The sequence below is a fragment of the Camelimonas abortus genome (assembly GCF_042432745.1).
GTDB classification, from domain to species: Bacteria; Pseudomonadota; Alphaproteobacteria; order Rhizobiales; family Beijerinckiaceae; genus Camelimonas; species Camelimonas abortus.
Genome location: NZ_JBHLWR010000006.1, coordinates 221,946 through 277,403, shown reverse-complemented (window position 1 = coordinate 277,403; position 55,458 = coordinate 221,946). Strand labels below are relative to the sequence as shown.

Annotated in this window: 49 protein-coding genes, 1 other RNA gene and 1 riboswitch (2 of these 51 running past the window's edge); of the genes, 28 read left to right on the top strand and 22 right to left on the bottom strand. The window is 72.6% G+C overall.

What is annotated here, in order from left to right; all coding sequences use genetic code 11:
* The 3 genes from pheS to ACFFJB_RS03580 form a co-directional block, all read left to right on the top strand.
* A protein-coding gene (gene pheS / locus ACFFJB_RS03590; RefSeq protein WP_376829554.1) for a phenylalanine--tRNA ligase subunit alpha crosses the window boundary here: on the top strand, window positions 1-994 show its 3' portion. The gene continues 125 nt to the left of window position 1, outside the view; the window shows 994 of its 1,119 coding nt (coding positions 126-1,119); its start codon lies beyond the left edge, outside the window; it ends in the stop codon at window positions 992-994.
* A gap of 19 nt (window positions 995-1,013) precedes the next feature.
* Window positions 1,014-3,428 (top strand): phenylalanine--tRNA ligase subunit beta, encoded by a 2,415-nt coding sequence (pheT, locus tag ACFFJB_RS03585; RefSeq protein WP_376829552.1) that lies wholly within the window; start codon window positions 1,014-1,016, stop codon window positions 3,426-3,428.
* Between the two features lie 330 nt (window positions 3,429-3,758).
* Window positions 3,759-4,166, top strand: a complete 408-nt coding sequence (locus ACFFJB_RS03580; RefSeq protein WP_376829550.1) for a hypothetical protein — start codon at window positions 3,759-3,761, stop codon at window positions 4,164-4,166.
* A gap of 5 nt (window positions 4,167-4,171) precedes the next feature.
* Here the strand turns inward: ACFFJB_RS03580 and ACFFJB_RS03575 are convergent, their stop codons facing one another.
* Entirely contained in the window at window positions 4,172-4,948 is a 777-nt protein-coding gene (locus ACFFJB_RS03575) for a HesA/MoeB/ThiF family protein (RefSeq protein WP_376832516.1), read from the bottom strand.
* A 232-nt stretch (window positions 4,949-5,180) separates the two neighbouring features.
* On the opposite strand from ACFFJB_RS03575, the gene ACFFJB_RS03570 reads away from it, so the two are divergent.
* Window positions 5,181-6,416, top strand: coding sequence for a BMP family lipoprotein (locus ACFFJB_RS03570; protein WP_376829548.1), 1,236 nt, complete (start codon window positions 5,181-5,183; stop codon window positions 6,414-6,416).
* Here the strand turns inward: ACFFJB_RS03570 and ACFFJB_RS03565 are convergent.
* The 4 genes from ACFFJB_RS03565 to ACFFJB_RS03550 form a co-directional block, all read right to left on the bottom strand.
* On the bottom strand, window positions 6,385-7,260 hold the full coding sequence (locus ACFFJB_RS03565) for a C40 family peptidase (protein WP_376829546.1): 876 nt from the start codon (window positions 7,258-7,260) through the stop codon (window positions 6,385-6,387). The genes ACFFJB_RS03570 and ACFFJB_RS03565 overlap by 32 nt on opposite strands.
* 38 nt (window positions 7,261-7,298) lie before the next feature.
* Window positions 7,299-8,717 carry a leucyl aminopeptidase family protein gene (locus ACFFJB_RS03560; protein WP_376829544.1) on the bottom strand — a complete coding sequence of 473 codons (1,419 nt, stop codon included), beginning with the start codon at window positions 8,715-8,717 and terminating at the stop codon, window positions 7,299-7,301.
* A gap of 108 nt (window positions 8,718-8,825) precedes the next feature.
* Window positions 8,826-9,014, bottom strand: coding sequence for a Flp family type IVb pilin (locus tag ACFFJB_RS03555; RefSeq protein ID WP_376829542.1), 189 nt, complete (start codon window positions 9,012-9,014; stop codon window positions 8,826-8,828).
* Between the two features lie 249 nt (window positions 9,015-9,263).
* Entirely contained in the window at window positions 9,264-9,689 is a 426-nt protein-coding gene (locus ACFFJB_RS03550) for a MerR family transcriptional regulator (RefSeq protein WP_376829540.1), read from the bottom strand.
* A gap of 114 nt (window positions 9,690-9,803) precedes the next feature.
* Between ACFFJB_RS03550 and ACFFJB_RS03545 the strand changes: the two genes are divergently transcribed.
* The gene (locus ACFFJB_RS03545) at window positions 9,804-12,071 is read left to right on the top strand and encodes a heavy metal translocating P-type ATPase (RefSeq protein WP_376829538.1); all 2,268 of its coding nucleotides are present in this window, start codon (window positions 9,804-9,806) and stop codon (window positions 12,069-12,071) included.
* Between the two features lie 229 nt (window positions 12,072-12,300).
* Here ACFFJB_RS03545 and ACFFJB_RS03540 read toward each other — a convergent pair whose 3' ends face one another.
* The 5 genes from ACFFJB_RS03540 to ACFFJB_RS03520 form a co-directional block, all read right to left on the bottom strand.
* Window positions 12,301-13,962 (bottom strand): ABC transporter ATP-binding protein, encoded by a 1,662-nt coding sequence (locus tag ACFFJB_RS03540; RefSeq protein WP_376829536.1) that lies wholly within the window; start codon window positions 13,960-13,962, stop codon window positions 12,301-12,303.
* Entirely contained in the window at window positions 13,959-15,134 is a 1,176-nt protein-coding gene (locus ACFFJB_RS03535) for an ABC transporter permease (protein WP_376829534.1), read from the bottom strand. The genes ACFFJB_RS03540 and ACFFJB_RS03535 overlap by 4 nt, the downstream gene beginning before the upstream one ends.
* A gap of 2 nt (window positions 15,135-15,136) precedes the next feature.
* Entirely contained in the window at window positions 15,137-16,237 is a 1,101-nt protein-coding gene (locus ACFFJB_RS03530; RefSeq protein WP_376829532.1) for a microcin C ABC transporter permease YejB, read from the bottom strand.
* A gap of 34 nt (window positions 16,238-16,271) precedes the next feature.
* Window positions 16,272-18,143, bottom strand: coding sequence for an extracellular solute-binding protein (locus ACFFJB_RS03525; protein WP_376832514.1), 1,872 nt, complete (start codon window positions 18,141-18,143; stop codon window positions 16,272-16,274).
* A 429-nt stretch (window positions 18,144-18,572) separates the two neighbouring features.
* Window positions 18,573-19,130 (bottom strand): c-type cytochrome, encoded by a 558-nt coding sequence (locus tag ACFFJB_RS03520; protein ID WP_376829530.1) that lies wholly within the window; start codon window positions 19,128-19,130, stop codon window positions 18,573-18,575.
* Between the two features lie 145 nt (window positions 19,131-19,275).
* Between ACFFJB_RS03520 and ACFFJB_RS03515 the strand changes: the two genes are divergently transcribed.
* Both ACFFJB_RS03515 and ACFFJB_RS03510 read left to right on the top strand, forming a co-directional pair.
* Window positions 19,276-20,025, top strand: coding sequence for a 3-deoxy-manno-octulosonate cytidylyltransferase (locus ACFFJB_RS03515; RefSeq protein ID WP_376829529.1), 750 nt, complete (start codon window positions 19,276-19,278; stop codon window positions 20,023-20,025).
* Between the two features lie 42 nt (window positions 20,026-20,067).
* Window positions 20,068-20,982 (top strand): prephenate dehydratase, encoded by a 915-nt coding sequence (locus ACFFJB_RS03510; RefSeq protein ID WP_376829527.1) that lies wholly within the window; start codon window positions 20,068-20,070, stop codon window positions 20,980-20,982.
* A 318-nt stretch (window positions 20,983-21,300) separates the two neighbouring features.
* Here ACFFJB_RS03510 and nudC read toward each other — a convergent pair whose 3' ends face one another.
* Together nudC and ACFFJB_RS03500 are read right to left on the bottom strand one after the other, a co-directional pair.
* Window positions 21,301-22,272, bottom strand: a complete 972-nt coding sequence (gene nudC / locus ACFFJB_RS03505) for an NAD(+) diphosphatase (RefSeq protein WP_376829525.1) — start codon at window positions 22,270-22,272, stop codon at window positions 21,301-21,303.
* A 189-nt stretch (window positions 22,273-22,461) separates the two neighbouring features.
* The gene (locus ACFFJB_RS03500; RefSeq protein ID WP_376829524.1) at window positions 22,462-22,935 is read right to left on the bottom strand and encodes an HIT domain-containing protein; all 474 of its coding nucleotides are present in this window, start codon (window positions 22,933-22,935) and stop codon (window positions 22,462-22,464) included.
* Window positions 22,936-23,114: 179 nt separating this feature from the next.
* Between ACFFJB_RS03500 and ffs the strand changes: the two genes are divergently transcribed.
* From ffs to recR, 5 genes are all read left to right on the top strand, one after another.
* An RNA gene (ffs, locus tag ACFFJB_RS03495) (signal recognition particle sRNA small type) lies at window positions 23,115-23,212 on the top strand.
* Window positions 23,213-23,426: 214 nt separating this feature from the next.
* Window positions 23,427-25,298 (top strand): DNA polymerase III subunit gamma/tau, encoded by a 1,872-nt coding sequence (locus tag ACFFJB_RS03490; protein ID WP_376829522.1) that lies wholly within the window; start codon window positions 23,427-23,429, stop codon window positions 25,296-25,298.
* A gap of 23 nt (window positions 25,299-25,321) precedes the next feature.
* A complete protein-coding gene (locus tag ACFFJB_RS03485) occupies window positions 25,322-25,642 on the top strand; it encodes a YbaB/EbfC family nucleoid-associated protein (RefSeq protein WP_376829520.1) in 321 nt (106 codons plus the stop codon).
* A 21-nt stretch (window positions 25,643-25,663) separates the two neighbouring features.
* A complete protein-coding gene (locus tag ACFFJB_RS03480) occupies window positions 25,664-26,341 on the top strand; it encodes a hypothetical protein (protein ID WP_376829518.1) in 678 nt (225 codons plus the stop codon).
* Between the two features lie 93 nt (window positions 26,342-26,434).
* Complete coding sequence (recR, locus tag ACFFJB_RS03475; protein WP_376829516.1) at window positions 26,435-27,037, top strand: recombination mediator RecR; 603 nt, start codon at window positions 26,435-26,437, stop codon at window positions 27,035-27,037.
* A gap of 40 nt (window positions 27,038-27,077) precedes the next feature.
* Here recR and ACFFJB_RS03470 read toward each other — a convergent pair whose 3' ends face one another.
* Entirely contained in the window at window positions 27,078-28,223 is a 1,146-nt protein-coding gene (locus ACFFJB_RS03470) for a DNA recombination protein RmuC (RefSeq protein WP_376829514.1), read from the bottom strand.
* Between the two features lie 140 nt (window positions 28,224-28,363).
* Here ACFFJB_RS03470 and def point away from each other — a divergent pair, with 140 nt between their 5' ends.
* From def to truA, 3 genes are all read left to right on the top strand, one after another.
* On the top strand, window positions 28,364-28,891 hold the full coding sequence (def, locus tag ACFFJB_RS03465; protein ID WP_376829512.1) for a peptide deformylase: 528 nt from the start codon (window positions 28,364-28,366) through the stop codon (window positions 28,889-28,891).
* Between the two features lie 98 nt (window positions 28,892-28,989).
* A complete protein-coding gene (gene fmt, locus ACFFJB_RS03460) occupies window positions 28,990-29,931 on the top strand; it encodes a methionyl-tRNA formyltransferase (protein WP_376832512.1) in 942 nt (313 codons plus the stop codon).
* A gap of 2 nt (window positions 29,932-29,933) precedes the next feature.
* Window positions 29,934-30,707: a tRNA pseudouridine(38-40) synthase TruA gene (gene truA / locus ACFFJB_RS03455; protein ID WP_376829510.1), complete on the top strand. Its 774-nt coding sequence runs from the start codon at window positions 29,934-29,936 to the stop codon at window positions 30,705-30,707.
* 63 nt (window positions 30,708-30,770) lie between these two features.
* Here the strand turns inward: truA and dapE are convergent, their stop codons facing one another.
* Window positions 30,771-31,997, bottom strand: coding sequence for a succinyl-diaminopimelate desuccinylase (gene dapE / locus ACFFJB_RS03450; RefSeq protein WP_376829508.1), 1,227 nt, complete (start codon window positions 31,995-31,997; stop codon window positions 30,771-30,773).
* A gap of 247 nt (window positions 31,998-32,244) precedes the next feature.
* Entirely contained in the window at window positions 32,245-33,105 is an 861-nt protein-coding gene (dapD, locus tag ACFFJB_RS03445; protein WP_376829506.1) for a 2,3,4,5-tetrahydropyridine-2,6-dicarboxylate N-succinyltransferase, read from the bottom strand.
* 245 nt (window positions 33,106-33,350) lie between these two features.
* Here dapD and ACFFJB_RS03440 point away from each other — a divergent pair, with 245 nt between their 5' ends.
* Together ACFFJB_RS03440 and ACFFJB_RS03435 are read left to right on the top strand one after the other, a co-directional pair.
* Window positions 33,351-33,779 (top strand): MliC family protein, encoded by a 429-nt coding sequence (locus ACFFJB_RS03440; RefSeq protein ID WP_376829504.1) that lies wholly within the window; start codon window positions 33,351-33,353, stop codon window positions 33,777-33,779.
* A gap of 105 nt (window positions 33,780-33,884) precedes the next feature.
* The gene (locus ACFFJB_RS03435; RefSeq protein ID WP_376829502.1) at window positions 33,885-34,778 is read left to right on the top strand and encodes an alpha/beta fold hydrolase; all 894 of its coding nucleotides are present in this window, start codon (window positions 33,885-33,887) and stop codon (window positions 34,776-34,778) included.
* Between the two features lie 97 nt (window positions 34,779-34,875).
* On the opposite strand, the gene ACFFJB_RS03430 is transcribed toward ACFFJB_RS03435, so the two are convergent.
* Entirely contained in the window at window positions 34,876-35,547 is a 672-nt protein-coding gene (locus ACFFJB_RS03430) for a YoaK family protein (RefSeq protein WP_376829500.1), read from the bottom strand.
* Between the two features lie 486 nt (window positions 35,548-36,033).
* Entirely contained in the window at window positions 36,034-37,899 is a 1,866-nt protein-coding gene (gene thiC / locus ACFFJB_RS03425) for a phosphomethylpyrimidine synthase ThiC (RefSeq protein WP_376829498.1), read from the bottom strand.
* A gap of 163 nt (window positions 37,900-38,062) precedes the next feature.
* A riboswitch (TPP riboswitch) is annotated at window positions 38,063-38,195 on the bottom strand.
* 154 nt (window positions 38,196-38,349) lie between these two features.
* Here thiC and ACFFJB_RS03420 point away from each other — a divergent pair.
* Complete coding sequence (locus ACFFJB_RS03420; protein ID WP_376829496.1) at window positions 38,350-39,135, top strand: SDR family oxidoreductase; 786 nt, start codon at window positions 38,350-38,352, stop codon at window positions 39,133-39,135.
* Between the two features lie 22 nt (window positions 39,136-39,157).
* On the opposite strand, the gene ACFFJB_RS03415 is transcribed toward ACFFJB_RS03420, so the two are convergent.
* From ACFFJB_RS03415 to ACFFJB_RS03405, 3 genes are all read right to left on the bottom strand, one after another.
* Window positions 39,158-40,003 carry a class I SAM-dependent methyltransferase gene (locus ACFFJB_RS03415; protein ID WP_376829494.1) on the bottom strand — a complete coding sequence of 282 codons (846 nt, stop codon included), beginning with the start codon at window positions 40,001-40,003 and terminating at the stop codon, window positions 39,158-39,160.
* Window positions 40,004-40,036: 33 nt separating this feature from the next.
* A complete protein-coding gene (locus ACFFJB_RS03410) occupies window positions 40,037-40,726 on the bottom strand; it encodes a pyrimidine 5'-nucleotidase (RefSeq protein WP_376829492.1) in 690 nt (229 codons plus the stop codon).
* Between the two features lie 229 nt (window positions 40,727-40,955).
* Complete coding sequence (locus ACFFJB_RS03405) at window positions 40,956-41,876, bottom strand: crotonase/enoyl-CoA hydratase family protein (RefSeq protein WP_376829490.1); 921 nt, start codon at window positions 41,874-41,876, stop codon at window positions 40,956-40,958.
* Window positions 41,877-42,138: 262 nt separating this feature from the next.
* On the opposite strand from ACFFJB_RS03405, the gene ACFFJB_RS03400 reads away from it, so the two are divergent.
* Window positions 42,139-42,924: an SDR family NAD(P)-dependent oxidoreductase gene (locus ACFFJB_RS03400; RefSeq protein ID WP_376829488.1), complete on the top strand. Its 786-nt coding sequence runs from the start codon at window positions 42,139-42,141 to the stop codon at window positions 42,922-42,924.
* Between the two features lie 89 nt (window positions 42,925-43,013).
* On the opposite strand, the gene ACFFJB_RS03395 is transcribed toward ACFFJB_RS03400, so the two are convergent.
* Window positions 43,014-44,045, bottom strand: coding sequence for an extensin-like domain-containing protein (locus tag ACFFJB_RS03395; protein ID WP_376829487.1), 1,032 nt, complete (start codon window positions 44,043-44,045; stop codon window positions 43,014-43,016).
* A 457-nt stretch (window positions 44,046-44,502) separates the two neighbouring features.
* Here ACFFJB_RS03395 and rpmH point away from each other — a divergent pair, with 457 nt between their 5' ends.
* The 6 genes from rpmH (at window position 44,503) to argB (ending at window position 49,357) form a co-directional block, all read left to right on the top strand.
* Window positions 44,503-44,637 carry a 50S ribosomal protein L34 gene (gene rpmH, locus ACFFJB_RS03390; protein WP_376829485.1) on the top strand — a complete coding sequence of 45 codons (135 nt, stop codon included), beginning with the start codon at window positions 44,503-44,505 and terminating at the stop codon, window positions 44,635-44,637.
* 26 nt (window positions 44,638-44,663) lie between these two features.
* Window positions 44,664-45,149 (top strand): ribonuclease P protein component, encoded by a 486-nt coding sequence (gene rnpA / locus ACFFJB_RS03385; protein ID WP_376829483.1) that lies wholly within the window; start codon window positions 44,664-44,666, stop codon window positions 45,147-45,149.
* Window positions 45,146-46,909: a membrane protein insertase YidC gene (gene yidC, locus ACFFJB_RS03380; protein WP_376829481.1), complete on the top strand. Its 1,764-nt coding sequence runs from the start codon at window positions 45,146-45,148 to the stop codon at window positions 46,907-46,909. Before rnpA ends, yidC begins: the two co-directional genes overlap by 4 nt.
* 147 nt (window positions 46,910-47,056) lie before the next feature.
* Window positions 47,057-47,806 carry a ribosome biogenesis GTP-binding protein YihA/YsxC gene (gene yihA, locus ACFFJB_RS03375; protein ID WP_376829480.1) on the top strand — a complete coding sequence of 250 codons (750 nt, stop codon included), beginning with the start codon at window positions 47,057-47,059 and terminating at the stop codon, window positions 47,804-47,806.
* A gap of 137 nt (window positions 47,807-47,943) precedes the next feature.
* On the top strand, window positions 47,944-48,315 hold the full coding sequence (locus tag ACFFJB_RS03370) for a DUF423 domain-containing protein (protein ID WP_376829478.1): 372 nt from the start codon (window positions 47,944-47,946) through the stop codon (window positions 48,313-48,315).
* Between the two features lie 154 nt (window positions 48,316-48,469).
* Window positions 48,470-49,357, top strand: a complete 888-nt coding sequence (gene argB / locus ACFFJB_RS03365) for an acetylglutamate kinase (protein ID WP_376829476.1) — start codon at window positions 48,470-48,472, stop codon at window positions 49,355-49,357.
* Window positions 49,358-49,859: 502 nt separating this feature from the next.
* Here the strand turns inward: argB and ACFFJB_RS03360 are convergent.
* Complete coding sequence (locus ACFFJB_RS03360) at window positions 49,860-53,630, bottom strand: hydantoinase B/oxoprolinase family protein (protein WP_376829474.1); 3,771 nt, start codon at window positions 53,628-53,630, stop codon at window positions 49,860-49,862.
* Between the two features lie 249 nt (window positions 53,631-53,879).
* On the opposite strand from ACFFJB_RS03360, the gene ACFFJB_RS03355 reads away from it, so the two are divergent.
* The 3 genes from ACFFJB_RS03355 to ACFFJB_RS03345 all read left to right on the top strand — a co-directional run.
* A complete protein-coding gene (locus tag ACFFJB_RS03355; protein WP_376829473.1) occupies window positions 53,880-54,365 on the top strand; it encodes a hypothetical protein in 486 nt (161 codons plus the stop codon).
* A gap of 58 nt (window positions 54,366-54,423) precedes the next feature.
* Complete coding sequence (locus tag ACFFJB_RS03350) at window positions 54,424-55,179, top strand: ribonuclease T2 family protein (protein WP_376829471.1); 756 nt, start codon at window positions 54,424-54,426, stop codon at window positions 55,177-55,179.
* Between the two features lie 95 nt (window positions 55,180-55,274).
* Window positions 55,275-55,458: the start of a 23S rRNA (adenine(2030)-N(6))-methyltransferase RlmJ gene (locus tag ACFFJB_RS03345; RefSeq protein WP_376829469.1), read on the top strand. 662 nt of this gene lie beyond the right edge of the window; 184 of the gene's 846 nt are visible here — the first part of the coding sequence; its start codon is at window positions 55,275-55,277; its stop codon lies off the right edge, out of view.

Sequence of the window (55,458 nt, the reverse complement as noted above, 5' to 3'; positions counted from 1 at the left end):
GGCGCTGGGCAAGAAGGGCCGGATCTCGGAGCTGCTGAAGACCCTGGGCGCGATGTCGCCGGAGGAGCGCAGGGAGAAGGGCCCGCTCATCAACGGCCTGCGCGACCGCGTGCAGGCGGCCGTCGCCGCCCGCAAGGAGGAGCTGGCCGCCGCCGCCCTCGCCGCCCGCCTCGCGGCCGAGCGCGTCGACGTCACCCTGCCGCTGCGCGAGGCCCCGCAGACCCGCGGCCGCCTGCACCCCATCTCCCAGGTGGTGGACGAGCTCACCGCCATCTTCGCCGACATGGGCTTCTCCGTGGCCGAGGGCCCGGACATCGAGACCGATTTTTACAATTTCACCGCGCTGAACTTCCCGGAAGGCCACCCGGCGCGCGAGATGCACGACACCTTCTTCCTGCCGGAGAAGGCTGACGGCAGCCGCAAGCTGCTGCGCACCCACACCTCGCCGGTGCAGATCCGCACCATGCAGGCGCTCAGGCCGCCGATCCGCGTCATCTGCCCGGGCCGCACCTACCGCACCGACTCCGACCAGACCCACACGCCCATGTTCCACCAGGTCGAGGGCCTGGTGATCGACCGGACCGCCAACATGGCCAACCTGAAATGGGTGCTGGAGGAGTTCTGCAAGGCGTTCTTCGAGGTGGACAGCGTGAAGATGCGCTTCCGCCCCTCGTTCTTCCCCTTCACCGAGCCTTCGGCGGAGGTGGACATCCAGTGCTCGCGCAAGGGCGGCGAGATCCGCTTCGGCGAGGGCGACGACTGGCTGGAGATTCTCGGCTGCGGCATGGTGCACCCCAACGTGCTGCGCAACTGCGGCCTCGACCCGGACGAGCACCAGGGCTTCGCCTGGGGCATGGGCATCGACCGCATCGCCATGCTGAAATACGGCATGCCGGACCTGCGGCCGTTCTTCGAGGCCGACGTGCGCTGGCTGGAGCATTACGGCTTCCGCCCCCTCGACCTGCCTTCCCTCGCCGGCGGCCTGTCTTCCTGAGCGTTTACGGAGACTGACGATGAAATTCCCCATTTCGTGGCTCAGGGAACATCTCGACACCGACGCCTCCACCCAGGACATCGTCGAGGCGCTGACCCGCGTCGGTCTGGAAGTGGAGAGCGTGCGCGACCGCGCCGTGGAGCTCGCGCCCTACAGGATCGCCCACATTGTCTCCGCCGCGAAGCACCCGAACGCCGACAAGCTGCGCGTGTGCATGGTGGACGACGGCTCGGGCGCGCCGCTGCAGGTGGTGTGCGGCGCCCCCAACGCCCGCGCCGGGCTGAAAAGCGTGTTCGCCCCGCCCGGAACCTATGTGCCGGCCAAGGACATCACCCTCTCCGTTGGCGTCATCCGCGGCGTGGAAAGCCGCGGCATGCTGTGCTCGGCCTATGAGCTGGAGCTGTCCGAGGATCACGACGGCATCATCGAGCTGCCGGACGACGCGCCGGTGGGCGCCGCCTTCGCCCCCTGGGCGGGGCTGGACGACGCCGTCATCGAGATTTCGGTGACGCCCAACCGCGCCGACGCACTCGGCGTGGCCGGCGTCGCCCGCGACCTGGCCGCGGCCGGCCTCGGCAGGGTGAAGACGCCGGCGGTGACGCCGGTTCCCGGCAAGGGCCCCAATCCGGTGGGCGTGCGCATCGCGCTGGACGATCCGTCCCTGTGCCCGGCCTTCGCGCTGCGCCTCGTGCGCGGGGTGAAGAACGGCCCTTCGCCGGAATGGCTGCAGAAAAAGCTGCGCGACATCGGCCTGCGGCCGATCAACGCCCTGGTGGACATCACCAATTACATGACCTTCGACCGCGGCCGGCCGCTGCACGTGTTCGACGCCGCAAAGGTGAAGGGCGACCTGGTGGTGCGCCGGGCCAGGGACGGCGAGGAGCTGCTGGCGCTGGACGGCAGGACCTACCGGCTCGACAGCTCCATGGTGGTGATCGCCGACGACAGCGGCGTGGAGTCGCTGGCCGGCGTCATGGGCGGCGAGCTCTCGGGCGTCACCGACGACACCACCGACGTGCTGATCGAATCGGCGCTGTGGAACGCAATCAACATCGCCCGCACCGGGCGGAAGCTCGGGCTGACGTCGGACGCGCGCTTCCGCTTCGAACGCGGCGTGGACCCGGCCCTCACCCTGCCCGGCATGGAGATGGCCACGCAGCTGGTGCTGGACATCTGCGGCGGCGAGCCGACGGAGGTGACCCTTGCCGGCGCCGTGCCGGAGACGAAGCGGGTCATCGCCTTCCCGTACAGCGAGGTGAAGCGCCTCACCGGCCTTGAGCTGGACCGGGCGGAAATGCGCCGCATCCTTGAGTCGCTCGGCTTCGCCGTCGCCGGCGAGGGCGAGACCGTGGAGGTGACGCCGCCGTCGTGGCGCGCCGACGTGGAGGGCAAGGCCGACCTGGTGGAGGAGATCGTGCGCATCGCCGGTCTCGACCGGGTGACGGCGGCGCCGCTGCCGCGGCCGGAGGGGCTGACCATCGGCGTGCTCACGCCGCTGCAGCGCCGCGCCCGCACCGCCCGGCGCCTGCTCGCCGCCCGCGGCATGGTGGAGGCGGTGACCTACTCCTTCATTTCGGCGAAGGAGGCGGAGGCCTTCGGCGGCGGCAGCCCCGGACTGAAGCTGGCCAACCCCATCGCCGCCGACATGTCCGACATGCGGCCAAGCCTGATTCCGGGCCTGCTGGCCGCCGCCCAGCGCAACGCCGACCGCGGCTATCCCGACACCGCCCTGTTTGAGGTGGGCCAGACCTTCGCCTCCGACGAGCCGGAGGGCCAGGCGCTGATGGCCGCCGGCGTGCGGCGCGGCACGGCCGGCCACGCCGGCGCCGGCCGCAGCTGGAGCGGCGACGCGAAGCCGGTGGACGTGTTCGACGCCAAGGACGACCTGTTCGCCCTGCTGGCGGCGCTCGGCGTCTCCACCGCCGGCGCCCAGATCACGCCGGGCGGGCCGGCGTGGCTGCATCCGGGCCGCTCCGGCACGGTGCAGTTCGGCCCGAAGGCGGTGATCGGCTGGTTCGGCGAGCTGCATCCGGCGACGCTGAAGGCGCTGGACGTGAAGGGCCCGCTGGCGGCGTTCGAGGTGAACCTCAGCGCCCTGCCCGCGCCCAGGGCGAAAGCCACCCGCGCGAAGGCGAAGCTGCAGCTGCCCGACCTGCAGCCGCTCGGGCGCGACTTCGCCTTCGTGGTGGACCGCGACGTCGCCGCCGCCGATCTGGTGAAGGCGGTTGCCGGCGCCGACCGCAACCTCATCGTCGACGTGGGCGTGTTCGATGTCTACGAGGGCGAGCGCGTTCCGGCCGGCAAGAAGTCGGTGGCCATTTCGGTGACCCTGCAGCCGCGGGAGAAGACGCTCACCGACGCGGAGATCGAGGCGGTGTCGGCGAAGATCGTCGCCGCCGCCGCCAAACGCACCGGCGCGACGCTGCGCGGCTGAGGCCGCGCACCGCCCACGGTGACGGCGGACAGGCAAGGAGGCCCGCCGGCGCCCGCCGCGCGGGCCTCCTGCGCGTCCGGCACGGCGCGCGCGGCGGCTTACGTAACGGCGTTCGCCTTGAGAGGGACGCATTCGCCGGGTTAACCTGCCGCCTCTCCGACGGGGCCGGCAGCCCCGCCCTTCTCCTGGCCGCGGACCGCCTGCGCCCGCTGCGCGCGGCTCCGCCGGCCTGCCCCTGTCGCACAGGCGCGGCCGCGCCGGCAATGCCCGCGCCCCTTCCGGCGCGGCCTTGCGGCGCGTTGCGGCCTCACAGCTACGGAGCGGCGTGCAATGATGCGGTTTCACCACTGGCGACGTCTGGCCTGCGCCCTGGCGGGCGCCGGCGTCGCCGTTGTCGCCATCTGGACGGCGGAGGCGCGGCCGGCGCTGGCGGCGCCGGCCGGTCACGGCGGCAGGTTCCAGCCCCGCACCATCGACGACTGTGAACGCATTCAGGAGCCTCTCGCCTATAACGCCTGCCTCGCCAGTTTCGGCCCGGCGCGCCGCGGCGGCGGCCCCATGACCACCCCTGAAATCGCCGACAGCGGCGGGCATGACGGCGCGCCGCGGGCGGCCGGATCCCGCGGCAAGCGCGGGAGCGAGCGCACGCGCAGCGCGCGCGGCCGCAGCGGGCGGGCCTCCGCCAGCTTCACCATTCCCGGCGCGGCCATCAGCGAGCGCACGCTGCGCCGGCGCTGAGCGGCTCAGCCCCCGCGCCGGCCGGAGAGCGGATTGGACGGATCCCAGGCGTAGCTGAGGGTGCGGAAACGCATGGCGGCGAGGTCCACGGTCAGCAGGCGGCCCACCAGCCCCTCGCCGAAACCGGTCACGGCGCGGATCACCTCCACCGCCATCAGCGAACCGATGACGCCGGCCGCCGCGCCCAGCACCCCTGCCTGGGCGCAGGTTGGGACCAGATCCGGCGGCGGCTGGTTGGGATAGAGGCACCGCCAGGTGGGATTGGGCGTGCCGTCTGGCCCCGTCTCATGGGCGCGGATGGTGGTGAGCGAGCCGTCGAACTGGCCGAGCGCGCCCATCACCACCGGCTTTTTCTCGTAATAGCAGGCGTCGGACACGGCGTAGCGCGTGTCGAAATTGTCCGAGCCCTCGGCCACCACGTCCCAGTCGCGCACCAGGGCGCGGGCGTTCCGCGCCGTCAGCCGCTGGCGCAGGGCCACCACCTGCACGCGCGGATTGAGCCGGCGCAGCGCCTCGGCCCCCGCCTCCACCTTGGGACGGCCGACGTCGGCGGTGGCGAACAGCACCTGGCGCTGCAGGTTGGAGAGCGCCACCGCGTCGTCGTCGAGCAGGCCGATGGTTCCCACCCCGGCGGCGGCGAGATAGAGCGCCAGCGGCGCGCCAAGGCCGCCGGCGCCGACGATGAGCACCCTGGCCGCCTTGAGCCGGGCCTGGCCAGGGCCGCCGATGTCGCGCAGCACCAGATGTCGGGCGTAGCGCTCAACCTCCTCGTCGTCGAACATCGCCGCCTCCTGCGGCGCCTGCGGCTCCGGCCCGGCGCCGGAGGCGCCGCAGGGCGCCATGATCCCTGACCTCCCGCCGGCGCCGCGCCTGGACGCGGCCGCAGCGGCCCCGGCCGGTGTATCGCGGAACCGCGGCCGCGTCATCCGCCGCCGCGCCCCGCCCCACCAAAAGCTGGAGGATCTCGCTGGCGATTGGGGTGGCGCGCCGGCGTCATCGCGTTACCATAGGTCCATGACCAGGCCCGCAGACCAGACCGCCGGCGCGGCGCAGGCCGGCGACCGCTCCGGAACCACGGCGGCAGGATCGGGGCGCGCGCGCCGCCTGCTGGCGCTCGCCGCCCTGCTGGCGCTCGTCCCGGCGATCGCCGCCGCGGCGGGACCGGCGGCGGCGCGCCGCGCCCAGGCCGCGCCAGGACAGGACGCCGCGCCCGGGCGGGAGACGGCCGCGCCCGCGTCGCGAGAGCCCGCCGCCCCGGCGCAGACGGCGGCCGTGCTGGTGATCAGCGACGGCGTCAGCGACGACGCGCCGCTCGGCGGGGTCGACGCCGCGGTGCGGCGGTTCAACGCCGCCGGCGGCCGGGCGACGCTGGCGGTCGCCGCTCCCGCCAAGGCGGAGGAAAAGCTGCGCGCCATCGCCCGCGACAACAGGGCGGTGATCGTCGTTACGGGCGGCGCGGCCGACCCGGTGGCGAAAGTGGCGCGGGAGACGCCGGAGACGCGCTTCACGCTGGTCGGCGGACAAGCGGAGGGCGACAACGTGCGCTCCATCCGCTTTCGCGACGCGGAAACCGACTGGCTGGCCGGCTGGCTGGCCGGCAAGGCCGTGGGCGACGGCGACGTGGGCCTTGTCGGCCTGCAGGGCGACCCGGCGGCGCGCGAAAGCCTGTGCGCCGTGGCCCAGGGGCTGGCCGCCGCCACGCCGGGGGCGCGGCTGCTGCCAGACCTGGCGGCGCCTGAGGCTGACGGCGCTCTCGCCGCCCGCGCCGGCGCGCGGCTGACCGCGCGGCAGATCGACCGCGGGGCGCAGGTGGTGCTGACGGCGCCCGGCGCCGTGGGCGCCGGCGCCATGGACGCGGTGCATGACGCCGGGGCGCTGGGCGCGCCGCGCGACGCCCGCTTCCTCACGCTGTTCCCGCGCAACGTGCTGGCCACGCGCACGCGCAATTACGAGGGGGTGACCTTCGACGCCCTGCGCGCCAGCGGCGACGCCTGGCGGCCGGGCGCGACCAGCGTCGGCCTCGCCGACGGGGCGGTGGACATCGCCCTCAACGACGGCGCCGTGGCCGACGCGCCCGCCCTGCGCGAGGCCCTCGCGGCCGGGCGGCGGGCCATCGCCAGCGGCGCCGTCAGCGGCGTCGGCTTTGGTCCGGACGGAACGTGCAGCGTGCGGCGCACGCCGCCGCAGTATCCGCCGCCGGCGCGCGCGGGCGGGCCGCTCAGCCAGCGGCCGGACGGCGCAGGGCGATGATCTCGCCGGCGCCGGCGGCGCGGATGCGCGCCGCCGCCGTCTCCAGCGGCTCCACCGCCACCCGCATGTGGTGGCCGTTGGCGTGAATGAGCCGTTCGCCGTCCAGCATCATGCCGACATGGCCGCGCCAGAACACCAGGTCGCCCCGGCGGGGCGTGTCCGGCGCCGCGCCCGTTGCCTGCATCTGCATGTCGCTGTCGCGCGGGCAGCGCACGCCCGCCGCCCACAGCGCCATCTGCACGAGTCCGGAGCAGTCGACGCCGAGCGCCGTGCGCCCGCCCCAGAGATAGGGCGCGCCCACGAACAGCTCCGCCACCGCAGCCGCGTCCGGCGCGGGCGTCGCCAGCGGCGCCAGATGCGCGGCGTAAACGAAGCCGCCGCCGGCGAGCCGCAGGAAACGGGCGGCGGCCGCCCCCGCCGCGCCGGAGCCGGCGGCGGCTTCCTGCGCCGCGGCGACGCGCGCGTTCAGCGGCAGCGCCCCCAGCGGCGGCACCTTGATGTCCGGCGCCGGATAGATGAAGGTGCGCGGCACGGCGACGCGGTGGCTGGCCGCGGGTTCGCCGTCGTCGAGATCGTCATGGGGCAGGTAGCCGACGTAGCCGTCGGCCACGAGCTGCCCCCAGGCCCAGCCTTCGTCGTCCACGTCATAGATGTCGACCGCCTCGCCGCAGAGCGCCTCGGTGTCGAGGGGCGCGTCGCGGCGCGGCGCCCGCCGCACCGGCGCGGCGAAGACGCGCACGTGCATGCGGCGCGGCTCGGCGTAGCGCGGCGCCGCGATCTCGCCGCGCAGCGAGGCGGCGGCGAGATCCGGCCGGGCCGGGGTGATGCGCGGATCGCGGTCCATGTGGCGGTTCTCCCTGCGCGTGACGGCGCGCCCGCGGCTCAGGCGCCGTAGCGGGCGCGCGCCAGGGCGTAGGCGAGACGCGCCGCCTGCGCCTCGCCGCCCTCGGGTCGTCCCGGACGGGCGGACGGGTTCCAGGCGTAGATGTCGAAATGCGCCCAGGCCGCCGCCTTCTCCACGAAACGGCCGAGAAACAGCGCCGCGGTGATGGAGCCGGCGAAGGGGCCGCTGGAGACATGGTTGACGTCGGCGATCTTCGAGTCGAGCAGCCGCTCGTAGCCGCCCCACAGCGGCAGGCGCCACACGGGGTCGTTCACCGCCATGCCGGTGGCGGCGATGTCGGCGGCCAGCGCCTCGTCGCGGGTGTAGAAGGGCGGCAGCTCCGGGCCGGTGGCGACGCGGGCGGCGCCGGTGAGCGTGGCGAAGTCCAGCAGCAGCTGCGGCGCCTCCTCGTCGGCCAGCGCCAGGGCGTCGGCGAGGACCAGCCGCCCTTCCGCGTCGGTGTTGCCGATCTCGACGGTGAGGCCCTTGCGGCTGGGCAGCACGTCGCCCGGACGGAAGGCGTTGCCGGAAATGGCGTTCTCCACCGCCGGAATGATGACGCGCAGGCGCACCGGCAGGCCGGCGTCCATGATCATCTGCGCCGCGGCGAGCGCGGCGGCGGCGCCGCCCATGTCCTTCTTCATAAGAAGCATTGCCGACGACGGCTTGATGTCGAGGCCGCCGGTGTCGAAGGTCACGCCCTTGCCCACCAGCGTCACTTTCGGCGCGTCGGCGCGGCCCCAGACCATGTCGATGAGCCGCGGCGCCGTGGCCGCGGCGCGGCCCACGGCGTGCACCAGCGGAAAGCCGGCGCCCACCAGCGCCTCGCCGGCGACGCAGGAGACCTCCGCCCCGAAGCGCGCCGCCAGATTGCGCGCGGCGCGCTCCAGATCGGCCGGGGTCATGTCGCTGGCCGGGGTGTTGATGAGATCACGGGCGAGGAACACGCCGTCGACAATGCGGTTCACTTCGGCCACGTCCACGCCCCCGGGCGCGACCAGCCGCAGCTCCCGGCTCTTCGCCTTGCTGCGGTAGCGGCTGAAGGCGTAGCCGGCCAGCGCCATGGCCAGCACCGCCATCTGCGGATCGCGCGGGGCGTTGGCGAAGCGCCAGACGCCGTCAGGCAGCAGGGCGTAGAGCGAGCCGGCGAGGAAGGGGTCGACGTGGCGGGCGTCGGGATTTTCGAGGCCGAACACGGCGCCGGCCAGGGCGCCGTCCGGGCCGGGCAGCAGCAGCCCCTTGCCGGGCGCGGCGGCGTAGCCCTGGGCGGCGGCGAACGCCCGCGCCGTGGCCGGCAGGGCGGCCGAAACCTCCTCCCATGAGTCAGGAGTGGCGAACCAGACCGGAAGCGCGTCGGCTTCCGGCGCGCGCAGCAGTTTCAGGGTCACGCGATATATCCCCCAATCAGGCGTCGTCATCGCCGGGCGACGCCCGCCGCGCCTGTCGCGCCGCGGCGGCGACGCCCTCCATGCGGGGTTTTACCCTGGCCCGCGCCGCGCTCAAACCGGCGGCCGGGGCGCGACCGGTCAGCGCGCCTCCGCCACGGCGGCCCCGCGCCCGGGCGCGCCGAGCAGGCCGGCGAGGCTGTGACGCATGGTGCTCACGGCCGTGAGGATGGCGATGACGATCAGCGTGGCGATGAGCAGGTGCTCGATCGCCGAAGCGGTCAGCCGGGACGGCGGCTGCGAAGTGGAGCGGGCCCCGCGCAGGATCATGGCGTCTCCTTGCGATTTTCCATCGGCGCCGGCCCGCGACCATGCGGGCGCGGCGAAAGCCGGACGCATCGCCGGAACGCCAGGCTTTCACAGGCAGACAGCAGTACGGCGCCGCCGTTGCGCGCCTGTTAAGGAGCGTGCTGAATCAATCGTTACGGGCCGGCGCCCCCTGCCCCGCCCCGCGATGACGCTCCGGCCGGGCGGCCCGGCGCCGGGCCGCCATGGAGGACGCCCGCGACCCGCCCGGTCTCAGGGGGCCGCCGCGCCATCGAGCTCGGGCGAGAGCGCCTCGATGATGCGGCATTCGCCGATCACGCCGGCGTGGGCGTGGGCGAGCAGCCCGTCCAGTTCCGCCCGGAGCGCGGCGAGGTCGGCGATCTTGCGGTCAATCTCGTCGCGATGGGCGCGGGCGATGTCATGCACCGCCGCGCAGGGCGCGCCGGCGCGGCCGGCCAGCTCCAGCAGCGCCCGCACCTGCTCCAGCGAGAAGCCCAGCCGCCGCGCCCGCAGGATGAAGTTCAGCCGGCGCAGGTGGCCGTGGTCATAGAGCCGGTAATTGGCGGCGCTGCGCGCCGGGGCCGGCAACATGCCGATGCGTTCGTAATAGCGCACCGTCTCCACATTGCTGCCGGCGCGCCGCGCCAGTTCGCCGATGGTCAGGACGCCGTCCTGCATGTCGCTTTCCCTTCCGTCGTGGTCCGCTTGACCCTGTAGTCGCTACAGGCCTTATGTGTGTACGGCGTCAGCAATCGCCAGACCCGGCGTCGGCGCCGGGCGGGAGTCACGGCCATGAACAGCCTGCCTGATCGCCTGCGTTTCCATGTGGAAGGCATGGACTGCGCCGCCTGCGCCATGAAAATCGAAACGGCGGTGCGCCGCATGCCTGGTGTGGACGACGTGGCGGTGAACGTGACGCTGCGACGCATGACGGTGTCCGGCGCCGGCGCGCTGCCGGCGGCGGCGGAGATCGCCGCGACGGTGAAGCGGCTGGGCTATGGCGCGCGCCTTGCGGAAACGGCCGGCGCCGCTGGCGGCGAGGCCGGCGCCGCGCCCCGCCCCTGCTGCGCCGGCGACCATGAACACGACCATTCCCGCCATCCGCACGGCCACGACCACGGGGCGCACGGACATGGCCATGACCATGCGCATGGTCATGGTCATGGCCATGGCGACGCCGGCCACGGTCAGGCCGCGGCGCCGGCGTGGCTGCCGGCGGGCGCAGGGCGCACGCTGCTGGCGCTGGCGGCGGCGGCCGTCGCGCTGGCCGTCGCCAGCCTCGCTCCGGCGTGGGCGGACGCGGCGTGGAGCCTCGCCGCCGTCGTCGCCGCGGCGCCCGTCGCCCGGCGGGCGTGGACGGCGGCGGTCTCAGGCTCGCCGTTCAGCATCGAGACGCTGCTGGTGACGGCGGCGGCCGGGGCGCTGCTCATCGGCGAGGCGCCGGAGGCGGCGGTGGTGGTGGCGCTGTTCAATATTGGCGAAATGCTGGAGGGCGTGGCCGCCAGCCGCGCCCGCGCCGGCGTCTCCGCCCTGCTGGACGTCATGCCCCGCACGGCCCTGCGCGACGGCCCGGCCGGCCCCGAGACGGTGGACGCCGCCGCGCTGGCGGTGGGCGACGTGGTCATCGTCCGCCCCGGCGACCGTGCGCCGTCTGACGGCGTGATCATCACCGGCGCCTCGGAGGTGAACGAGGCGCCGGTCACCGGCGAGTCGGTTCCGGTGGCGCGCGGCGCCGGCGACGTCATCTGGGCGGGCGTCATCAATCTCACGGCGGAGCTGCGGGTGCGGGTCACCGCCACGGCGGCGGACAACACCATCGCCCGCATCATCGCCATGGTGGAGGAGGCGCAGGAGCGCAAGGCGCCCGTCGAGCGCTTCATCAACCGGTTCAGCCGCTGGTACACGCCGGCGGCCATGGCGTTCGCGACGCTGGTGGCGACGCTGCCGCCGCTTGTCGCCGGGCAGCCGTGGGAGACGTGGATATACCGCGGCCTTGCCGTGCTGCTGATCGCCTGCCCGTGCGCGCTGGTGATCTCCACGCCGGCGGCCATCGCCGCGGCCATCGCCAGCGGCGCGCGGCGCGGCCTGCTGGTGAAGGGCGGCGCCACCCTGGAGACGCTGGCGCATGTGAAGACCATCGCCTTCGACAAGACCGGAACGCTCACCCGCGGCGAGCCGCGGGTGGTCGCCGTCGTGGCGCTGTCCGGGCCGGAGCAGGCGGCGCTGGCCAGGGCGGCGGCGGTCGAGAGCGGCTCCAGCCACCCGCTGGGCCTCGCCATCATCGCCGAGGCGAAGGCGCGCGGCCTCGCCATTCCGCGCGCGCCCGAAGGCAGCGCCGCCGCCCCGGGCCTCGGCGTTTCGGCGCGGCTGGAGGACGGAACGGTGACCGTAGGCTCGCCGCGCCAGGCCCGGGCCGCCGGGGCGCTGACGCCGGAGGCGGAGGCGGAGATCGCCCGGCTGGAGAACGGGGGCGCCACGGTGGCGGTGGTGAGCCAGGACGGCGCGGCGCTGGCGCTCATCGCACTGCGCAACGAGCCGCGGGCGGACGCCGCCGCCGGCCTCGCCCAGCTGAAGCGTCTCGGTGTGTCCCCGGTGATGCTCACCGGCGACAACGCCCGCGCCGCCGGGGCCATCGGCGCGGCGCTGGGGCTGGAGACGCGGGCGGAGCTGATGCCGGCGGACAAGCTCGCCGCCATCGCCGCGCTGCCCGGCCCCACGGCGATGGTGGGCGACGGCGTGAACGACGCGCCGGCGCTGGCCGCGGCGTCGGTGGGCGTGGCGATGGGCGCGGGCGCGGACGTGGCGCTGGAGACGGCGGACGCGGCGCTGCTGCGCAACCGCATCGCCGACGTGCCGCGGCTTGTGCGGCTGGCGCGGGCGGCCATGGCCAACATCCGCCAGAACCTCGCGATCGCGCTGGGACTGAAGGCGGTGTTTCTGGCGACCACCCTGGCGGGCGAGACGCCGCTGTGGATGGCCATTCTCGCCGACACAGGCGCGACGGTGCTGGTGACGGCCAACGCCCTGCGCCTGCTGCGGCTGCACGACGACGCCGGCTGAAGCGAAGGCCGCCTTGCCCGCGCGCCGGCCGGGCGCGGATGTGAAAGGCGATGGAACAGGGCGGAACGGGCGGCGCAGGACCAGCGGGCGGCGGACCGGCGGATGCGACGCGCGGGCCGGGGTGAAGCGGGCCCGGGCGCGGAGCCCCTGGCGGAGCAGGCGGGACAGACGCCACGGGCCGCGCCGGGCAGGAGCCTGGCGAAAGCGGCAGGGCGGAACCGGCGCGCCCCTACCGCTGCGTCGCCGCGCCGCCGGCGTCGCCGGCGCCAACGGGCTCGAGGTCGAAGGCCGCCGCCAGCAGGGCGCGGGCATAATCCGTCTTCGGCGCCGCGAACAGCTCCGCCGTCGGCCCCTCCTCCACCACCACGCCGTTCTGCATCACCATCACCCGGTTGGCGAGCGCCTTCACCACCTTCAGGTCGTGGCTGATGAAAATGTAGGAGAGATTGCGCCGGCGCTGCAGGTCGCGCAGCAGCTCCACAATCTGCGCCTGCACCGACATGTCCAGCGCCGAGGTCGGCTCGTCCAGCAGCACCAGCGCAGGCTCCAGCGCCATGGCCCGGGCGATGGCGACGCGCTGGCGCTGGCCGCCGGAAAATTCGTGCGGATAGCGGTCCATGACCGCCGGATCGATGCCCACGTCATGCAGCGCCTCGGCCACTTTCTGGCGCTGCGCCGCCAGCGGCATGCCCGGGTGCTGCGCCAGCATGCCCTCGGCGATGATCTCCGCCACCGACATGCGCGGCGACAGCGAGCCGTAGGGGTCCTGAAACACCACCTGCATGCGCCGGCGAAGCGGACGCAGCTGGCGCGGCCGCAGCCCGTCAATGCGCTGGCCCAGCGCCACCACCGGCCCCTCGCTGCGGATCAGCCGCAGCAGCGCCAGCCCTAGGGTGGTCTTGCCCGAGCCGGATTCCCCCACCACCCCCAGGGTCTCCCCCTGGCGCAGGCGCAGCGACACCCCGTCCACCGCCCTGATGTAATTCTCCGGGCGGCCGAAAAAGCCCCTGCGCACCGCGAACCACACCTTCAGCGGCCCGGCCTCCAGCACCGTGGGCGCATCCGGCCTGACCGGAGCGGCCTCGCCCTTCGGCTCGGCGGCCAGCAGCCGGCGCGTGTAGGGATGGCGCGGCGCCGCGAACACCTCCGCCACCGGCCCGCGCTCCACGATCCGTCCGCCGGTCATCACGCAGACATGGTCGGCGATGCGCCGCACCAGCCCCAGGTCATGGGTGATGAACAGCATGGCCATGCCCAGCCGCCGCTTCAGCTCCGCCAGCAGCCTGAGGATCTGCGCCTGCACGGTGACGTCGAGCGCCGTGGTCGGCTCGTCGGCGATCAGCAGGTCGGGCTCGTTGGCGAGCGCCATGGCGATCATCACCCGCTGGCGCTGGCCGCCGGAAAGCTGGTGCGGATAGGCGCCCAGGCGGTCCGCCGGCTGGCGGATGCCCACCAGCTCCAGCAGCTCGATGACGCGCGCCCGCGCCGCCGCGCCGCGCAGCCCCTTGTGAATGGCCAGGATCTCGCCGATCTGCCGCTCCACCGTATGCAGCGGATTGAGCGAGGTCATCGGCTCCTGGAAGATCATGGAGATGTCGGCGCCGCGCACCCGGCGGATGTCCGCGTCGCTGGCGGCGAGCAGGTCGCGGCCGCGGAACAGGATCTGGCCGCCGGGATGGCTGGCCACGGGATAGGGCAGCAGCCGCAGGATCGACAGGGCGGTCACCGACTTGCCGGAGCCGCTCTCGCCCACCAGCGCCAGGGTTTCGCCGCGCGCAAGGTCGAAGGAGACGCCGTCCACCGCCAGCGTCTCCACGCCGTTCTGGCGGAAGGCGACCCTGAGATCGCGCACCTGCAGCAGCGGCTCCCGGCCGTCCGGCGTCGCGCTCATGCCTGCACCTTTCGCGGATCAAAGGCGTCGCGCGCCCCCTCGCCGATGAACACCAGCAGCGACAGCAGCAGCGCGATGACGAAAAAGCCCGAGAGTCCCAGCCATGGCGCCTGCGGATTGGCCTTGCCCTGGGCCAGCATCTCGCCCAGCGACGGCGAGCCTGGCGGCAGGCCGAAGCCGAGGAAGTCCAGCGACGTCAGCGTGGTGATGGCCCCGTTGAGCACGAAGGGCAGGAAGGTGAGCGTCGCCACCATGGCGTTGGGCAGCATGTGGCGGAACATGATGCGCGCGTCGCCCAGGCCCAGCGCCCGCGCCGCCCGCACATATTCGAGATTGCGGGCGCGCAGGAACTCGGCCCGCACCACCCCCACCAGCGCCACCCAGGAGAACAGCAGCAGGATGCCCAGCAGCACGAAAAAGCCGGGCGTGATCACCGCCGAAATGATGATGAGCAGGTAAAGCGAGGGGATGGCCGTCCAGATTTCGATGAAACGCTGGAACAGCAGGTCCACCCAGCCGCCGAAATAGCCCTGGACCGCGCCCGCCGCCACGCCCACCAGCGAGGACAGGCCGGCCAGCGCAAGGCCGAACAGCACCGAAATGCGGAAGCCGTAGATGAGCCGCGCCAGCACGTCCCGGCCCTGGTCGTCGGTGCCGAGCCAGTTGTACTCAAGGTCGCTGCAGGAGGTTCCGCCGGTCTTCGCCGCCGCCTCCCGGCACTGCGCCTCGGTGAGCAGCCATGTGGGCGGCGACGGCGCCGGCGTCGGCAGGTTGAGGTTCTGGGTGTTGTAGGAGAAGCGGACCGGCGGCCACAGCATCCAGCCATGGGCGTTGATCTCGTCGGCGATGACCGGATCGCGATAGTCGGTGACGGCGAGAAAGCCGCCGAATTTCTCCTCCGGATAGTCCACGAAGGCCGGGAACAGCAGCTCGCCCCTGTACCAGGCGAGGATCGGCCGGTCGTTGGCGATCAGCTCCGCGAACAGCGTGACGGTGAACAGCGTCAGGAAGATCCACAACGACCACCAGCCGCGCCGGTGGGCGCGGAAATTGCGCCAGCGCCGCCGGTTGAGCGGCGACAGGCTGATGAAGCGCCCTCGCGGCAGCGGCGGCGGGGCGACGGCGGGCGGAGCGGAGGCGGGCAGGTCCTGCGGCGGCTGCGCTGCGGTCATGCTCACGCCTCCCGCGCCGAGAAGTCGATGCGCGGATCGATCCACACATAGGTCAGATCCGAGATCAGGTTCACCACCAGCCCCAGCAGCGAGAAAATGTACAGCGAGGCGAACACCACCGGATAGTCGCGGTTGATGATCGACTCGAAGCCGAGCAGCCCGAGCCCGTCGAGCGAGAAGATGGTCTCGATCAGCAGCGAACCGGCGAAAAACGCGCTGATGAACGCCCCCGGGAAACCGGCGATCACGATCAGCATGGCGTTGCGGAACACGTGGCCATAGAGCACGCGCCGCTCGCTCAGCCCCTTCATGCGCGCGGTGAGCACGTACTGCTTGCGGATCTCGTCGATGAAGGAGTTGCGGGTGAGCAGCGTGGTGGTGGCGAAAGAGCCCAGCGCCATGGCGGTGACCGGCAGCACAAGGTGCCACAGATAGTCGAGGATCTTGCCGCCGGGGCTGAGCTGCGCCCAGTTGTCGGAGGTGAGGCCGCGCAGCGGAAAGATCTGGAAGAACGAGCCGCCGGCGAACAGCACGATGAGCAGGATGGCGAACAGGAAGCCGGGAATGGCGTAGCCGATCACCACCACCACCGAGGTCCAGGCGTCGAAGCGCGAGCCCTCGCGCATGGCCTTGGCCACCCCGAGCGGAATCGACACCGCGTAGGACAGGAGCAGCATCCACAGCCCGAGCGAGACCGACACCGGCAGCTTCTCCGCGATCAGCTCCAGCACCGGCGTGTCGCGGAAATAGCTCTTGCCGAAGTCGAAGCGGGCGTAGTCCCAGAGCATTTTCACGAAGCGCTCCGGCGCCGGCCTGTCGAAGCCGAACTGCGCCTCCAGCTGCCGGATGAACTCCGGATCCAGCCCCTGGGCGCCGCGATAGCCGCCCTCGCTCCCGGCCGCGCCCGGGCCGCCGGGACCGCCGAAATCGCCGCCGCCGCCGGAGATGCGCGACGTCGCCCCGGCGTCCGTGCCCTGCAGCTGGGCGATGACGCGCTCCACCGGCCCGCCCGGCGCGAACTGCACCAGCGTGAAGGAAATGAGCATGATTCCGAAAATGGTCGGAATCATCAGCAGCAGACGGCGCAGGATATAGGCGGTCACGGACCCTCCTCCGCTCTGGTCGCCGCCCGCGGCATCAGCGGCGTCCGCCGGTTTTCGCCGCCAGCGCCTCGTCCCACCACCAGATGGTGGGGAACGCCGAGGCGCCGTATTCCGGCATGGTCTGCGGATGGGCGAAACGGTTCCAGCGCGCCGTGCGCTGGAAGCGGTAGCCCCATTGCGGCGTCATGTAATGGTGGTGCAGCAGCACCCGGTCGAGGGCGCGCGTGGCGGCCACCAGCTCCTCGCGCGTGGCGGCGTAGACGACGCGGCGGATCAGCGCGTCCACGCCCGCGTCGGCGATGCCGGCGATGTTGCGCGAGCCCGGGCGCTTCGCCGCCTCCGAGCCCCAGAAGTTCCACTGCTCGTTGCCCGGCGAGAGACTCTCCGGCCACAGGAAGGTGGTGGCGTCGAAGTCGAAGTTGCGCAGGCGGTTCTGGTACTGGGAGGAGTCGACCGTGCGCAGGTTCATGGTGATCCCCAGCCGCTGCAGGGCGTTGCGGAACATCAGCGCCGGACGCTCATAGGCGGCGTCCTGTGTGACGTATTCGAACACGAACGGCTGGCCGGTGTCGCGATGCGTGAGCTGGCGGCCCTTCTGCACCCAGCCGGCCTCGGCCAGCAGGCGGTGCGCCTCGCGCAGGTTGTCGCGGAACGCCTCCTGCGAGCCGGCCACCGGATTGCGGTATGGTTCGGTGAACGCCGCCGGCGGCACAAGGTCGCGCACGCTCTCCAGGATCTCCTTCTCCAGCCCCTCCGGCAGGCCGGACGAGGCCAGCTCCGTGCCCCAGAAATAGGAGTCGATGCGGGCGTACTGGCCGTAGAACAGGGTGCGGTTCACCTCTTCGAAATTGAAGGCGTAGTTGAGGGCGCGGCGCACGCGCGCGTCCTGGAACAGCGGCCGGCGCAGGTTGTAGACGAAGGCCTGCATCACGCCGCTGGAGCGCTGGGGGAACTCCTCGCGCACCACCCGCCCCTCGCGCACGGCGGGGAAGTCATAGCCCGTGGCCCAGTTGCGGGCGACGTTCTCGACGCGGAAATCGACCTGGTCGCCCTTGAAGGCCTCGAACATCACGGTGAGGTCGCGGTAGTAGTCCACCCGCAGCGTCGCGAAATTGTGGGCGCCGACGTTCACCGGCAGATCCGCCGCCCAGTAGTCGTCCACGCGCTCGAACTCACACCAGCGGCCGGCGTCGAAAGCCTTGATGCGATAGGGCCCGGAGCCGAGCGGCGGCTCCAGGGTGGTGGCGCCGATGTCGCGCCTGCGGCCGCTGGCGTCGGTTCCCTCCCACCAGTGTCTGGGCATCACGCGCAGCTGGCCCATGATCTGCGGCAGCTCGCGGTTGCCGGCGGCGGCGAAGCGGAAGGTGACCTCGCGCTCGCCGGTCTGCTCCGCCGCCTTCACGTCGCGCCAGTAGAAGCCGTAGACCGGATTGAGCTTTTTCAGGCTCTCGAAGCTGAAGATCACGTCGTCGACGGTGATGGGCCGGCCGTCGTGCCAGCGCGCCTGCGGGCGCAGGCGGAAGCTGACCCAGGAGAAATCCGCGGCGCGCCGCGCCTGCCCGGCGATGAGCCCGTAAGCGGTGCTCACCTCGTCCAGCGACTGGGTCATCAGCTCGTCGTAGATCAGGTCGATCATGGAGACGAGCGCGCCTTTGACGCCGTCGACCACCGGATTGAAGTTGTCGAAGCCGCCGGGGGCGGCGAGCCGCGCCAGCCCGCCCTTCGGCGCCGCCGGGTTGACGTAGTCGAAATGTCTGGCGTCGGGGCCGTATTTCGGCGTTCCCATCAGCGACAGCGCGTGCAGCCACGGCGGCTCCCCGGCGGGCGCGGCGGCGGGCGCGCCCTGCGCTCCCGCCGGGCGCGGCGGCAGCGCCGCGGCCAGCGCCGCCGCGGCGGCGCCCGTCAGCAACGTCCTGCGGCTGGGGCGACATTCGCCTGCGGCGTGCGGAAGGACGGGGCGACGGTCAGCGGCGTCTGCGGTCAACGGACGTCTCCTGGCGACAGAAGGCTGCGGTTGCGGGCGGCCGCCGGCGCGGCGCCGGCGGCGAACGGGCGAAACGCGGCCCGCGGCAAATCACGGCCGTCAGCGGTTTGCCCGTCAGTTATGCCCGCAATGCGCCGGGCTGCAAATAGCCGCGCCCCTGGTCCGCGCAGGCGCGGGGCCCGGCCGCGCGCAATGCGCGCCGTGGCGGGGACCCAGGCGACCGGGCGCCGGCGCGGCGCCGCCGGCCCGGCGGAAGCGGGAGCGATGCGAAGGGAACGGTGAACGCAAAAAGGGCCGGACGTCGCCGTCCGGCCCGAAATCCGCCTCGAGGGGCTGTCTGCCTGCTGGCCGTCAGTTCTGCCCGGCGTCCGGCAGCGGCAGCGGCGAGTCGGACTGGCTGTTGAGCCACACCAGGATGTCGGCGCGCTCCTCCTCCTTGCCGATGCCGGCGAAGTTCATGAGGGTGCCGGGGACGGCCTTCTTCGGATTGGTGAGGAACTCGTTCAGGGTCTCGAAGGTCCACTCGCCGCCATGCTCCTTCATGGACTTGGAGTAGGCGAAGCCGTCGGCGTGCGCCACCTTGGCGCCCACGACGCCATAAAGGTTGGGGCCGATCTTGTTGGGACCGCCCTTCTCGAAGCTGTGGCAGGTCTTGCACTTGGCGACGGCGCGCTCGCCGCGCGCGGCGTCGGCCTTCGCCAGCAGCACGGGCAGCGGAGTGGCCTCCTTGGCCGGCTCCGAGCCGGCCGCGCCGCCAGCCGAAGCCTCCTCGACCGAGGGCAGATCATAGCCGGGAACCGCCGGACGGTGGTTCTCGAACAGCTTGTCCGTGACGATGCCCAGTCCCAGCACGAACATCAGGGTGCCCAGAACTGCGCCGGCGATTTTGTTGAGTTCAAAGGAATCCATTAACGGCGACTCCGCAAGGCGTGACCTGGATATGCAAAATACGCCCCTCGAACGGAGCTTTGGCGCGATGATTAACCGCTTTGACGCGGCGAACGCAACTCGTATAGGTGAGACGCCGTTTGCTACCTTTTGACGCCGTTCCGCCATGAGCCAGCCCATCATTCTCATCCCGGCCCGGATGGCCTCCACCCGCCTGCCGGGCAAGCCGCTGGCCGACATCGCCGGCGCGCCGATGATCGTCCACGTGTTGCGCCGCGCCGAGGAGGCGAAGGTGGGCCCGGTGGTGGTGGCCACCGACACGCCGGAGATCGCGGAAGCCGTTGAAAACGCTGGCGGAAACGCCATACTGACGCAACGTGACCACCCCTCCGGCTCGGACCGGATCCACGAGGCGCTGCAGGCGCTGGATCCGCAGCGGCGCCATGACGTCGTGGTCAACGTCCAGGGCGACCTGCCCACCATTAACCCTGCCGTCATCGCCGCCGCGCTGCGGCCGCTGGACGACGCGGCTGTGGATATCGCCACCCTCGCCGCGGTGATCACCCGCCGGGAGGAGCGCCATGAACCGGCCGTGGTGAAGGCGGTGGGCGCGGCCATCGGCCCGGACCGCCTGCGGGCGCTGTACTTTACCAGGGCCCCCGCCCCTTGGGGCGAGGGGCCGATGCTGCACCATATCGGGCTCTACGCCTGGCGGCGCACGGCGCTGGAGCGATTCGTGAAGCTGCCGCCCTCCCCGCTGGAGCAGCGGGAGAAGCTGGAGCAGCTGCGCGCGCTCGAAGCGGGGATGCGCATCGACATTGTGGTGGTGGACGACGTTCCCCTTGGCGTCGACACTCCCGCGGACCTGGAGCGGGCGCGCGACGTCCTGAGCCGCCGGGCCGCCCGTTCCGCCTGACAGGGTCCGCCCGACGGACGCACGTTCATTTCAGGAGACATCATGACCGGAGCCGATTCCGGAGCAGCCGCCGCTTCCGCGCCCGAGAACGCCGGCGGCCGCTCGCGGCTGATTTCCTTCCAGGGCGAGAACGGGGCCAATTCGCAGATCGCCAGCCGCGAAGTGTTCCCTGACCGCGAAACCCTGCCCTGCCCGACGTTTGAGGACGCCCTCGCCGCGGTCAAGGACGGCCTCGCCGAATACGGCATGATCCCGATCGAGAATTCGATCGCCGGCCGGGTGGCGGACATCCACCATTTCCTGCCCACCTCGGGCCTGCACATCATCGGCGAGCACTTTCTGCCGATCCGCTTCCAGCTGATGGCCCCGCCCGGCGCCACGCTGGACGGGCTCAGGAGCGTCTACAGCCACGTGCACGCCATCGGCCAGTGCCGGCGCATCATCCGCCAGCTCGGCCTGAAGGCGGTGGTCACCGGCGACACCGCCGGCGCCGCGCGCGAGGTGGCGGAATGGGGCGACCCCACGCGGGCGGCGCTGGCGCCGCGCCTCGCCGCCGAGGTTTACGGGCTTGATATCCTCGCCGAGGACGTGGAGGACGAGGCGCACAACACCACGCGCTTCGTCATTCTGGCGCGCGAGCCAAGCTGGCCGGAGAAAGGCTCCGGCCCGTGCATCACCAGCTTCGTGTTCCGGGTGCGCAACATTCCGGCGGCGCTGTACAAGGCCCTCGGCGGCTTCGCCACCAACGGCGTCAACATGACCAAGCTGGAGAGCTACCAGGTGGAGGGGCAGTTCGCCGCCACCCAGTTCTATGCCGAAGTGGAGGGGCACCCGCACGAGCGGCCGGTGAAGTTCGCCTTTGAGGAGCTGGGCTTCTTCTCGAAGGAGTTCCGCATCCTCGGCGTCTATCCCGCCTCGCCCTATCGCGAGAAGCTGCGGGCCATGGCCGCGGAGTGAGCCGCGCGCCGGCGGAAAGACGCCCGGGAGGCGCCGTCCGGCGGCGCCCCTTTTGTCATGCGCCGCCGGCGGCCGGCGAAGACCTGTCCCGGCGGCGACCTGTCCCGGCGGCGACCTGTCCCGGCGACGACCTGGCGCCGGCGGCCGCGGAAGCGACCGCGCAGGGCCAGGCGGGCGGCCGGTGCCGTTTGCGCTGCGGTCCTGGCCGGGCCTGACCCGGCCATCCCCTGGGCGCCCGCCGCTGGCCGCCGGCCGTCATCGCGACCTGCGGGCGGCGGCCGTAACGCCCGGGTCCGGCCCGGGCATGGCGGCGGCGGGTCAGCCGGCGTCGCCGCGCACGAAGGCTGCCAGGACGTGATAGGCGATGGCCACCGGCGGGGGCGCGAACAGCCGGCCCGGATGACGGCCGGCCAGCATCAGCCGCGCCTCGTCGCGGCTGAACCAGCGGGCGTCGTCCAGCTCGGCGCGGTCGATGACAATGCGGTCGGACAGCGCCTCGCCGATGCAGCCGATCATCAGCGAGCCCGGGAACGGCCACGGCTGCGAGGCCAGATAGGTGACCCGCCCCAGCGGCACGCCGGCCTCCTCCATGATCTCGCGGCGCACCGCGTCCTCGATGGTCTCGCCCGGCTCGACGAAGCCGGCGAGGCACGAATACATGCCGCGCGGAAACTGCGGCTGGCGGCCCAGCAGGCATTCGTCGCCGCGCACCGCCAGCATGATCACCACCGGATCGGTGCGCGGGAAGTGCTGAGCCTTGCAGGCGTCGCAGTCGCGCCGCCAGCCGCTGGCGGACATGCGCGAGGGCGCGCCGCAGCTGGAGCAGAAGCGGTGGCGCTGGTGCCAGTACGCCAGCCCCTTGGCCTGGCCGAGGGCGCCCAGGTCCTCCGGCGACAGCGCGCCCTGCATGGCGAGGGTGCGCAGGTCGGCCACCACCAGGTCGGGATAGCCCCGCAGCGTCTCGCCGAACTCCTGCGGATGGACCGCCAGAAACACCGGCCTCCCCTCCATCGTGCCGAGGAAGGGCAGTTCGCGCGGCTCGCCGAGGCGCAGCGCGTCGTCGAGCGTGAACCAGGGATCGGGGCGCCCGCCGGGGCCGGCCTTGATCAGCGGCCGGTCGCCGACGATGACGCAGGCGATGGCGTCCCGGGAGGCGCGATAGGCGCTGATGCGGACGTCGTCGTCACGCTGCTCGGAATGGCGCACCAGCGGATTGGCGGCGTAGCCCACCTGCGCCGAAAGCTCCGTGCGCACGGCGGCCGTCGCCGGGCGCGTCTCGATCTCTGTCATGTCGTGCCTCTCCCTTTGCCCTCTCCCTGGACCGTCGGCGGCGCGCCGGCCCGCCTCCCCTGCGCGCAAGCCCTGCGCCGGCGCAAGGCCGCAGCCGCGATGACCGGCCGAATGTGCGCGCGCCCGCGCCCGGCGCGCAAGCGGCCGGCGCGCAGCCAGGGCATGCGCCGGCGCGGGCCGTCCCGGCCCTCAGACCGGCCGCGCGCCGACGGCCGCGCGCCAGCGCGCCGCCGCCGCGGCCAGGGCCGCCGCGCCGTAAGGCTGCGCCGCGCCCACGCCCCACACCGGGCCCGGCCAGGCCGGATCATCCTGCTGGCGCGCGATCACATGCACGTGCAGCTGGCGCACCATGTTGCCGAGCGCCGCCACGTTGAGCTTGTACGGCGCGACCTCGCGGCGGAGCGCGGCGCAGACGGCGCGGATCTCGGCGCCGAGCTGCGCGTGGTCCGCCTCGCTGAGGTCGAGCAGCTCGCTGACGCCGGCGCGGCGCGGAACCAGGATGAGCCAGTGATAACGCGCGTCGTTCATCACCAGCAGGCGCGACAGCGGCATATCGCCGGCCACGGCGCAGTCGGCGGCGAGGCGCGGATCAGGCGCGAAACCGGCCTCGGCCGCCGGGCCGGCGGAGGCGGAAGCGTCCGGACGGGAAGGGTCGCTGGTCATGTCTGGTGCTCCTCCTGCGGCGGGCGCGCCGTCGCGGCCGCGCCCTCCCGCCCATATACCCTGGCGGGCGGCGGATGAACCGGCCGGATCGCCGGCGCGCGGCCGATGGCTGGGGAGCGCGGCGGAATGGGCGGTCCGCGGCCCTTGCGCGCGGCGCGTCCATGTACGATATACGCAGCGGGAAGCTGGCGAGGGACGCACCACTCGCCAACCGGGTCAGGTCCGGAAGGAAGCAGCCCTAACGAGCACCGGGCGGGTCTTCGTCCAGCTTCCCGCCGCGTCGCCGCATGGCCGGCGGCGCGCATGGCGCGACGGCAGCGCGACGTTTTCCCCAGACTGCACAGGATTTTGGCGACCGCCGCCATCGCGCGCGGGGCCCCGCCGCGCGTCCGGGGCGAAGCGGCATGCACGCGCCGGGCGTTTCATGCTAGCAACGGAGGCGACGGCCCGGCGGCCGCCGGCGCCCGCCCCGCAGCGCACGACAGGTAGCAATGACCGACACGCCCGAAACGACGCCGCATGACGACGGCGCCCCGGCGCTTCCCGGTTCCGGCGACGCGCCCGCCCCGGCGGCCGCCGGACAGAACGCGCCCTACCGGGTGCTGGCGCGCAAGTACCGCCCGCGCAGCTTCGATGACCTCATCGGCCAGGAAGCGATGGTGCGCACCCTCTCCAACGCCTTCCAGACGGGGCGCATCCCGCAGGCGTGGATGCTCACCGGCGTGCGCGGCGTCGGCAAGACCACCACGGCGCGCATCCTGGCGCGCGCCCTCAATTACGAGCGTCCCGACGGCGGCGGCGGTCCGACCATCGACCTGAAGGAGCCTGGCGTCCACTGCCAGCAGATCATCGAGGGCGCGCACATCGACGTGGTGGAGATCGACGCCGCCTCCAACAACGGCGTCGACAACATCCGCCAGATCAATGATTCGGTGCGCTACGCCCCGGTGTCGGCGCGCTACAAGGTGTACATCGTCGACGAGGTGCACATGCTGTCGACGGGCGCCTTCAACGCCTTCCTGAAGACGCTGGAGGAGCCGCCGCCGCACGCCAAGTTCATTTTCGCCACCACCGAAATCCGCAAGGTGCCGGTGACCATCCTCTCCCGCTGCCAGCGCTTCGACCTGCGGCGGGTGCAGGCGCCGGTGCTGGCGGCGCATCTGGCCCGCATCTGCGGTCTCGAGAAAGTCACCTATGAAGAGGAGGCCCTCGCCCAGATCGCCCGCGCGGCGGAGGGTTCGGTGCGCGATTCGCTGTCGCTGCTCGACCAGGCCATCGCCCACGGCGCCGGCCATGTCAGCGCCGAAACCGTGCGCGCCATGCTCGGCCTCGCCGACCGCGGCCGCATCATCGACCTGTTTGAGGCGGTGATGCGCGGCGACCTGGCGGGCGCCCTCGCCCTGCTGCAGGATCTCCATGACGCCGGCGCCGACCCGGCGGTGGTGATGGCGGATCTGGCGGGCTTCACCCACCTGACGACGCGCCTGAAGGTGACGCCGGAGGCGGCCAGGGATCCCTCCCTCACCGAGGCCGAACGCGTCCGCGGCGCCGACCTCGCCGGAAAACTCTCGGTGCGCGCCCTCTCCCGCGCCTGGCAGATGCTGCTGAAGGCGCTGCCGGAAGTGCAGGACAGCTTCCGGCCGCTGGCCGCCGCGGAAATGGCGCTGGTGCGCCTCGCCTACGCCGCCGACCTGCCGACGCCGGACGAGGCGCTGAAAATGCTGCGCGACGCGCCGGCCGGCGGTTTCGGGCCGGCGGGCGGCGGCGCCTTCGCCGGGGGCGCGGGTCCCGCCGCCTCCGGGGCGTCCCTGGCGGCGGCGCCCGCCCCGGCCCCGCGCGCCACGGCGGCCATGGCCGGCGGCGCCGGCGCGGCCATGCAGCTTGTCTCCAGCCAGCCCGCGGCGGCGCTGGCCCCGGCCGCCGCGGGCGGCGCGCCGCAGCTGCGCCTCGCCCGGTTTGAGGATCTGGTGGCGCTGGCCGGCGAGAAACGCGACATCGCGCTCAAGGTGGCGCTGGAGCGCGACGTGCGCCTGGTGCGGTTTGAGGACGGGGCGATCGAATTCGCCCTCGCCGGAGGCGCCAGCCGCAGTCTCGCCGCCCAGCTCGGCGCCCGCCTGCTGGAGTGGACCGGACGGCGCTGGGTGGTGGCCATCTCCTCGCAGCGCGGCGAGGACACCATCGCCGAAAAGCGCGACGCCGCCCGGCGCGAGCGCCACCAGGACGCGGCCAGCCATCCGCTGGTGCGCGCCGCCCTCGAGGTGTTTCCCGGCGCGCAGATCGTCGACGTGACCGACGTGCGTCCCGCCGGCGAGGAAACCATGCAGGCCGGCGGCGATGACGACGCCGGCGGGTTCGACGACTGACATAACGACAAGGGAACAGGACGATGCGGGACCTGATGGGGCTGATGAAGCAGGCCCAGGCGATGCAGCAGAAACTGGCCGACGCCCAGGCCGAGCTGGAGAACCTGGAGGTGGAGGGCGCGGCCGGCGGCGGCGCCGTGACGGTGCGCATGACCGCGCGGGGCCAGATGCGGGCGGTCAGCATCGATCCTTCCCTGCTCAGTCCGGACGAGAAGGAGATCGTCGAGGATCTGGTGCTCGCGGCGGTGAACGACGCCCGCGCCCGCGGCGAAAAGCTGATGCAGGAGCGCATGCAGGAGCTCACCAGGGGCCTGCCGCTGCCGCCCGGCCTGAAGCTGTTCTGACAGCCGGCGGGTTTTCCTGCCGTGGGGGGGCGCATCACGCTTCCGGCGGGCAGGCGCTGGCGGCGCAGGCGCGCCGGACCGCCGCGGAACGGGCTGGGCGCGCTGCTGCGCCGCCTTGGCGCGCGGCTGCGCCCTCCGGGGCCGGAGGGGCCGGACAGCCGCCCCCAGGGCCACGGCCCCCAGCCGGAGAACGGCGGCGCGCTGAAGCGGCGGCTGGCGCCGCTCAACCCTGCGGCGCGCCTGCGCGCGCGCCGCGCCAGCGCCGAAATGATGGCGCTGGCCATGACCTTTCATGACGAATACGCCGCCACGGGCGAGATCGTCTTCGCCCTCGTCTACCGGCTGGAGGCTGCCGGCGAACGGCTCGCCGCCGCCGTGGACGCCGTGAGCCCGCGGCTGCCCGGCGAGCCCGCCGGCGAGCTGCGGCTGATGGCCACCGCGCTGGCCGAAACCGTGCATCTGGCGCAGCTGGCGCGCGAGTGGCGCCAGGACGCCATCAACCTCCGCCACGGCCTGGAGCATGGCGCGCACGACGGCGCCCGCCGGGCGGCGGTCGAGGCGGGCGTGCGCCAGCTTGAAGCCTATGTGCGGCAGAACATGAGTGATTTCAGCCGCTGGCTGGCGGCGGCGCAGCGGCTCAATCCGGCGGCGGCGCGCGCCGCCGCCGCACTGCGCCGGCGGGAGCGGGAGCTGGCCTGAACGGCCGGCGCGCGCCGCCCGGCCCGGCTTGCCCTCGCCGCCGTTCCGCTGGCACAAGGGGCCCGCCATACTGCCGCACGGGGTGCTTCGTCCATGGCTTCGTCCACCGGCCCGGAACTTGAACGTCTGATCCAGCTGCTGGCGCGCCTGCCCGGTCTTGGTCCGCGCTCGGCCCGCCGCGCCGCGCTGCACCTGATCCGCAAGCGCGAGACGCTGCTGCAGCCGCTGGCCGAAGCGGTGCGCGTGGTGGCCGACCGGGTGATCACCTGCGAGACCTGCGGCAATGTCGACACGGTTTCGCCGTGCGTCATCTGCCAGGACGCGCGGCGCGACCCTTCCGTGCTGATCGTGGTGGAGTCGGTGGCCGACCTGTGGGCGCTGGAGCGCGCCGCGGCGATGAACGCGCGTTACCACGTGCTTGGCGGCGTGCTTTCGCCGCTGGACGGCGTCGGCCCCGACGACCTCAACCTCGCCTCCCTGGCCGAACGGGCGGCCCGGGACCGGGTGAGCGAGGTGATCATCGCGCTCAACGCCACCGTCGACGGCCAGACGACCGCCCATTTCATCACCGACATGCTGCAGCACCTGCCGGTGAAGGTGACCCGTCTCGCCCATGGCGTGCCGGTGGGCGGCGAGCTCGACTATCTCGACGAAGGCACGCTGGTCGCCGCCATCCGCCAGCGCACGGCGCTCTGAGGCGCGGGGAAGGCCCCCGCCCGCCGCCCTCCCCGGCGCGTCAGGCTGCGCCGTCGAACTCCAGCGCCTCGATGCGGCCGCCGCGGCGGGCGACCTTCTCCACCGAGACATTGAGCGCCGCCAGATCCTCGCGCGCCTGGCGGAAATGGCCGTCGAGACGGGCGGCGCGCTCCTGCAGGCGGCCGATGTCGTCGAGCAGCCGCCCCACCTCCGCCTGGATGGCGCGGGCCTCGTCGCGGATGCGGGCGTCGCGGGCCATGGCCCGCGCCAGCTGGATGGCCACCGCCAGCAGCGACGGCGAGACGATGATCACCCGTGAGCGGGCGGCGGACTGCGACACGTCCTCGAAATGCTCCAGCAGGTCGGCGTAGAGCGACTCGGAGGGAATGAACATCAGCGCCAGGTCCTGGGTCTCGCCCGGGATGAGATATTTGCCGGCGATGTCGCGCACGTGGGCGGCGAGGTCCTGGCGCAGGCGGGCGGCGGCGGCGCGGCGCTCCGCCTCGCCGCGGGCGGCGCGAAACGCCTGGAAGCCCTCCAGCGGGAACTTGGCGTCGATGGCCAGCGGCAGGTCGCCGGGCAGGCGCACCAGACAGTCCGGCCGGCGGCCGTTGGAGAGCGTGGCCTGGAAGCTGTAGGCGCCTGGCGGCAGGCCGTCGCGCACGATGGCCTCCATCCGCCCCTGGCCCCAGGCGCCGCGGGCCTGCTTGTTGGCGAGCACCTCGCGCAGGCTGAGCATCTCGCCGGCGAGGGCGCTGAGATTCTGCTGGGCGGCGTCGATCACCGCGAGGCGGCTGGCCAGTTCAGAAAGGCCGTCGCCGGTGCGCCCGGCCATGTCGGCGAGGGTGCGGCCCACGCGGTGCTGCAGCATGTCCACCTGCTCGGCCACGGCCCGCTGCACTTCCGCCTGGCGCGCCCCGAGCCCCTGCATGCCGGCGTGGAGGCCGCCGTGCATCTCCGCCTGCAGCCGGGCAAGCTGCTCCAGCCGCGCCTCCATCCCGCGGGCGTGGCTGTCCAGCAGCGCCAGCACGTCGTCGGCGTGCAGCAGGCCGCCGGCGCGCGGCCGGCGCCGGCGCAGCAGCAGCAGCATGAGCGCGAACGCCGCCGCGACGGCCGCAGCCGCCGCGAGCGCCAGTTGCGCCGGCGAAAGTCCAAGGCCGCCTGCGGCCAGCCACATGTCCTGCATCACCCGCGACCCTTCCGCGCCCGCGGCCCGGCGCCCCGCCGGCGGCGCCGGAACGCACCGCTGGCGGATCCTCCGGCGCCGGCGAGAACAAATCAAGTACAACTTGACCGTGAAAGGTGAAGACACTATCTGTGCGGCGCATGAGCATCAAACCCCTCGTCATCCTTCCTGACGCGCGCCTGCGCCAGATTTCCCGGCCTGTCGGCGCCGTCACCGCGGAGATCCGCGAGCTGGCCGACAGCATGCTGGAGACCATGTATGACGCGCCGGGCATTGGCCTGGCGGCGGTGCAGGTCGGCGTGCTCAAGCGCCTGATCGTCATGGACGTGGTGCGCGAGGAGGGCCGGGACGGCGAGCCGATCATCATGATCGACCCGGAGATCACCTGGTCGTCGGACGAGCGCAGCGTCTACCGGGAGGGCTGCCTGTCGATTCCGGACTACCAGGCGGAGGTCGAGCGCCCCGCGCAGGTGCGCGTGCGCTATCGCGACATCCATGACAGGATGCAGGAGATCGAGGCCGGAGGGCTGCTCGCCACCTGCGTGCAGCACGAGATCGATCACCTGAACGGCGTGCTGTTCATCGACCATCTGTCGAAGCTGAAGCGCGACCGGGTGATGACCAGGTTTAACAAGCTCGCCCGCCTGCAGGGCCGGGCGGCGTCCTGAGCCGCGGCGGGCCGCGCCGGGTCCGGCCTGCGGCCCTTCCCGCCCGCCGGCCGTTCTGGCGACAGTGAAAACGGGAGCCGAGGTTGCGCGTCATTTTCATGGGAACGCCGGAGTTCTCCGCGCCGACGCTGGCGGAGATCGTCGGCCACGGGCACGAGGTCGTCGCCGTATACACCCGCGCCCCCCGCCCCGCCGGCCGCGGCATGAACGAGCGCAGGAGCCCCGTGCACGAGATGGCCGCGGGCTTCGGCATTCCCGTCCACACGCCTGCGACGCTGCGCACGGCCGGGGCGGCCGAAACCTTCCGCGCCCTGGCGCCGGACGTGGCGGTGGTGGTGGCCTACGGCATGATCCTGCCGCCGGAAATTCTCGCCGTTCCCCGCTTCGGCTGCATCAACCTGCACGCCTCCCTGCTGCCGCGCTGGCGCGGCGCGGCGCCGATCCAGCGGGCGATCATGGCCGGCGACGCGGAAACCGGCGTGTGCGTGATGCGCATGGAGGAAGGGCTGGACACCGGCCCGGTGGCCATGTGCGAGCGGGTGACGGTCACGCCTGAGATGACCGCCGGCGAGCTGCACGACGTGCTCAGCGGCCTTGGCGCCGACCTCGCCGCCCGCGCGCTCGCGGCGCTGGAGCGCGGCTCGCTGCGCTTCACCCCGCAGCCGCAGGACGGCGTCACCTACGCCCACAAGATCACCAACGCCGAAACCCGCATTGACTGGAGCCGCGACGCGGCGGCGGTGCACAATCACATCCGCGGCCTCTCGCCCTTCCCCGGCGCGTTTTTTGAGGCGGACCTCGGCAAGGGCAGGCCGGAGCGCGTCCGCGTGCTGCGCGCGCGGCCGGCGGAAGGCGCCGGCGCGCCAGGCGAGCTCATCGGCCCGGGCATGACGGTGGCCTGCGGCCAGGGCGCGGTGCGGCTGCTGCAGGTGCAGCGGGCCGGGCGCGGCGTGGTTGCGGCGGACGAGTTCCTGCGCGGCGCGCGCCTTGCGCCGGGCGCGCTGCTCCAGGCCTCCCCCGGCGCGGATACAGGGAGCTAGCGGTGCCGCGATATCGCCTCGTGATCGAATATGACGGCACGGGCTATGTCGGCTGGCAGTGGCAGGGCAACGGCCGTTCGGTGCAGCAGGCGGTGGAGGAGGCCATCATCCGCTTCGCCGGCGAGCATCCGCGGGTGCAGTGCTCCGGCCGCACCGACGCGGGGGTGCACGCCCTCGGCCAGGTGGCGCATGTGGACCTCAGCCGCGAATGGCGCACGGACACGGTGCGCGACGCCCTCAACGCCCACCTGCGCGCCGCCGGCGACCGGGTGGCGGTTCTCTCCGCGCATCTCGCCCCGCCGCAGTTCGACGCCCGCCACAGCGCGGTGAAGCGGCACTACATGTACCGGATCATCAACCGCCGCGCCCCGGCGGCGCTGGACCACGACCGCGCCTGGCACGTGGGCCGGCCGCTGGACGCCGGAGCCATGCACGCGGCGGCGCAGACCATTCTGGGGCGGCACGACTTCAGCACCTTCCGCGCCGCCGCCTGCCAGGCGGCCAGCCCGGTGCGCACCCTCGACCGGCTGGACGTGGAGCGCGTGGGCGACGAGATCCGCATCTACGCCTCGGCGCGCTCGTTCCTGCACCATCAGGTGCGCTCCATGGCCGGTTCGCTGGAGCAGGTCGGCTGCGGCCGCTGGAAGATTTCCGATATGCGGGCCGCCCTCGACGCGCGCGACCGCCGGCGCTGCGGCCCGATCGCCCCGGCGCACGGGCTCTATTTCGTCCGCGTGGACTATCCGGAGGAGGCGCTGGCCTGGCCGCAGGACTGAGCCGGCCGGGCGCGGCGCCCGCCGGGAGACGCAGGCGCGCGCCGCCGTGACGCGGACGGCGCCTTACGCCAGCGCGCCGGCCGCGGCGGCGTCGAAATATTTCTCGATCATGCGCAGATAAATCCGCGCGAGCGCCTCCAGCTCGGCCACCGGCGCGCGCTCGTTGACCTGGTGCATGGTGTCGCCGACCAGGCCGAACTCGATCACCGGGCAGTAATCCTTGATGAAGCGCGCGTCCGAGGTGCCGCCGCTGGTGGAAAGCTCCGGGCGCAGGCCGGTTTCGGCGGCGATGGCGTCGGCCATCAGCGCCACGAACGGCCCTGGCTCGGTGAGGAAAGCCACCGCGTTGCTGGGATCGAAGCTGAGGGTGAAGCGCGGACCGTCGCCGGCCACGGCCTCAAGCCGCCGGCGCACCTCCTCCTTCAGCGTCTCCAGCGTCCAGATGTCGTTGAAGCGGATGTTGAACACCGCCCGCGCCTCGGCGGGAATGACGTTGGTCGCGGCGTTGCCCACGTCGACGCTGGTCACCACCAGGCTGGAGGGGTCGAAACGCTCGTTGCCGCTGTCCAGCGGCGCGCCGGTCAGCGCCTGCAGATAGCGCAGCAGCGCCGGAATCGGGTTCTGCGCGCGGTGCGGATAGGCCACATGGCCCTGCACGCCGCGCACGGTGAGCCGGCCGGTGAGCGAGCCGCGCCGGCCGATCTTGATCATCTCCCCGAGACGGTCGGGATTGGTGGGCTCGCCGAGGATGCAGTGGTCGAACGCCTCGCCCTGCTCCTTCGCCCATTGCAGCAGCTTCACCGTGCCGTTGACGGCGGGGCCCTCCTCGTCGCCGGTGATGAGAAAGGCGATGGAGCCGTCAAAATCCGGATTGCGGGCGACGAAATCCACGGCCGCGGCCACGGAGGCGGCGACGCCGCCCTTCATGTCCACCACGCCGCGGCCATAGAGCACGCCGTCTTCAGTCACTGCGTCGAAGGGGCCGAAGCGCCACGCAGCCTCATCGCCGGGCGGCACCACGTCGGTGTGGCCGGCGAAGACCAGGCGCGGGCGCCTGTCGCCGTAGCGGGCGTAAAGGTTCTCCACGTCGGGGGTTCCCGGCGCGCTGAAGGCCACCCGCTCCACGTCGAAGCCCGCGGCCCCCAGCACGCCCTCGAGCAGCGAGAGCGCCCCGCCCTCATGCGGCGTCACCGAGGGGCAGCGCACCAAGGCGCGGGTGAGCTCCACCGCGTGGCGCGCGACGGCCGCGGTCGCGGCGGGGCTGGCGGCTTCGATTCTGGCGCTGGTCATTGGCGAGGCTCCCGGAACGCTCGGCAGGAATCAGCGGGCGCGGCCCGACGGTCGCGCCCTGAATGTCACGGGCCAGGGGCCTCCGGCGCGGCCTGCGCGCGGCGGAACGGCCGCCCCCGCCGTCAGGCCCCGCCCAGGTCCGGCCCCACGCCGCCGCCGCGGCGGAACAAACGCCCTGGGCCGGCCCGGCGCGACGGGGCGGCGCGCGCAAGGCGCGAAGCGCCGTGCGCGCCGCCCGGTGGCGGGGTCAGTCCCGCAGCAGCTCGTTGATGGAGGTCTTGGAGCGGGTCTGGGCGTCCACCTTCTTGACGATGACGGCGCAGTAGAGCGAGGGGCCGGGCGCGCCGTCCGGCAGCGGCTTGCCGGGCAGGCTGCCGGGCACCACCACCGAATAGGGCGGAACGCGGCCCACGAACACCTCGCCCGTGGCGCGGTCGATGATCCTGGTCGAAGCGCCGAGATAGACGCCCATGGAGAGCACCGCGCCCTCGCCCACGATCACGCCCTCGGCCACCTCGGAGCGGGCGCCGATGAAGCAGTTGTCCTCAATGATCACCGGGCCGGCCTGCAGCGGCTCCAGCACGCCGCCGATGCCGACGCCGCCGGAGAGATGCACGTTCTTGCCGATCTGGGCGCAGGAGCCGACCGTGGCCCACGTGTCCACCATCGTGCCCTCGTCCACATAGGCGCCAAGGTTGACGAAGGAGGGCATCAGCACCACGCCCGGGGCGATATAGGCGCTGCGGCGCACCACCGAGCCGGGAACGGCGCGGAAGCCGGCCGCGCGGAAGCGGGCGGCGTCCCAGCCGGCGAACTTGGAGGGTGCCTTGTCCCACCAGCAGGCGCCGCCGGCGGCGCCGGAGACCAGCTCCATGTCGTTGAGGCGGAAGGAAAGCAGCACCGCCTTCTTCAGCCACTGGTTGACGGTCCATTCGCCGTCGGCGCCCTTCTGGGCCACGCGGGCCTTGCCGCTGTCCAGCAGGTCCAGGGCCGTCTCCACCGCGTCGCGGATCTCGCCCCTGGTCGAGAAATCCACTTCGGCGCGCCGTTCAAAGGCGGCTTCGATAACGGCTTCGAGCTGCGCGTATTCGCCCGTCTGGGTGGCCATGTCCGTCACAATCTCTTGCTGCTGGCCCTCCGGCGGAGCCGGGGGGCGGCGTGGAACGGGGACGGACGGACGCCGCGCGCCCGTCCGGAGGATCAGACGGGTTGTCTGCGCAAGCGGCGCGCGGAGTCAAGCGCAGCCGCGGGCGGGGACTTGCCGGCGCGCCCCGGAGCGGCGACCCTTGCGCGCCGGAAACTCCGTCCACCGCAACAGGCCGCCGGCCACCCCGGCGCCGGAAAGGATGATTCATGACCAGCCTGCCGTGGCGTCGCGCCGCCCGCTCCCTCCCGCCGCGCCGCGCCGCAGCGACGCTGCTGGCGACGCTGCTGGCTCCCGCCGCCATGGCCGCTCCGGCGGCCGGCGGCGAGCCGAAGCGGCCGCAGCCGCCCGCGCCGCCCGTCACCTTCGTCTGCGCCGACGGCGCCCGCATCGTCGCCCGGTTCCCGGACGCCAGCATCGCCATGCTGACGGTGGGCGAGGACCGCTATGAGCTGAAGGCCGCCGTCTCCGGCTCCGGCGCGCGCTATGAGGGCGGCGGCGTGGAGTTCTGGGAGCATCACGGCGTGGCGCGCTTCACCCGCGACGGAAAGGAAACCGAATGCCGGCCTCTGGACGCGCCCGGCGCCGGCGCCGCGGAAGGCGGAAGCGCCCCCGCCCCGAAACCGGCGGGAAAATGAGGCGCCTCCGGCGCATGGGACAAATACGTCGTTGCGTATACAATTGACGCCGACCACCGATGACCCGCCCCGCGCCGGCCGCGGGGCCGCAACGACGGAAACGCCATGAAACGTATCAGCATCCGCCTCGCCGACGGGGACATGTCCTGCCTGATGTGGGACGAAGCCGGCGAACAGGCGCCGCTGCTGCACCTCGCCCACGCCACCGGCATGAACGCCCAGTGCTACCGCCAGCTTGGCGAACTGCTGAAGCACCGCTTCCGCATCATCATGAGCGACGCCCGCGGCCATGGCTTCAGCACCTTGCCGGCTGATCCGGACGCGCAGGAGGACTGGTCCGGCTTTGAGCGCGACCTGCACGGCCTGCTCAGCCATTTCGGCGAGCCTGCGCTGCTGGTCGGCCACTCCATGGGCGCCACGGTGACGCTGATGTACGCCGCCGCCAGCCCGGCCCTGGTTCGCGGCGTGGTGCTGATCGACCCGGCGGTGATCTCGCTGGAGAAAGCCGACGCGCTGGTCGCGGCCAGGCGCGCCGGAACCGCCGGCGACAACGAACTGGCCGCCGGCGCCCGCAAGCGCCGCCGCCACTGGACGTCGCGCGCGGAGATCCGGGAGAAATACGACGGCCGCGGCATGTTCGCCTGGTGGAAGGAAGGCATTCTCGACGACTACCTCGACGGCGGCCTGATCACCCACGCGGACGGCAGCGTCTCGCTGGCCTGCGCGCCGGAGTGGGAGGCGGCCACCTTCAACTGCATCGACATTCTGCGGGTGTGGAAAATGGCGCCGCGGCTTTCCGTGCCTGCGGCGCTGCTACGCGCGGAAGTGCGCAGCACCCTCACGGAGAATGACGAGGCCGCGTTCAAGCGGCTGGTTCCACATCTGGAGACGCAGTTCGCCCCCGGCCGCAGCCACTTCCTGCCCATGGAGGACCCGGGGCTGGCGGCGGACTTCATCCTGCGCCAGGCCGACCGCATGCTGGCGCGCGCCGCCGCCTGAGCGTTCCGTCTCCGGTTCCGCGCCGGGCGCGCGCCGCCCGCGCGTCCGCCCTGGCGTGGCGCCGCCTTGCGTGAGGCGGCGCCATTTCCGTTTCGCCTCAGCGGCGCATGGCGATGATCTGGTGGACGATGGCGAGGGCGCCGGCCCAGATGATCGGCGTCACCAGCGCCACGTCGTCGCCGGCGTGGATCAGCGCCATCACGCCGGCGAGCGCGCCGCAGCACAGCGCCAGCCATGACAGGGCGTAGGGGATGAACTCCGCGGCCGGCGCCTTGCGCAGCAGCCAGCGCGCCGCCCCTTGGGCGAAGCCGACGAAGGCGCCGGTGACGAAAGTGCCGCCCACCGCGGCGCCGTTCACCACGCGCCGGGCGTTGTTGAGCAGCCCCATGGCGAAGGCCAGCGGCAGCAGATGCAGGGTGTTGACGCCGAACTCGCGCACCATCACCAGCGACACGGCCAGCACCATGGCGGCGATGGCGAACAGCAGCGCGTGCGAGCGCGTGCGCGACCTCTCGCGCATCACCGCGCCGAAGAACACGCCGGCGAAGAAGGCGCCGAGGGCGCAGCCCACCTGCGCCGCCCAGCTGTGCTGGCCGCTGGCCAGGGCCACCGCCAGCTGGGTGGTGTTGCCGCTCATGAAGGAGACGAACACGCCGCCGAGCAGCAGCCAGCCGATGCCGTCCACATATCCTGCAAGCGCCACCTGCAGCGCCAGCAGGGCGATCTGGGCTGGGACCGGCAGACGGTCGACCGGCGACGGCAGATTCATGCGTGGCCTCCGGCAGGCGGCGGGACGGCGCTGGCTGGACGGATGGGCGGGAACGCCGGCGGGACCCGGCGACGCGGCTCCTTCCGCAGCGGCGGACACAGGGAAAACCGCATCCTTCCGGGCGGTCGCGCTCCCTGGTTGGCGACGGACGTCCGTCGCCGTTGGGGAAACGGGCGCTATCATCGTCATGTCGGCGGTTGTGGACAAGCTGTCCGCAGCGAACCGCCCATGGGCGCCCGCAGGCGCCGGCCGCCTCGCGCACGGCGCGTCCGGGCGGCGACGGCGGCGCCGGCCCGCGCCTTGCGCGGCCAAGACGCAGGTTTTTCGCGGCTCCGCCCTGCCGGCGGTCGGCGCTGGCGATACGGCGCAGGCGCTGTCGCCGGCGCGCCGCGCCCGCTGCGCCACAACGCCGCAGGCGGACGCCAGCGCGCGGCGGCGCGGGAATGCGCGGCGCGCTCCCGCAGGCGGCTGGCGGCGGGAGCCCCCTCAGTCCCCCCGCTCCACGTAAATGCGCCCGCCGGCGGCGGCGAATTCGGCCGCCTTTTCGCGCATGCCGCGGGCCGCCTCCTCCAGGGCGCGCCGCCTGTCGTCGTCCATGGCCGCCGCGTCCGCCCGCAGCTCGTGACTGATCCGCATCGAGCAGAACTTCGGCCCGCACATGGAGCAGAAATGCGCCAGCCTGTGCGCCTCCTTCGGCATGGTTTCGTCGTGGAAGGCGCAGGCGGTGTCCGGGTCGAGCGACAGGTTGAACTGGTCGTCCCAGCGGAAGTCGAACCGCGCGCGGGAGAGCGCGTCGTCGCGCAGCCGCGCCGCCGGATGTCCCTTGGCCAGGTCCGCCGCATGGGCCGCCAGACGGTAGGTGATGACGCCGGTCTTCACGTCGTCGCGGTTGGGCAGGCCGAGGTGCTCCTTGGGCGTCACGTAACAGAGCATGGCCGTGCCGAACCAGCCGATCATCGCCGCGCCGATGGCGGAGGTGATGTGGTCATAGCCCGGGGCGACGTCGGTGGTGAGCGGGCCCAGCGTGTAGAAAGGCGCCTCGCCGCAGGCCTTGAGCTGCCTGTCCATGTTGGCCCGGATCTTGTGCATGGGCACATGGCCGGGCCCCTCGACCATGACCTGGCAGCCCCTGTCCCAGGCGATTCTGGTCAGCTCTCCCAGGGTCTCCAGCTCGGCGAACTGGGCCGCGTCGTTGGCGTCGGCGATGCAGCCGGGCCGCAGCCCGTCTCCCAGCGAGAAGGAGACGTCGTAGCGGCGCATGATGTCGCAGATCTCGTCGAAGCGCTCGTAGAGGAAGTTCTCGCGGTGGCGCGCCAGGCACCAGCGCGCCATGATCGAGCCCCCGCGCGACACGATGCCGGTGACCCGGTTCGCCGTCAGCGGCACATGGGCGAGGCGCACGCCGGCGTGAATGGTGAAATAGTCGACGCCCTGCTCGGCCTGCTCGATGAGCGTGTCGGCGAACACGTCAAAATCGAGTCTGGCCGGATCGCCGCCCACTTTCTCCAGCGCCTGGTAGACCGGCACCGTGCCGATGGGCACCGGCGCGTTGCGGATGATCCAGCTGCGTATGTTGTGAATGTTGCGGCCGGTGGAGAGGTCCATCACCGTGTCGGCGCCCCAGCGCGTGGCCCAGACCAGCTTCTCCACCTCCTCCGCCGCGCCGGAGGTGACGGCCGAATTGCCGATGTTGGCGTTGATCTTCACCAGGAAGTTGCGGCCGATGATGGTGGGCTCCAGCTCCGGGTGATTGATGTTGGCGGGGATGATGGCGCGGCCGCGCGCCACCTCCTGGCGCACGAACTCCGGGGTGATGAAAGGCGGAATCTCCGCCCCGAAATCCTCGCCGTCGGCGCGGCGCGCCGCCGCCTCCCCGGCCATGGCCTGGCGGCCAAGGTTCTCGCGGTGGGCGACGTAGATCATCTCCTCGGTGATGATCCCGGCGCGGGCGAACTCCAGCTGCGTCACCAGCTGGCCGTCGCGGCCGCGCAGGGTCGGCCGCCGCGCCGGACAGGGCGGCGCCAGCCGGTCGCCGGTCGCGCCGCCATTGTCCTCGGGACGCACCGGCCGCGGCTCCACCGGCTCGAAGCCGCGGGCGGCGATCCACGGCGCGCGCGGCTGGGGCAGGCCGGCGGCGAGATCGATGGCCGCCTGCGGATCGGTGTAGGGACCGGAGGCGTCATAGACGCGGAACGGCGGCTCGCCGGAATCCGGCGACAGCGCGATCTCACGGAACGGCACGCGAATGTCCGGCCGGCCCGCCGGCGAGCTGTAGATCTTGCGGGAGCCGCGGATGGGCCCGGTGGTGACGGTCGCGGGCGCGCGGGCGCCGCCGGGGATGGCGTCGGTCATGATCGTTCCTGCCCTGGTCTGTCGGGGAAAGATGCGGGCCGCGCCGGCGGACGCAGGGCGTGAAACGGAACGGTGAAACGGGGCGCGTCGCGCGCCGCCCGGGCGGCGCGGCGGCTGCTCCATGGCGGAGCGGCATGCGCAAGGGCGCATGCGTCAGACGCGCGGCGCTGCAACTTCCTGTCCCTCCGCCGGCATGACCCGGTTCAGGTTCAAAGGGTCACCACTGCGTCCTGCGCCCCACGGAGCGCCGACAGGCGGTATCTCAGCCCTCGCGAAGGGCCCCCCTCGGAATGGCGTGAATGTGCGCGATCGCCGCAGGACCGTCAATGCGCCGGCGCCGCGTCCGGGCGCGCCGGCGCTTCCTGAGCCCGCCTTGCCTCGCCCCGCGGGCGGTTGCAAAACTGCCGCCACGCCGGCGGCCGGCCGCCGGCGACAGGAAGAGGAACCATCGTGAGCACCGCCCCGCAGACGCGCCCCGCCCCTTTCCGCCTCGACGGCCAGGTCGCGCTGGTCACCGGCTCCGGCCGGGGGCTGGGGCTGGAGATCGCGCTGGGCCTCGCCCGCGCCGGGGCGACCGTCATTCTCTCCGGCCGCGACGGCCGCCGCCTCGCGGCGGCGCGCCGCCGGCTGGCGGACGAGGGCCTGGAGGCGCACGCGCTCGCCTTCGACCTCACCGACGACGCGGCGGTGACGGCGGCGCTGGCGGAGATCATGCGGCGCTTCGGCCGCCTCGACATTCTGGTGAACAACGCCGCCGCGCGCGACCGCCGCCCGCTGGAGCAGTTCGGCCCCGGCGACATGCAGGCGCTGCTCGCCGCCAATGTGGCCGCGCCGTTCGAGATCAGCCGCAAGGCGGCGGCGCTGATGAAGCAGGCCGGCCACGGCCGCATCATCAACATCACCTCCATCGCCGCCCACATCTCGCGCTCCGGCGACGCGCTCTACACGGCGTCAAAGGGCGGCCTCGACGCCATGACCCGGGCGCTGGCGGCGGAGCTGGGCCCGCACGGAATCACGGTCAACGCCGTGGCGCCCGGCTATTTCGCCACGGAAGCCAACGCCGCCATGGCGGCGGACCCGGCCATCGCCGCCTGGCTCGGCCAGCGCACCTCCCTCGGCCGCTGGGGCCGGCCGGAGGAGATCGCCGGGGCGGTGGTGTTCCTCGCCTCGCGCGAGGCCTCCTACGTCACCGGCCATTCGCTGGCGGTGGACGGCGGCTTCCTGGCGCATTTCTGAACCCCGCCGGCCGGGGCGCGTCTCAGGCCCGCGCCGTCACCAGCCACACCGCCGCGTCCAGCCACACGGCGCCGTCGCGCTCGTGGCGGCGCAGCATGGCGGCCACCTTCTCCCGCGCCGCCGTGGTCGCCTCCGGCTGTTCGCGCAGCACGCCGGCGAGCGGACCGATGCGCATGGCCAGCTCCAGCGCCACCGCGAAGGGCTGGCCGCCCACCTGCCGGTCGTATGGCGCCACCGTCACGTCGCGAAAGCCCGCCTGCTCCAGGATGGCGCGGATCCGCGCCGGGTCGGCGAAGGCGAACGGGCCCGGCGCCAGCGGATCGCTTTTCGGCGGCTTGACCGGAAAGGTCTCCCACGCGGCGCGGTACGGGGCGAGCAGCACCGGATTTTCATCGGGCCGGCGCCAGCAGACGAAGGCGAGCGGCGCGCCCGGGCGCATGCTGCGGCGGATGTTGGCGAAGGCCGCCGGCGGATCGTCAAAGAACATCACGCCGAAGCGCGAGAAGGCGGCGTCGAACGGCGGACCGCCGGCGGCGAGACAGGCGACCTGGGCGTCGGCCTCGACGAAGGCGACGTTGCGCGCGCCGCGCTGCGCCGCCAGCTCCCGCGCCCGCGCCAGCATGGGGGCGGAGATGTCCACGCCCACCGCCGCGCCGGAGCCGGCCCGCGCCGCCAGCGCGAACGTGTCCGCGCCGCAGCCGCAGCCGATGTCGAGCAAGCGCTGGCCGTCCGCCACCGGCAGCAGGGCGAGGGCCGCCTGCGACAGCGGCGCGAACTGCGCGTCGAGAATCTCGTGCAGCTCCACCCAGGAGCGTACGGCCCCCGTGTTCCAGAACTCCGCCTGGGCGGCGTTGGGCCGTGCGGTCATGCTCTCTCCCCTCTGCGTCCTGTCCGGCCTGGTTCAGGCCGCGGCGGCGACCTCCTCCAGGAAGCCCACAAGATCATCGGTGACATGGTCGACGTGGGCCAGCTCCTCGCGCGCCTGCTCGAAGGGCTCGCGATAGGGGTCGGGCGTGGCCGGCAGCACCAGGGTGGTGGTCATGCCGAGGGCGTGGGCGGGCGCAAGGTTGCGCGCCATGTCCTCGAAGAACACCGCGCGGGCAGGATCCACCTCATGGCGCTCGACCAGCATCTCATAGGCCCCCTGCTCCGGCTTGGGGACGAAATTGGCGGCCAGGATGTCGAAGCAGCCGTGGAAATGTTCGTACACGCCGAGTTTGCGGCAGATGTTCTCGGCGTGGCGGGCGGAGCCGTTGGTGAAGATCAGCTTGCGGCCAGGCAGGGCGCTGATGGCCTTCGCCAGCCGCTCGTTGGGGCTGAGCAGGCTGAGGTCGACGTCGTGGACGAAGTCCAGGTACTCGGCCGGATCGAGGCCGTGCTCGTCCATCAGCCCGCGCAGGGTCGTGCCGTGGCTGTAATAGTACTGCTTCTGCAGCCGGCGCGCCTCGACCGGATCCAGCGAGAACATGCGCGCCACGAATTCGGTGATGCGCTGGCCCACCTGGGGCCAGATCTGCGCCTCGTGGGAATAGAGCGTGTTGTCGAGGTCGAAGATCCAGGTGTCGACGTGGGCGAAACCGCGTGTACGCAACGTAGGCTCCAGCAGGCAGGCCCCGGCGGGGCGTGTCCGTCGGACCGTTGTTTACCGCCAGACGGCGCGGCCCGCATCATTTTCCGCAACGCGGGCGCCGCCGGGGCGGCCCTGGCGGGCGCCCGCGGACGCCCCGGCGCGCGCCGGGAAAACGCCTGGCGCAACGCATCCATGAAAAAGGCCCCGGATCGCTCCGGGGCCCGCCGCGGCCGCAGGGCCGGCGATGACCTTACCTGTACTCCGGCTCGTCGAACCAGGGGAAGAACGACGGCATGTCAGTGGAGACCTGGTCCGGGAAGTTGGGCAGGCGCTTCTCGAGGAAGGAGGCGACGCCCTCCTGCACGTCGCGCTGCTTGCCGCGCCAGAAGATGGCGCGGCTGTCCACGCGGTGGGCCTCCATGGGGTGGCTGGCGCCCAGCATGCGCCACATCATCTGGCGGGTGAGCGCCACCGAGACCGGCGCGCTGCGCTCGCTCCACTGGCGGGCGATCTCGCGGGCGCGCGGCAGCAGCTCGTCCGCCGGCACCACCTCCTTCACCAGGCCGCCGGCGAGGGCCTCCTTCGCGTCGAACACGCGGCCGGAGTAGCACCAGTCCACCGCCTGCTGGATGCCGACGATGCGCGGCAGGAACCAGCTGGAGCAGGCCTCCGGCACGATGCCGCGCTGGGTGAACACGAAGCCGAAGCGGGCGTTCTCCGAGGCGATGCGCACGTCCATCGGCAGCTGCATGGTGGCGCCGATGCCCACGGCCGGGCCGTTGACGGCGCCGATGACCGGCTTCAGGCTGTTGAAGATGCGCAGGGTGAGGCGGCCGCCGCCGTCGCGCACCGCCGGGTCGGCGGCGAGGTCCGGCTTGCCGTCGCGGCCGAGCGGCAGGTCGTCGGTGCTGCGGCGGGTCTCGTAGTTGAAGGTGTTTCCGCCGGCGGCGAGATCGGCGCCGGCGCAGAAGGCGCGCCCCTCGCCGGTGACGATGACCACGCGCACGCTGTCGTCCGCGTCGGCCCGGTCGAACACCTCGATCATCTCCTGCATCATCTGGCCGGTGAAGGCGTTCAGACGGTCAGGACGGTTCAGGGTCAGGGTGAGGACGCCGTCAGAAAGCTCGGTCTTGATGGTCGAGCCCTCGGTCTTGATCGATTCGTAGGACATGCTGCTTCCCGCGTTTGCTCCCTGGCCGCGTCCGCCGGGGTGGACGCCGCCGCGTTATCATCTGGCGTCGCGCGCCGGTGCGCGCGCCGGTCCCTTGTCCGCGGTCCTGCCCCCGCGCCGGCGCGGCGCGCGGCCGGCCGGGCAGGACCGTCCGTCCCCCTGTTGTGACAGAACAAACGTTAGATAGGAAGCCTCTTCCGCCGCGACGCTCCCCCATGCTAGCTGTGGAGCAATTTCCGGAAGGGCATGCAGGAGGATGCGCATGTACAAGGAGTTTGACCTGTCGAACCGCGTGGCCATCGTCACCGGCGGCAACGGCGGCATTGGCCTCGGCATGGCCGACGCGCTGGTGCGGGCCGGCTGCTCGGTGTCGATCTGGGGCCGCAATCCGCAGAAGAACGAGGCGGCGCTGGCGCAGCTGAAGGCGCATAACGCCGGCAAGGTCGAGGCGCGCATCTGCGACGTCTCCGACCGCGCGTCGATCGAGGAGGCGTTCCGCGGCACGCTGGCGGCCTTCGGCCGCGTCGACGGCTGCTTCGCCAACGCCGGCATCGGCGGCGGCGGCCGCAAGTCGTTCGTCGACCGCACGCCGGAGGAGTGGCGCGAGATGTTCGCCACCAACCTGGACGGCGTGGTGCAGGTGTTCCAGCTGGCGGCGCGCCACATGATCGAGCGCGCCGGGAAGGGCGACGCCTTCGGCCGTCTGGTGCCCACCTCGAGCCTGGCGTCCATCTCCGGCACCGCCCGCAACGAGCACTACGCCGCCACCAAGGCCTCGCTGAACGCGCTGGTGCGCGCCCTGGCGGTGGAGCTGGCCCGTTACGGCATCACCGCCAACGCCATCCTGCCCGGCTGGATCAGGAGCGACATGACCCAGGGCATCATGAGCAACGAGAAGTTCCTCAACAACGTGCTGCCGCGCATCCCCATGCGCCGCTTCGGCGAGCCGTCCGACTTCGGCGGCATCGCCGTGTACCTGATGAGCGCCGCCTCGTCCTACCACACCGCCGACACGCTGCTGATCGACGGCGGCTACGCGGTGTTCTGATCCGCGCTGCAGGCGACGGAATCCGGGCCGGCCCGCGCAGGGCCGGCCTTATTGTCGCGCGCCGCGCAAGGCGCGCGGCGCCGCCGGGCTCAGCGCAACAGGTCGTCGATGGAGCGCGGCCCGCCGGCGTGGCCGCCTGCGCCGGCGGCGGCCCATGCCCCCGCGCCGGCGCCGTCCGGATCGCCGCCGTCGTGGGGCTGGCCCTGGTCCGCAGGGAGGCCGGCGTCGTCCTGCGGCTCCGCGCCCGCCGCCCCGGCGGGCTCCGCCGCCGCCGTCTCCTCGACCGGGAATGACTGGCCGGGGATTGACCGGCCGCCTGCGGCCGGCGCCGCGGCGTAGGCGCCGTAGGACTGCTGCGGCTGGTCCGGCCCCGGCTCGAACGGCGCCGGAACCATGGGCGACCATTTCAGCACCGGCCTGCAGATCATGCGGCCGCGGCCGTGGCGGGCGAGATCGAGATGCAGGTGGTCGTGGTGGTAGGCGTCGGAGCCCGGGCCCAGCACGGTGCTGAAACGCGCGCAGGCCCCGGTGAACACCGTGCGCAGGAACTCCTGGTCGGCGGGGGTCCCGCGCCAGCCCCGCTTCACGCTGACGCGGCGGCCGTCGGCGAGGGTCAGCCCCATGAAATCGGCGGCGTTGCCGAAGGCGTGCTCCGAGCGGCGGCCGCGCCGGCCATTGTTGATACGCCGGCAGGAGTAGGAGCCGAAGTCAATCGCGGCCACCGGCGAGCCGTAATATTTCAGCGCGGCGGGAATCACCACGTTCGCCGTCCATTCCTCAAGGGCCGCGATCATCGGGCAGGCGAGCACGCCCGGGGTCCTGAGCCGCACGGCGCCGTTGAGAATGGCTGTGACGCGGAACGGCGCGTCCATGCCGCAGGCGCCGGGGCCGTTGATGGCCCGCATGCGCTGCATGAAGGCGGACGGGCGCACCTGCTTGCGGGCGAGGCACTGGGCCTCGGCCTGGCTGCGCCACGGTTCGCGCTTCTCGGTTTCGAACATGCCGCAGCCGGCGAGGGCGAGCACGAAGACGGCGGCCAGAATCGCCTGCAGGCGCGCGAGGGCGCGCGGACCGCGTCGCGGCCCGCCGGCGTGGCTGCGGTGTCTGTTCATGCGCGCCATGCGTCTGCTCCGTTACGGGGCGGCGCGCCCCTGCCCTTCCGGCTCCCCTGCTCCCCCACCGGTCAGGCAGCCTGACGGCGCGCCCCTAACAGGAGCTGAATCGCAGGCGCGCGGACGGGCGCGGCGCGGCGCGAACGCGCGCCGGATTTTCGCCATGGTTTACATTGGGTTAATGGAAGGCCGCGGCGACGCCCGGCGGCGCGCGGCGCAGGCGCCGCCCCGGCCGCGCGCCTGCGGACGGGAGCCCGGCCGCGGCGCGGCGTGAGGCGCGCGGCGCGCGTTGACTTTGCCCCCGGCTTCCTCCATAAGCCGGCCATGGGTTGGCGGGCGCCCGCATGGGCGCCGTTTGCTTTTTGACCGAGAAATTCAATCTGCGCCGCGGACGCGCCGCCCGAGGCTCCGTCTGCGGCGAAGGCGGGCGGTCTCCGCCGCAGCCGCATACGACCGGAGATGAGCCGTGAAGAGGACCTATCAACCGAGCAAGATCGTGCGCAAGCGCCGTCACGGTTTCCGCGCGCGCATGGCGACTGTCGGCGGCCGCAAGGTCATCGCCGCCCGCCGCGCCCGCGGTCGCAAGCGCCTGACGGCCTGATCCCTGCGGAAGCGGAGGCTGCGCCTGTGACCCGCGTCGCAGCCGCGGCCTTCAGGCTGAAGAAACGCGCCGAATTCGTCGCCGCGGCGGCGGGGCACCGTTTCCATACGCCGCGAATGACGGTTCAGGGAATCATGCGCAGCCCGGATGCAGACGTCGGCGCCGGCGTGCGCGTCGGTTTCACGGTGACGAAGCGCATCGGGAATTCGCCTGAACGCAACAGGATCCGCCGTCGCCTCCGGGCGGCGGCCGACATCGCCAGGCGCTCCTGGCCTGAGGCTCCGCTGGACCTGGTGCTGGTCGCCCGTCGCGAAGCCATCGCAGCTCCCTTTGAACAGCTCGTCGAAGACCTGCGCAGGGCCGCCCCGGCGTTGCTGGCCGGAAAGGGCGCGCCCGCGCCGAAACACGTCCAGGACAGGTCGCGCCAGGACAGGTCGCGACGGCGCGGCCGGGGCGCGGCGCGCGCGCCCGGCGACGCACAGGCCCGGACAACAACGGACAACAGCCCATGAGCGATGACAATCGCAATCTGATCGTGGCGATCGCCCTGTCGGTCGCCGTGCTGATTGGATGGACGTATTTCTTTGGTCAGCCGGGCCAGTCCGCCAAACCTCCGGCCCAGACCGCGGCCAGCGCCACGGCGCAGCCCGGCCAGGCCGGCGCGATTCCCGCCCTGCCGCCGAGCCGTGAGGCCGCGCTGCTCAACGCGCCGCGCGTGACCATCGACACCCCCGCCATCCGCGGCTCCATCAGCCTCGCGGGCGGACGCATCGACGACATCGCCCTCAAGCACTACCGCGAGACGGTGAACCCCAACAGCCCGAACATCGTCCTGTTCTCGCCGCTCGGTTCGCCGCACCCCTATTACGCCGACTTCGGCTGGGTGGGCGAGGCCGGGGCCAGCGTGGCGCTACCCGGCCCGACCACCGTGTGGACCGCCGACAGCGACCGCCTCACCCCGGAGAAGCCGCTCACCCTCACCTGGGACAACGGCCAGGGCCTCGTGTTCACCCGCGTCATCTCGGTGGACGACAACGCCATGTTCACCATCCGCCAGTCGGTGAGGAACAATGGCGGCGCGCCGGTGACGCTGTATCCGTTCTCGCTGGTGTCGCGCTGGGGCACGCCGCCGACCCAGGGCTATTACGTGCTGCATGAGGGCCCGGTGGGCGTGCTCGGCGACGCCGGCCTGCAGGAGCCCACCTACGCCAGCCTCGCCAAGGACGACGTGCTCTACGGCAAGGTGCGCGGCCAGGTGTTCCGCGACGCCGTGGGCGGCTGGATCGGCATCACCGACAAGTACTGGGCCGCGGCGCTGGTCCCGGACCAGAAGACGCCGTTCGAGGGCCGCTTCACGGTCACCGAGGCCACGCAGCCCATCTACCAGACCGACATCCGCGGCGCCGCCGTCGCCGTGGCCCCGGGTGCCGAGGCGGAGAACACCGTGCGCCTGTTCGCCGGCGCCAAGCAGGTCTCCGCCATCGACGGCTACGAGCGCGAATACGGCATCCGCAAGTTCGACCTGCTCATCGACTGGGGCTGGTTCTACTTCATCACCAAGCCGATGTTCTTCCTGCTGGACTTCATCTTCCGGCTGGTGGGCAACTTCGGCGTGGCCATCCTGCTGGTCACCGTGCTGGTGAAGGTGGTGTTCTTCCCGCTGGCCAACCGCTCCTACGCCTCCATGGCCAAGATGAAGGCCGTGCAGCCGGAGATGATGGCCATCCGCGAGCGCTACGCCGACGACCGCGTGAAGATGCAGCAGGAGACCATGGAGCTGTACCGGCGGGAGAAGATCAACCCCGTCTCCGGCTGCCTGCCCGTGCTGATCCAGGTTCCGGTGTTCTTCGCCCTGTACAAGGTGCTGATGGTCACCATCGAGATGCGGCACGCGCCGTTCTTCGGCTGGATCCGCGACCTCGCCGCGCCCGACCCGACGAACCTGTTCACGCTGTTCGGCCTCATCCCGTGGACGCCGCCGGCCATGCTGCATCTGGGCGTGTGGCCTATCATCATGGGCGTGACCATGTTCCTGCAGATGAAGATGAACCCGGAGCCGCCGGACCCGGTGCAGCGCGCCATGTTCAGCTGGATGCCGGTGATCTTCACCTTCATGCTCGGCTCGTTCCCGGCGGGCCTGGTGATCTACTGGAGCTGGAACAACTTCCTCTCGATCCTGCAGCAGGGCTTCATCATGAAGCGCCACGGCGTGAAGATCGAGCTGGCGGACAATCTGAAGAAAATGTTCGCCCGCAAGGAAAAATCAGCCTGACGCGCCTGGCCCGTCCCGGCTTTCCTTTAACGCGTCCCGGCCAGCCGCTGGCCGGGACGCTCCGTTTTCAGGGCCGCGCCGGACCAGCCGCGGTCGACGCCGCCGCCGCGCCGGACTATAAGGCCGGCCGACAGCCGGAGGTCCGAGATGAGCACCCAAGCCCCCGACGACGCCAGCCCGCTTCCCGCCGGCGCGCCCGCCGCGGACGCCGCAGCCGCGCCTGAGCCCGCCCCTTTCGGTCCGGAGCTGCTGGAGACCGGCCGGCGGCTGTTCGCCGGGCCGGCGGAGTTCTACTGGGCGACGGCGAAAATCGACGGCCTGCCGCCCATGGACGGGGTTGAGGTGGCCTTCGCCGGCCGCTCCAATGTGGGCAAGTCGAGTCTGGTCAACGCCCTCACCGGCCGCAACACCCTGGCGCGCACCTCCAACACGCCGGGGCGCACCCAGCAGCTCAACTTTTTCCGCGTCGGTCCGGAATGGGGCCGGTTTTCGCTGGTGGACATGCCTGGCTACGGCTTCGCCGCCGTCAACCGCGAGAAGGTGGCGGCATGGACGCGGCTGATCCAGGATTATCTGCGCGGCCGCGCCAGCCTTGCCCGCGTCTATGTGCTGGTCGACGCCCGCCACGGACTGAAGGCCATTGACCTTGGCGTGCTGGACGGGCTCGACCGCGCCGCCGTCTCCTACCAGATCGTGCTCACCAAGACCGACGCGCTGAAGAAATCCGAGCTCGGACCGCGCGTCGCCGGCGTGGAGGAGGCGCTGCGCCGGCGCCCGGCGGCCTATCCGCAGGTGCTGGCCACCTCCAGCCGCACGGGCGCCGGGATTGCGGAAGCGCGCGCCGCCGTGGTGCAGCTGCTGCGCGAGCGCGGACTGCCGGCGCGGCCGCCGGAATGAGATCCACACGGCGGCCTGCATGAAGCCCCGCCCGCGGCGCGCCAATCGCCGCAGCCGCCCCCGGCCCGCTGGACCTGGCGGGCGCGGTCGTGAATTGTGGGCCGTCTTTTCCGGATGACGATGGAGCGGACCAGACCATGGCCGAGCGCCTTCTGCTGATCCTTGGGGCCATCGCCGGCTTCGCCGGCGTGATGGCCGCCGCCGCCGCGGCCCATGTGGGCGGCGGCGACAACCTGCGCGTCAGCGCCCAGTTCCTGCTGTTTCACGCCCCGCTGCTGGCGGCGGCGCCGGCCATCGTGCGCAGCGGCGCGGTGCGACGCGGCCCCGCCCTGCTGGCGCTGATGCTGGCGGCCTTTGGCGTGGCGCTGTTCAGCGGCCAGCTGGCGCTGCGGGCGCTGGCGGATGCGTCGCTGTTCTCCATGGCCGCGCCGACGGGCGGAACGCTGCTGATGCTGGGCTGGCTGCTGCTGGGCGTCTCGGCGCTGCTGCCGGCCCGCCGGGCCAGCTGAGGCCCCGCCCCCGGCGCGCCTGCGGCGCGGACATTGACCGCGCCGGGCGAACGTGGTGAACAGGGCGCGCGAAATGTCACCAGGGCGCGGGCAGCCCGCTGCGGGCGGCCGCGCCCGGCGTCCATGGCTTTGATCCGGTGAACGGCAGGCGCTCATGACCGAACTTCCAGACGTATTCACCCAGGCCGAAATTCTGGTTCAGGCCCTGCCGCACATGCAGCGCTACGACCAGGAGATTGTCGTCATCAAGTACGGCGGCCACGCCATGGGCGACCCGGAAGCGGCGCGCGACTTCGCCCAGGACGTGGTGCTGCTGGAGCAGGCCGGCGTGAAGCCGGTGGTGGTGCACGGCGGCGGCCCGCAGATCGGGCGGATGCTGGAGAAGCTCGGCATCAAGTCGGAGTTCGCCAACGGCCTGCGCATCACCGACAAGGCCACGGTGGAGGTGGTGGAGATGGTGCTGGCCGGCGCCATCAACAAGCAGATCGTCGGCACCATTTCCGCCGAAGGCGGCCGGGCCATCGGCCTGTGCGGCAAGGACGGCAACATGGTGATCGCCCGCAAGGTCGGGCGCGTGGCCGCCACCGACTCCAACATCGAGAAGCACATTGACCTTGGCTTCGTGGGCGAGCCGGAGCGGGTGAACCGCGCCGTCCTCGACGCGGTTCTGGCGGCGGAGCTCACCCCGGTTCTGGCCCCGGTGGCCAATGGCGTCGACGGCGCCACCTATAACGTCAACGCCGACACGTTCGCCGGCGCTATCGCCGGCGCGCTCCGCGCCAAGCGCCTGCTGCTGCTCACCGACGTGCCGGGCGTGCTCGACCGCGACGGCAGGCTGCTGCCGGAGCTGACCGTTGACCAGGTGCGCGACCTCATCGCCGACGGCACCATCACCGGCGGCATGATTCCGAAGGTCGAGACCTGCATTTACGCGCTGGAGCAGGGCGTCGAAGGCGTGGTGATCCTCAACGGCAAGACGCCGCACGCCTGCCTGCTCGAGCTGCTCACCGACCACGGCGCCGGCACGCTGATCCGCAAGTAACCGCGGTTTCCGGCCGCGCATCGCGTGACGCCCGGGGCTCTCCCGGGCGTTTGCGTCCGGGGCCCGCCGCCGGCGCGGCGGACGGGCGGGGCGTGGAAGAACCGGACGGCGCGGAAGGCGACCCTCCGCCTGGCGACGCGCGGGCGCGCGCCGGCGGGCGCGCTCGGGCGGCCGGAAAGACAGCCCGTGGCGGCGGCCCGGAAATGGTCAGGGCGGACGACGGCGCGCTGCGGTTCGCCGTCACGCCCGGCCGCCGGGGCGTCGCGCCGCCGCTCCTCTTCCGCCCGCGGCCGCCTCCGCTGTCCGCCGCCGTCTCTGGCCTGCCCTGCGCGCCTGGCGCCGCCTTCCCCGCCTGTCCGACGTCACGTCACATGCCCCGGGACAGGCCCGGCATGACGGCGGTTGGGACGGGGCGTCGGGCGAAACGCCCCCGCGGCGACGCGGCGGGCCGGAGAGCGCCGGAGGCTGGGGGCGTCAGCGCGGACGCACGCGGCGGCGCCCCTCAGCGGCCGCGCAGCGCCGGGTCGCCGAAGCCGCCGCCGGTGGGGGTGATCACCGTCACCGCCTCCCCGGCCTCCAGGGTCAGCGCGGCGCAGCCGCCGACGTCCTCCACCGAACCGTCCAGACGGCGGACCAGATTGCGGCCGGGCTCGCCCGGCAGTCCGCCATGCAGGCCAGGCGCCGGCACGCGCCGCCGGCCCGAGAGAATCGCGCATTCCATCCGCTCGCGGAAACGGATGGTGCGGCTGACGCCGTCGCCGGCGTTCCAGCGGCCGCGCCCGCCCGAGCCTTCGCGGATGTGGAAGTCCTCCAGCACCACCGGGAAACGGCTTTCCAGCACCTCCGGATCGGTCAGGCGCGAGTTGGTCATGTGCGTCTGCACCGCCGCCGCGCCGTCGAAACCGTCCGCCTGGGTCGCCGTCGCCGGATTGTAGAACGTCCCGCGCACGCCGGCCGGCGCGCCGGAGCAGATGGTCTCGTAATACTGGCGCCGGTCGTCGCCGAAGGTGAGGTTGTTCATGGTGCCCTGGGCCGTGCCCAGCACGCCGAGCGCGCCGAACAGGCAGTCCGCCACCGCCTGGCTCACCTCCACATTGCCGGCCACCACCGCCGCCGGCCAGCGCGGCGAGAGCATGGAGCCCTCCGGCACGATGATCCGCAGCGGCCGCAGGCAGCCGGCGTTCATGGGAATGTCATCCCCCGCCAGCACGCGGAACACGTAGAGCACCGCGGCGCGGGTCACCGGCTCCGGCGCGTTGAAATTGTCCGGCTGCTGCGGCGAGGTGCCGGTGAAATCCACCGTCGCCCCCTGCCGGTCCGGATCGATGGTGATGCGCGCCCGGATCTGGCGGCCCTGGTCCATCCGCACGGTGAATTCGCTGTCGCGCAGTCCCGCCAGCACCCGCCGCACGCTGGCGGCGGCGTTGTCCTGCACGTGGCCCATATAGGCGTGCACCACCTCGAGGCCATATTGCGCCACCATGCGGCGCAGCTCGGCGGCGCCCTTTTCGTTGGCGGCGATCTGCGCCTTCAGGTCGCTCACGTTCTGGTCGATGTTGCGCGCCGGCCAGCGGGCCCCGGCCAGCAGCGCGCGCAGCTCCGCCTCGCGCAGGCGCCCCTGGTCCACCAGCAGGAAGTTGTCGATATGGACGCCCTCCTCATCAATGGTCCGGGCGCGCGGCGACATGGAGCCGGGCGCCACGCCGCCGATGTCGGCGTGATGGCCGCGGGAGGCCACCCAGAACAGGATGCGCTCGCCCCCGGCGTCGAACACCGGCGTGCATACGGTGACGTCCGGCAGGTGGGTGCCGCCGTGATAGGGCGCGTTGAGGCAGAACACGTCGCCGGGGCGGATGCGCGGATTGCGGGCGATCACCGCCGCCACCGATGCGTCCATGGAGCCCAGATGCACAGGCACGTGCGGCGCGTTGGCCACCAGATTGCCCGCCGCGTCGAAAATGGCGCAGGAGAAGTCCAGCCGCTCCTTGATGTTCACCGAGCTGGCGGTGTTCTGCAGCGTCACCCCCATCTGCCCGGCGATGGAGACGTAGAGATTGTTGAAGATCTCCAGCCGCACCGGATCGACCGCGCTGCCGGACGGACGCCGCCCCGGCCGGGGAGCGACGCGGGTGAGGACCAGCTCGCCGCCGGCGCGCATGGCGGCGCGCCAGCCCGGCTCCACCACCACCGTCTGGTTGGGCTCGACGATGATGGCCGGCCCGTCGACGAACGCCCCCGGCTGCATGCTGTCGCGCGCCGCCACCGGCCCTTCCCGCCAGGCGCCCTGGCTGAAGAAGCGCGTGCGGCGCAGCTCCGGCGCCGGCGCCGGCGGCGCCTCCGCGGCGGCCGCCTGCGCGCCGGGCCGGGCGCCGCCGCCCACGCACTCCACTTCCAGCGCCTCCGCCACCAGCTGGCGGTGCGGCGCGTCAAAGCCGTAGCGCTGGCGGTGGGCGGCGGCGAAACGGGCGGCGATGTCCGCCGCCGCGTCGCCCGGCAGCAGGGGAACGTGCAGGGCGCTGTCCGAACCGGCGTGGCGCACGTGAACGCGCACGGCGACCCGGACGTCGTCGCTGATCCCCTGCCCGGCCAGCTCGGCCCGGCACTCGTCCTCCATGGCGGCCGCGAGGGCCGCCAGCCGCGCGGGAGCCGCCTCGTCGAGCGCCAGGTCGAGGCTGCGGCTGCGCGCGGCGGCGATGTCGGCGAGGCCCATGCCCCAGGCGGACAGCAGGCCGGAGAACGGGTGAACCAGCACCGTCTCCATGCCGAGCGCGTCCGCCACCAGGCAGGCGTGCTGGCCGCCGGCGCCGCCGAAACAGTTGAGGACGCAGGCGGTGACGTCATGGCCGCGCTGCACCGAGATGCGCTTGATGGCCTCGGCCATGTTGGCCACGGCGATGGCCACGAAACCGTCCGCCACCTCCTCGGGCGTGCGGCCGTCGCCCACCTCCGCGGCGAGGCGCGCGAAGGCCTCGCGCACGCAGTCCGCGTCCAGCGGCTGGTTCTGCTGCGGTCCGAAGATCGCCGGAAACAGCTCCGGATCCAGCTTGCCGAGCATGACGTTGGCGTCGGTGAGGGCCAGCGGGCCGCCGTTGCGGTAGCACATGGGCCCCGGCATGGCGCCGGCGGATTCAGGACCGACGCGGAAACGGGCGCCGTCATAGCGCAGCAGCGAGCCGCCGCCGGCCGCCACGGTGTGAATCATCATCATCGGCGCGCGCATGCGCACGCCCGCCACCACGGTTTCGAAGACGCGCTCATAGGCCGGAGCGTCGCCTTCCAGCGCCGTGGTTCCGTCAAAATGGGCGACGTCGGTGGAAGTGCCGCCCATGTCGAAGCCGATGACCCTGGGGAAACCGGCGGCCAGCGCCGTGCGCGCCATGCCGACCACGCCGCCGGCCGGGCCGGAGAGAATGGCGTCGCGCCCCTGGAACAGGCCGGCGGCGGTGAGCCCGCCGGAGGATGTCATGAACATCAGCCGCACGCCGTCGCTGTCCGCGCCGGCGGCCAGATCCACGCCCAGCTCCTCCGCCAGCTGGGCGACGTAGCGGCCGAGCACCGGCGAGAGATAGGCGTCCGCCACGGTGGTGTCGCCGCGCCCGACGTAGCGGATCATCGGCGACACCTCGTGCGAGGCCGAAACCTGGGCGAACCCCATGGCGCGGGCGATCTCCGCCGCCCGCCGCTCGTGCTGCGGGTAGCGCCAGGCGTGCATGAAGACGATGGCCAGCGCCTTCCAGCCTTCCGCCTTCAGCCGGGCGAGCTGCGCGCGCAGCGCCGCCTCGTCCAGCGGCCGCTCCACGACGCCGTCGGCGAGAATGCGCTCGTCCACCTCGATCACGGTTCCGTAGAGCTGGTCGGGCTTGACGATCTCGCGGGCGAAGATGTCCGGCCGGGCCTGGTAGCCGATGCGCAGCGCGTCGCGGAAGCCGCGGGTGGCCAGCAGCGCCGTGGGCTCGCCCTTGCGCTCCAGCAGGGCGTTGGTGGCCACGGTGGTGCCCATGCGGATCTCGCCGATGAGCCCCTTCGGCGCCGGCGCGCCAGGCGGCAGCCCCAGATGCTCGCGGATGCCCTGAACGGCCGAATCGCGCCATGTCGCGCCCGGCGCCGCGGCGCCGTCCTTCAACGCCGGGTTGTGGGAGAGCACCTTGCGCGCGTGCAGCCGCCCCTGCGGATCGCGGGCGATGACATCGGTGAAGGTGCCGCCGCGATCAATCCAGAAATCCCAGCGACCGCGCCGGGGCGGCGCGGCTGGCGGCTGCTGCTGTTGCGTCATTCCCTGCTCCCCAAGCACTGCTTCCAGGGCGCCGCGCCCCGGGCCCTGCTCCCAACCCCTGCCTCCAGGGCCCGCGGCCGGCACACGGCGCGGACCGGCCAGGGCCGCCCGGAACGGAAGGCCTCCGGCGGCGTCTGCAACCGGAGACATGACGATGGTCATGACGGCGCGGTCATGGCATAACGTCGATGCCGGGCGACGGCGCCGGGCCTTCCGGATCACCCGGAGTGATTGCGACGGGCAGGAACCATGTTCAAGCAGATTTCGACCCTGTTTCTCACCTTGGCGACCGCCCTGCCGGCGACGGCCCTGGCCGGCGCGGCCGCGGCCCGCGACCAGGTTCCGGCCGAGACCCGCGTCGCGCCCTGGAGCGGGGCCGTGCCCGGCTGCGCCGAGAACATGGTGCTGTACAAGGTGGCGCATCGTTTCGGCCGGACCGAGTCCCGCTACTGGAACTCGAATCTGGCCATCGACGGCTTCGACCATGTGACGGAGCTGGCCTACCGGCCCTACGGCGCGGACTTCATTCCGCGCCGCTACTGCAGCGCCCGCGCGTGGATGTCTGACGGCGAGCGCCGCACCGTGTACTATACGGTGACCGAAGCCATGGGGCGGCCCGGCCCCGGCCTGCTCAACGCCGGCTATGAACCCTACGGCGTGGAGTACTGCATCGTCGGCCTCGACCGCGGCTGGGCCTACCCGCCGGCCTGCCGTTCGTTCCGGCCGCGCAACTGAGCCGCGCCGCCGCCGCCGGCGGCGGTGACGTGTCCGCAACGTCCTGCAGCGAAACGCCATGTCCATCAGGCCCAAACATGTTCTGGGCGGCGCGGCGGTCGCAGCCGTCCTGCTTGTCGCCGGCGTCGCAGGCGACGCGCTGGTTTTCAGCCGCGCGCCGGAAAGCATTCCGGCGCCGGGCGGCTTCATCACGCCGGCCGAGGCCCGCTCCGCCCGGCCGCGCGTCACTTATGGCGCGCCGGCCGGCCAGTTTGACCATTACGTTCTGGCCCTTTCCTGGTCGCCGGCGTTCTGCGAGCGCGAAGGCCAGCGCAAGGGGCGCAGCCAGTGCGCGCCGGGGCGCCGCCATGGCTTCGTGGTTCATGGACTGTGGCCGCAGTATGCCGGCGGCGGCTATCCGGCCGAATGCGCGGCGGCGCCGCGCCAGCCCACGCGCATGGCGCTGGACATCGCCGCCGGGGTGTTTCCGGACGAAGGCCTCGCCCGTCACGAGTGGCGCAGGCACGGCGTGTGCTCCGGCGACCCGCCGGCCGACTATTTCCGCAACGTGAAGCGGGCGCGCGACGCCGTGGCGATTCCGGAGGCTTACGGCAACCCCTCCCGGCCGCTGCGCGCCACGGCCATGGAGCTGAAGCGCGCCTTCGCCGCCGCCAATCCGGGCCTGCGGCCGGACATGATTGACGTCGTCTGCCGGCGCGGAGCGCTGCAGGAGGTGCGCATCTGCTTCAGCAGGGACCTGCGCCGTTTCCAGAGCTGCAACGACAGCGGGCCGCCGCGCTGCCGCTCCGCCTTCGTCGTGCAGCCGCCAATGTAGACATTCGCGGCGCGGCGGCGCACAACCGCGCCAGACGCCCCCATCCCGGCGCGGCGGCGGCCCGCGCCCGCCGGCCGGGCAGCGCAGGATCCGCCTTGAACTACCGTCACGCCTTCCACGCCGGCAATTTCGCCGACGTCATGAAACACGTGCTGCTGGCGCGCATGCTGACCCATCTCGGCCGCAAGCCGGCGCCGTTCTTCGTGCTCGACACCCATGGCGGGCTTGGCCTCTATGACCTCGCCGCCGACGAAGCGAGCCGCACCGGCGAGTGGCTGC

Coding starts and splice junctions, on each gene's coding strand:
- thiC (WP_376829498.1), bottom strand. CDS start 37,899: ATGACCGACGCCATCCCCGGCGGCGCCCGCGCGCCCGCGACCGTCACC.
- ACFFJB_RS03440 (WP_376829504.1), top strand. CDS start 33,351: ATGACCAGCCTGCCGTGGCGTCGCGCCGCCCGCTCCCTCCCGCCGCGC.
- ACFFJB_RS03400 (WP_376829488.1), top strand. CDS start 42,139: ATGTACAAGGAGTTTGACCTGTCGAACCGCGTGGCCATCGTCACCGGC.
- ACFFJB_RS03485 (WP_376829520.1), top strand. CDS start 25,322: ATGCGGGACCTGATGGGGCTGATGAAGCAGGCCCAGGCGATGCAGCAG.
- ACFFJB_RS03550 (WP_376829540.1), bottom strand. CDS start 9,689: ATGCAGGACGGCGTCCTGACCATCGGCGAACTGGCGCGGCGCGCCGGC.
- ACFFJB_RS03490 (WP_376829522.1), top strand. CDS start 23,427: ATGACCGACACGCCCGAAACGACGCCGCATGACGACGGCGCCCCGGCG.
- ACFFJB_RS03360 (WP_376829474.1), bottom strand. CDS start 53,630: ATGACGCAACAGCAGCAGCCGCCAGCCGCGCCGCCCCGGCGCGGTCGC.
- dapD (WP_376829506.1), bottom strand. CDS start 33,105: ATGGCCACCCAGACGGGCGAATACGCGCAGCTCGAAGCCGTTATCGAA.
- ACFFJB_RS03540 (WP_376829536.1), bottom strand. CDS start 13,962: ATGAGCGCGACGCCGGACGGCCGGGAGCCGCTGCTGCAGGTGCGCGAT.
- pheT (WP_376829552.1), top strand. CDS start 1,014: ATGAAATTCCCCATTTCGTGGCTCAGGGAACATCTCGACACCGACGCC.
- ACFFJB_RS03415 (WP_376829494.1), bottom strand. CDS start 40,003: ATGACCGCACGGCCCAACGCCGCCCAGGCGGAGTTCTGGAACACGGGG.
- ACFFJB_RS03395 (WP_376829487.1), bottom strand. CDS start 44,045: ATGGCGCGCATGAACAGACACCGCAGCCACGCCGGCGGGCCGCGACGC.
- ACFFJB_RS03580 (WP_376829550.1), top strand. CDS start 3,759: ATGATGCGGTTTCACCACTGGCGACGTCTGGCCTGCGCCCTGGCGGGC.
- ACFFJB_RS03510 (WP_376829527.1), top strand. CDS start 20,068: ATGACCGGAGCCGATTCCGGAGCAGCCGCCGCTTCCGCGCCCGAGAAC.
- argB (WP_376829476.1), top strand. CDS start 48,470: ATGACCGAACTTCCAGACGTATTCACCCAGGCCGAAATTCTGGTTCAG.
- ACFFJB_RS03545 (WP_376829538.1), top strand. CDS start 9,804: ATGAACAGCCTGCCTGATCGCCTGCGTTTCCATGTGGAAGGCATGGAC.
- ACFFJB_RS03560 (WP_376829544.1), bottom strand. CDS start 8,717: ATGACGACGCCTGATTGGGGGATATATCGCGTGACCCTGAAACTGCTG.
- ACFFJB_RS03555 (WP_376829542.1), bottom strand. CDS start 9,014: ATGATCCTGCGCGGGGCCCGCTCCACTTCGCAGCCGCCGTCCCGGCTG.
- yihA (WP_376829480.1), top strand. CDS start 47,057: ATGAGCACCCAAGCCCCCGACGACGCCAGCCCGCTTCCCGCCGGCGCG.
- fmt (WP_376832512.1), top strand. CDS start 28,990: ATGGGAACGCCGGAGTTCTCCGCGCCGACGCTGGCGGAGATCGTCGGC.
- nudC (WP_376829525.1), bottom strand. CDS start 22,272: ATGACAGAGATCGAGACGCGCCCGGCGACGGCCGCCGTGCGCACGGAG.
- ACFFJB_RS03515 (WP_376829529.1), top strand. CDS start 19,276: ATGAGCCAGCCCATCATTCTCATCCCGGCCCGGATGGCCTCCACCCGC.
- ACFFJB_RS03470 (WP_376829514.1), bottom strand. CDS start 28,223: ATGCAGGACATGTGGCTGGCCGCAGGCGGCCTTGGACTTTCGCCGGCG.
- ACFFJB_RS03435 (WP_376829502.1), top strand. CDS start 33,885: ATGAAACGTATCAGCATCCGCCTCGCCGACGGGGACATGTCCTGCCTG.
- ACFFJB_RS03405 (WP_376829490.1), bottom strand. CDS start 41,876: ATGTCCTACGAATCGATCAAGACCGAGGGCTCGACCATCAAGACCGAG.
- ACFFJB_RS03520 (WP_376829530.1), bottom strand. CDS start 19,130: ATGGATTCCTTTGAACTCAACAAAATCGCCGGCGCAGTTCTGGGCACC.
- def (WP_376829512.1), top strand. CDS start 28,364: ATGAGCATCAAACCCCTCGTCATCCTTCCTGACGCGCGCCTGCGCCAG.
- ACFFJB_RS03500 (WP_376829524.1), bottom strand. CDS start 22,935: ATGACCAGCGACCCTTCCCGTCCGGACGCTTCCGCCTCCGCCGGCCCG.
- ACFFJB_RS03350 (WP_376829471.1), top strand. CDS start 54,424: ATGTCCATCAGGCCCAAACATGTTCTGGGCGGCGCGGCGGTCGCAGCC.
- ACFFJB_RS03370 (WP_376829478.1), top strand. CDS start 47,944: ATGGCCGAGCGCCTTCTGCTGATCCTTGGGGCCATCGCCGGCTTCGCC.
- yidC (WP_376829481.1), top strand. CDS start 45,146: ATGAGCGATGACAATCGCAATCTGATCGTGGCGATCGCCCTGTCGGTC.
- ACFFJB_RS03430 (WP_376829500.1), bottom strand. CDS start 35,547: ATGAATCTGCCGTCGCCGGTCGACCGTCTGCCGGTCCCAGCCCAGATC.
- ACFFJB_RS03535 (WP_376829534.1), bottom strand. CDS start 15,134: ATGACCGCAGCGCAGCCGCCGCAGGACCTGCCCGCCTCCGCTCCGCCC.
- ACFFJB_RS03570 (WP_376829548.1), top strand. CDS start 5,181: ATGACCAGGCCCGCAGACCAGACCGCCGGCGCGGCGCAGGCCGGCGAC.
- recR (WP_376829516.1), top strand. CDS start 26,435: ATGGCTTCGTCCACCGGCCCGGAACTTGAACGTCTGATCCAGCTGCTG.
- dapE (WP_376829508.1), bottom strand. CDS start 31,997: ATGACCAGCGCCAGAATCGAAGCCGCCAGCCCCGCCGCGACCGCGGCC.
- ACFFJB_RS03355 (WP_376829473.1), top strand. CDS start 53,880: ATGTTCAAGCAGATTTCGACCCTGTTTCTCACCTTGGCGACCGCCCTG.
- ACFFJB_RS03575 (WP_376832516.1), bottom strand. CDS start 4,948: ATGTTCGACGACGAGGAGGTTGAGCGCTACGCCCGACATCTGGTGCTG.
- ACFFJB_RS03565 (WP_376829546.1), bottom strand. CDS start 7,260: ATGGACCGCGATCCGCGCATCACCCCGGCCCGGCCGGATCTCGCCGCC.